The sequence below is a fragment of the Mycolicibacterium brisbanense genome (assembly GCF_001570425.1).
In the GTDB taxonomy this organism is placed as follows: Bacteria; Actinomycetota; Actinomycetes; order Mycobacteriales; family Mycobacteriaceae; genus Mycobacterium; species Mycobacterium brisbanense.
The window spans coordinates 1-57105 of the sequence record NZ_BCSX01000039.1 but is presented as its reverse complement, the minus strand read 5'-3'; the positions used below and the strand labels follow the sequence as shown (position 1 = coordinate 57105).

Genomic DNA, 57105 nt, shown 5'->3' with positions numbered 1-57105 from the left:
GACGCTGCCGAGCAGCAGCTTGCCGACCGGACTGCGGTGACGGATGCCGATCACCAGCAACTCGGCATCGGGCCGGTCGACCGCGTCGAGCAAGGCTGTGACCGTGTCGACGCCGACCGGGCGCTGCAGCTCGAACTCCACCCCGCTCGCCCTCAGCTGCTCCTCGACGTCGTGAATCTCACCGGTGCGGGCGAACCGGGTGTCGACATAGGCGTCCCCGGAGGTCGCGTTGATCACCAGCAGTCCGGTATCGCGCCGTCTCGCCTCGGCGATGGCGTGCTCGAGGGCGGCCCGGCCGAAGGGATCTGCGCTGTAGCCGACGACGATCATGATTGGGCTGCCTTCGCTTTCTGATCCGCGTCGTCCTCGACGATCAGCAGGGTCTCCTCGCTGCGGTGCATCAGCTTGAGCACCAACGGCACCAGCAGCAGAACCGCCATGAGCACGTAGGTGACGATCGCGACCGGTTCGGTGAACAAGCTGCTCCAGTCACCGCCGCCGAGTTGCAGGCTCTGACGCAGCTGCCGTTCGATGCGTGGGCCCAGGATGACGCCGATGATCAACGGCAACACCGGCAATCCGAAGCGTCGCATCATGAGGCCGAGCAGTCCGAACACCAACAGCAGCGCGAGGTCCAGCGGTTGCACGTTGACCGCCAGCGCACCCAGGGTCGCGAAGAACAGGATGCCCGCGTACAGGTAGGGCCGCGGCGTGCGCAGCAGTTTTGCCCAGAGCGGCGCCAACGGCAGGTTGAGCACCAGCAGCAGGAAGTTGCCGATGAACAGGCTCGCGATGAGCGTCCAGATCAGCAGCGGTTCCTTCTCGAAAAGCGTTGGCCCGGGCTGGATTCCGTACGACACGAACGCTGTCAGCATGACCGCCGCGGTGGCGTTGGTGGGCAGGCCCAGCGACAGCATCGGCACCAATGTGCCTGCGGCAGAGGCATTGTTGGCCGCCTCCGGCCCGGCCACGCCTTCGATCGCCCCCTTGCCGAACTCCTCGGGATGCTTCGAGAGCTTCTTCTCGGTGATGTACGACAGGAACGTCGGCAGCTCGGCACCGCCTGCGGGCAGCGCACCGAACGGGAACCCGTAGGCCGTGCCGCGCAGCCACGGCTTCCACGACCGGCCCCAGTCCTGCTTGCTCATCCAGGGCCTGCCGACGGGGATCACGTCGGCCGGGCGCCTGCGCAGATGCGCGGCGACCCACAGGGCCTCGCCGAGCGCGAAGATCGCCACGGCGATCACCACGATGTCGATGCCGTCGGACAGCAGCGGCAGCCCGAACGTCGCGCGGGGCTGGCCGGTGAGGAAGTCGATCCCGACGACGCCGATCGCCAGGCCGAGAAACAGCGATATGGCGCCGCGCAGCTTCGACGCACCCAGCACCGCGGTCACCGCGACCAGGGCGAACAGCATGATCGCGAGGTATGACGGGGCACCGAGCGTGACCGCGAAGCGCGAGATCGGTGGCGCGAACGCCGCCAGCAGCGCGGTGCCGATCGCCCCCGCGACGAATGATCCGATGGCCGCGGTGGCCAGAGCCTGGGCCGCCCTGCCTGCCTTGGCCATCTTGTTGCCCTCGATCGAGGTGATCACCGACGACGACTCGCCCGGGGTGTTCAGCAGGATCGACGTGGTCGACCCGCCGTACATCCCGCCGTAGAAGATGCCCGCGAACATGATGAACGCCGCGCTCGGGCTGACGTTGTAGGTCACCGGCAGCAGCAGCGCCACGGTCATGGCCGGGCCGATGCCCGGCAGGACCCCGACCGCGGTGCCCAGCAGCACGCCGATGCAGGCGTACAGCAAGTTCATCGGGGTGGCGGCCTGCTCGAACCCCTGCAGCAGCCAGTCGAAGTTCTCCATCACAGAATCCCGTCCAAAATGCCTGCGGGCAGCGGAATTCCGAGCCCGGAGTAGAACCCGTAGAAACTCAGCACCGACAGCACCGCGCCGATCGCGATGTTGCGGACGTAGTGCCGGTTACCGAGGATGGTCGCGGCCCCACCGAAGAACAGCGCCCCGGCGATCGCCCAGCCCAACGGCTTGACCAGCACGATCAGCAACACGAACAAGCCCACGAGCAGCCCGACGGTGCGCCAGTCCCCCGGCGAATTCGGGTCGACATCCTCACCGGCATCGGCCTCACCGACCGATCCGCGGGGTATCGCGATCGCCAGGATGACGGCCAGCACGATGAGCACGACGCCGATGGCCACCGGGAAGAACCTGGGCCCGATCGGATCGACCTTCGCGAAGCCCGCGGTCAGCGTCAGCGCGTCGAAGATCAGGTAGGCCCCGACCGCGATCATCACCACACAGACGAGGTATTGGGCCTTGTCGACCGGTCTGGCGCCTTCATTCGCTTGCGGTTCTGGTGCGGCGGTCATATCAGTCCCAACTCGGTGAGTGTCGACGAAACGCGTTCGTCCTGGTCCTTCAAGAACTGTTCGAACTGCTCACCGGTGACGAACGCATCGGTCCAACCGTTCTTCACCAGCGCCTCCTTCCACTGCTGCGTGGCGTGCAAATCCTCGAGGGCCTTCACCATGGCCTTCTTCGCGTCATCGGAAATGCCCGGCGGCGCAAGGACTCCGCGCCAGTTCGCGAAGGTCAGGTCGATACCCGACTCTTTGAGCGTCGGGGCGTCGACGCCCTTGACCCGCTCGTCGCTGGACACCGCAAGCACTCGCAGTTGTCCGGCCTCGATCTGGTCGATGAGTTCACCCGGGCTGGAGGTTCCGACGGTGATCTTCTTGCCGAGCAGCGCGGTCAGCAGATCACCGCCGCCGTCGTAGGTGACGAAGTTGACCGATTTCGGCTGAACGCCAACGGCCTTGGCCAGCTCCATCGGGAACAGGTGGTCGGGGCCGCCGGGTGACGAGCCGCCTCCGATGGTGACCTTCGACGGATCGGCCTTCCACGCCGCGACGAGATCGCCGATCGTCTTCAACGGCGAATCGGCGGGCACGAAGACCGCGCCGGGATCCTCGATCAGCTTCGCCAATGCGGTTGCGTCAGAAGCCTTTACCCGCGATCCATTGGTGTAGGTGGCACCGACCACGCCGAGACCCATCGTCATCATGAGGTCGTCGTTGCCCTTTTCGTTCATCAACCGTGCCATGGCAACCGTGCCGCCGGCGCCGATCACGTTGAAGACCTCGATCCGGCCGGTGATGTCGGTGTCCTCCATGATCTTCACCGCAGTACGTGCCGTCAGGTCATAGCCGCCGCCCGGGCTGTTCGGCACCATCATCCGCAGCCGGTGCAGCCCGCGTGCGTCGTCGTTGCGGGTCACCCCGCAGCCGGTCAGCGTGAGCGCCGCGACCAACATCACGATCACCCCGAGCACCGCCGCCAGGTGTCCTCGTCGACACGTCATCAACCCGTCCCCAATCACTTGTGATGCTCAGCAATACTGAATCGTGACGTGACCCAGGTCACTGATGAGTTCGCAAAGGAAGTATTGGTCATTGAGTTCACGCTCGGCGATGGTGCGCCTGCTGCGGGGCCGGAGCCTCGCCGGCCAGTTCCTGGCCTTCCAGCTGTTGGTGGTCGCAGTGGTGCTCGTCGCCGTCGCGGCCGTGTCGGTCGCGCAGTCCACGCGGGAATTCCGCGACGTTCGGGGCCAACGCATGATCGCGGTGGCAGAGAACATCGCCTCGACACCGATCGTGCGGGACCGTTATGACGACCCGTTCGCCGCGGCCATCCTCGCGCCCGACGTGGATCGGGCCGTCGCCCTCTCAGGAGCCGAACTGGCCGAGATCATCGACCCCACCGGCACGGTGCGCGCGTCGTCGGATCCCCAGCGCCTGGGCAAGCGGATCGACCTGGGCCCCACCCGCGCCGACGAAGGCCGGGCGTGGTTCGGCGACAGCGATGTCGATGGCGCGCACAGCCTGGTCGGCCAGGTACCGATCCTGGCGCCCGACGGCGATGTACTGGCCATCGTCTCGGTGAGTGAACGGTATCCCTCGGTGTGGCAGCTGCTGGGCGGGGCCGGCGAGCGCCTGCTGATCTATCTCGGCATCGGCGCGGCGCTCGGCCTCGTCGCGTCGTGGCTGCTGTCCCGACGGATCAAGCGGCACACCCGCGGCCTGGAGGTCACCGAGATCGCCGGCCTGGCCGATCACCGAGAAGCGTTGCTGCACAGCATCCGCGAGGGTGTGGTGGCGGTCAGCACCGACGGCGCCATCACCGTGCTCAACGACAGCGCCCAGGAGTTGCTGGGCCTCGACGACAGCGCGGTGGGCCGCCGGGTGGACGACGTCGGCCTTGACCCGACAGTCGCGGGATTCCTGCTGGAAGGGGCCGCGGGCCGCGACGAGGACGACGTGATCATCACCACCAGAACACGGGTCCTTGCGCTGAACCGGCGCGCGGCGAGCAGCCAGGGCCAGCGCATCGGTACCGTCACCACCATGCGCGACAGCACCGAACTTGCTGCGCTGCAGGCACAGTTGTCGTCGCACCGCAGTGTGACCGACACGCTGCGGGCGCAGACCCACGAGTTCGCCAACCAGTTGCACACCATCTCGGGGCTGACCCAACTCGGGGAATTCGACGCGGTCCGCGATCTGGTGGGCACGCTCACCCGACGCCGCGCGGAGATCAACGATGCTGTGACACAGCACATTTCCGACCCGGCCGTCGCCGCGCTGCTGATCGCCAAGACGTCGCTTGCCGCCGAGAGCGGCGTCACCCTGACCCTGACCGGCGACAGTCACCTGGCGGCGCTCGACCCGGCCCTGGCCACCGACGTCATCACGCTGCTCGGCAATCTGGTCGACAACGCCGTGGACGTCTCGGTCGGCGCGAGGGCGGCACAGGTGCGCATCCACATCGACGACGCCCGCGGCCTGCTGCTGACCGTGGCCGATTCGGGCCCCGGTGTGCCCCAACACCTTCGGGAGTCCGTCTTCTCCCGCGGAGTCACCTCGAAACCAGATGTCCCGGGTGGGCGCGGAATCGGCCTGGCGTTGGTGCGGTTGGTGACCGCCCAACACGGCGGCACCGTCGAGATCACCGACAACCCCGGCGGCGGTGCGGTGTTCACGGTGCGACTGCCGGAGGCCGCCCATGTATGACGTCCTCGTCGTCGATGACGATTTCATGGTCGCTGAGATCCATCGCCGATTCGTCGAACGGGTCGACGGCTTCCGCGCCGTCGGCGTCGCGCGCACCGGAACCGACGCGCTGGCCGCGGTGACGGAGCTGAAACCCGACCTGGTGCTGCTCGACGTGTATCTGCCTGACATGACCGGCCTGCAGGTTCTGCACCGGTTGCGGTCGGAGGGCAACCGCGTCGGGGTCATCATGATCACCGCGGCCCGCGAACTCGACACGGTGCGCGGCGCCCTGGCCGGCGGCGCCGCCGACTACCTGATCAAACCGTTCGAATTCGACCAGCTGCAAGCCAAACTGCTCGCGTACGCGGCGCGCGCCGATGCTCTGGCGGCCGAGGGCGGCGCCGACCAGTCGATGATCGACGCCTTGTTCGGCGGTGCCGCCGCTCCCAGGGCCACGCTGCCCAAAGGACTGGGCACCGAGACCGCCGGCCTGGTACTCGATGCCGTACGCGCCGCCGGGGAAGTCTCGGCAGCCGAATGCGCTGAAATCGTGGGGATTTCGCGGGTGAGCGCGCGCCGCTACCTTGAGTACTTCCTCGGCACGGGGGCGCTGGAGCTGCGGCTGCAGTACGGCACCGGGCGCCCGGAGCGGCGCTATCGCGCGGTGGCCGCACCGACGCCGAGGTGACACTGAGGTAGCGCGCTACTCACCCCAGCCGATCCCTGCCGGCGCACCATCGCAGTGAGGATTGTTGAAGGGAAGGCTGCGATGACCACGATGACCGCGCCGACTATGCGACGCACCTGCCCGGACGTGTTCGACGCGGGCCTGCCATCCGTCAACTATGAGCACGCCCGCGACCCCGAGGAAGCTCATCGGATCATCGCGCGGGCCCGCAGGCAGGCTCCGATCGCCATCGGACCGCACGGTCCGGAGATCCTCAGCTACCAGCTGGTGCGCGCGGTGCTGCGCGACGAACGCTTCGTGCCACCCAAGGGATTGTTTCTCGCCGCGCAGGGCGTCACGTCGGGTCCGCTATGGGACCGCGCGGCGGCCAGCCTGCTCAGTCTCAACGGCCCAGCGCACCACCGGTTGCGCCGGCTGGTGGCCAAGGCTTTCACCCCGAAGGCCGCGGAGCGGCTGCGTGGCACGTGCGTCGAAGTCATCACCGAGCTGACCGACCAGTGGGCGCCGGTTGGCGCGTGTGATGTGGTGGCCGACGTCGCACGTCGCTATCCGATCCCGGTCATCTGCGCCCTGCTGGGCGCGCCGCCGAGCGACTGGGACCTGATCTCGGGGTGGGCCGACGACATCTTCAAGATGTTCAGCTGGAATGTCGGCGGGAACGGGGCCGTCATCGAACAGGCCGGCTGCGAGTTCGACGAATACATCGAAGCGATGGTGGCCAGGCGTCTGTTCACCCTCAGCGACGATCTGCTCTCCGACCTGATCCGGGCCGAGGTCGACGGAGACCGGCTCACCCACGCCGAGCTGCTGATGCTCGCCGGTGGCGTGCTGCTGGCAGGCACCGATACCACCCGCAACCAATTGGCCGCCGCGGTCCAGGTGCTGTGCCAGCATCCCGCCGAATGGCAGCGGCTGGCCGAATATCCGGAACTGGCACCAGTTTTCGTCGAGGAACTGATGCGGCACACGCCAATTGCGTTGAGCACCATCAGGATGGCGCGCGAAGATGTCGAACTCGGCGGCGTGAGCATCCCGGCCGGAACCGTCGTGGTCGCCAATACCGCTGCGGCCAACCGTGATCCGGATGCCTATCCAGATCCGGACCGCTTCGACGTCACGCGCGAGCACCCGCCGGCAATGCTGACCTTCGGTGGCGGGGCCCACTATTGCCTGGGCTCGCACCTGGCCAGGCTCGAGCTCACGCAGGCCCTCACCGTACTGACCCGCCGGTGGCACAACGTCCGCCTCGACGTCCCGGTCCGGTGGAAGCCGCTGACCGGAGTCAGCGGCCCGGCCGCCCTGCCGGTGCGCTTCGACGCCACCTGATCAGCACCAGCGCCCAAGACGCCAGGACCACCGCGAACACCGCCGTCTGGACCGCCGCAACCCAGCCCGCCGGATACAGCACCCCGGTGATGTAGTGCGCGATGAACCCGGCAGACGGCAGTGGCGGCATCCCGGCGCGAGCCCTCGCCCATCGCTCCGCCGCGGTGAGCGGGCATGGCAAACCGAGTGCGACGCTTCCCAGGCCCCACAGCACGGCCGCAACGTGCAGCGCGATGGTGCGCGGCCACCGAAGCGCGACGAACCCGCCCAGCAACAGATAGGCGATGAAGCCGAAGTGAACCGCGACGGTGAGGGCGACCAGCACCGAGTACACCGTCATGGCCCCAGCCCCTGTTCACGGCGGGTTCGCGCGATAATGTGTGGCGTGACATCGAGAGTACTGTTCATCCGCAACGACCCCACGGCGCCCGAGGCGATGCTGGGCGATGCCTTCAGCGAATGTGGTTTCGAGATCGACACATTCGATGTGGTGCCCGCCGACCGGCTGCACGCCCCCGCGGGCGAGGTGGAGTTTCCGGATCTGACCCGTTATGACGTGGTGGTCCTGCTGGGCGCGCGGTGGTCGGTGTACGACGAGACCCTGCGCGCCGGCTGGGTGGGAACGCTGATGACCCAGCTGAAGGAGGCCGCCGACGCAGGCGTGGGCCTCTTCGGCGTGTGCTTCGGTGGCCAATTGCTGGCTCAGACGTTCGGCGGGTCGGTCAGCAGGTCCGATGCACCGGAGATCGGCTGGTACGAAGTCGAGACCGACGATCCTGAACTGATCCCGCCGGGTCCGTGGTTCGAGTGGCATATCGACCGCTGGACGCTGCCGCCGGGTGCCACCGAGATCGCCCGTAACGGCAACGCATCCCAGGGGTTCGTGCTGGGCCGGGCGCTCGCCCTGCAGTTCCACCCCGAGCTCGACGAGACCGTGCTGGAGGACTGGCTGGCCGACGACCGCGACGGCGAAGCCGGCAGGGTCGGCCGCACCCACGACGAATTGCGCATCGAGACAAAGGAACTCAGCGACGACGCGGCGCAGCGTGTCCGTGCGTTGGTACGCAGTTATCTGTCGCGGGTGGTCGACGCCCCGGCAGCGCCGTAGGGTGGTCACTGGAAGTTCAGATTCGCCATGTGTGCGTGGGGCAGCAGTACCCGGCACGACGCCGGGCGGGTGTTCCAGGACCGCCGCGAGGCCGGCCGGGTCCTGGCCCAGGAGCTGATGCCCTACCGCGGCCGGTCCGACGTGGTGGTGTTGGGCCTGGCCCGCGGCGGTGTACCGATCGGCTGGGAAGTCGCGTTCGGTCTACAGGCTCCGCTGGATGTGTTCCTGGTACGCAAGCTGGGGGTGCCCCAGTGGCCCGAGTTGGCGATGGGCGCGCTGGCCAGCGGTGGCGGAATCGTGGTCAACGAGCAGCTTGTGCAGCGGCTCGAGATCAGTCGTCAGGACCTCGACGCCGCGATCGAGCGGGAGACAGCCGAGCTGAACCGGCGGGAGCAGGCCTATCGAGGCGGCCGACCGCCGCCCGAGCTGGCCGGCCGAACCGTGATTCTGGTCGACGACGGCATCGCGACCGGTGCGAGCATGCTCGCCGCGGTGCGGGCCGTGCGCGCCGCACGCAGGCTTGTGGTGGCGGTACCGGTGGGCCCTGCTTCGGCATGTCGGGAGCTCGCGCAGGAAGCCGACGAGGTGGTGTGTGCGAGCACACCCACGGAATTCTCGGCCGTCGGCCAGGCGTTCGCCGACTTTCACCAGGTCACCGACGACGAAGTGCGCGCCCTGCTGGCAACACCGACGGTGGGCGCAACGGACTAGTTCTTGTGTTCCTCTGCCGATTCTTCGGCGGTGGGCTCGGCGTCGTGCGTATCGTCCTCAGCGGCTTCAGCCGCCGTTTCGTCCGATCCAGCCCTAGCCTCGTCCGATTCAGCCTCGTCCGACTTGGCCTCGTCCGATTCAGCCTCAGCCGATTCAGCCCCAGCGGATTTCGCCTCGGTGGTTTCGTCGGCCGCGTCAGCCGACTCCGCCTCGGCGGCCGGCGCCTCCGCCGGCTCATCGGGATAGTCCTCGACGGCGTCGTCGGTGGTCTCCGCCGCCGCGGGGGTCTCGTCGGCCGACTTCTCGGCGGTCCCACGTGAGCGTTCCCGCAGCGCATCGACGATCAGTAGCACCACGCCGAGCACGCTGGCACCGATGCACACCCAGGCGATCAACTCGTTACTGGTCACCACGGCGGTCACCAGCGCAGCCAGACCGATGACGGCAAGCACCAGCGCAATGATCAGCATCAATCAACCCTAGTTAGGTAGTGGCCTGACGAACGGTCGCGTTCCGGTCAGGGTCAGTTGTTGCCCCGGTTGAACTGGCCGAAACCACTGGCATCGCTGTTGGCGCTGGAATCGACCGGCGCGGCCGAGCCACGCTGACCGAGCTCTTCGAGCTGGGATTCCAGGTAGGTCTTCAGCCGCGTGCGGTACTCGCGTTCGAACGTGCGCAGCTGTTCGAGCCGGCCTTCCAGCACCGTGCGCTGCTGGTTGATGGTCCCCATGATCTCGGAGTGCTTGCGCTCGGCGTCGGCCTGCAGTGCGTCGGCCTTCTCCTGGGCCTGACGCAGCTGGGCCTCCGAGCGGGTCTGCGCGTCGGCGAGCATGGCGTCGGCGCGCTGCCGAGCCTCGGTGACCGTCGTCTCCGCCGTCTTGCGGGCATCGCTGACCATGGCGTCGGCCTGTGCCCGTGCGTCGGCGAGCATCTTCTCCGACTCGGCCTTGGCCGAACCGGTGAGCCGGTCGGCCGTGTCCTGCGCCAGGCTGAGCACGCGCGCGGCACGGGCCGCGGTGTCCTCGTTGGTCGCCGACGGGGCGGCCTGCGCAGCCGGTGGCTCGTACACCGGCTTCGGTGCGGGGGCCGGCTCCGGCTCGGGCTCAGGCTCGTAGAGCGGAATCGACTTGGTCGGCTGAGCAGCGCCACCACCGGAGCGCGCGGACGCCAGCTCGGAGTCGAGCTCGGAGACGCGCTGCCGGAGATCGGCGTTCTCTTCGATGAGTCGGGTCAGCTCATTCTCAACCAGATCGAGAAAGGCGTCGACCTCATCCTCGTTGTACCCGCGCTTGCCGATGGGCGGCTTGCTGAACGCGACGTTGTGGACGTCCGCCGGTGTGAGCGGCATTGTCTGCCCCCTTGGAGTCTTGGACCGTCAATCGATCTCGAAGTGTAGAGCCTGTTGTGTAGAGCCTTGTTTGGACGCAACTGGCGTCCATCCTGTCACACCAGAACCGGAGGTTGCAGTCGAGGCCAATTTTTAAGAACGAATTTCAATCTTCTTACGCGTTTTCGGGCGCTCCGGCAAACGATCTCAGCGCAGGTGGAGCGCCGTGACCGGCCGGGTCAGCCTGCCGCCCCGAGCGCCAGTTGCATACCGATGAACACGACGAGAAGCAGCACCATGATCGACAGATCCAGCCGTACGGCACCGATGGTCAGCTGCGGGATGATCCGGCGCAGCAGCTTCACCGGCGGATCGGTCAGCGTCAGGATGACCTCGAGGATCACCACCGTCAGCCCCTTGGGGTGCCAGTCACGACTGAACGACCGGATGAACTCGACAACGACCCGCGCGATGAGCAACAACCAAAAAATGAACAGCGCGAAGAACAGGATCTCGAAGAGCAGCGACAACTGGGCCGACCTCACTCAGGCAGATGTATGACATTCGATACAGGTCGCCTCAGCGGTACAACCGGCCGATTATGCGACGCCGCCAGCCTACCCGGCCGCCCGAAGAGCAGCCGGCGCACGTGAGGAGCAAGAGCAGCCGGAGCACGCGACGAGCGAGTCGCCGCTGCGCAGGCGCCGCGTCCCGCGGATTACTGGTAGGCGTAGAAGCCGGCCTCGGCGATCCGGCGGCGCTGCTCGGCACTGACGTCGACGTCGGCGGGCGACAACAGGAAGACCTTGGTCGCGACCTTGTCGAACGACCCCCGCAGCGCGAAGGCGAGCCCGGCGGCGAAGTCAACGAGGCGCTTGGCGTCGGCGTTGTCCATCGACACCAGGTCCATGATCACCGGCGTGCCGTCGCGGAACCGCTCGCCGATGGTGCGGGCCTCGCTGTAGTCCTTGGGGCGCAGCGTGGTGATCTTCGACAGCGGGCTGCCGGCTTCGAACAGCTCGGCCATGCGACGCGGATCCATGGCCAGCGCACCGCGGGTGGAGCCGGCCAATGCGCCCAAACGCTGTGCGGGACGCTCGAATTCACGCGGGGCCCGCATACGGGATTCGAACCGGGGCTCCTCTGCGTAGCCAGCGCCCGGGTAGCCGCCGCGGTAGGCAGGACCTTCGTCGAACTCTCGGCCCTCGTAGCCGTAGCCCTCGTCCTCGAAGCGCTCTTCACGCGGGCGCCGGGCGTAGCTACGGGCGGCGCCACGGTCGTCGTCCTCGTAGTACTCGTCGTCGTAGTCATCCATCGGCGCCATGCCGAAGTAGGCCTTGACCTTGTGCAGTGTGCTCATCTCGGCGACCCTTCTGCTGACCGTGGGAGTTGTGATGTCTGTGATGAAGATGTGACTGGTGTGACAACTGGTGGTGACGTTAGCGGCCGCTGTCCCATAAGCGCGGTACCGACACGCACACACGTCGAACCGTGTCGCACGGCAACCTCCAGGTCGTTCGACATCCCCGCGGAAAGCCCCAGGTGCTGCGGATAGTTCCGCTGCACCCGCTCCAACTCCCCTGCCAGCCGCGCGAACGCCTCATCGGGGTCGGCATCGAGCGGCGGTATCCCCATCAATCCGACGAACTCCAGACCCTGCGCGGCCTCGGCCGCCGCGCAGAGTTCATCGACCAGAGCGGGCTGGTTGACGTCCACGCCGCCGCGTTCGGTGTCGCCGTCAAGGCTGATCTGCAGATAGACCCGCAGCGGCTCGGTCCGGACACCACTGTCCAGTGCGGCCGTCGCGCCGCGGTCGAGCGCACCCACGAGCCGAACGCTGTCGACGGAGTGCGCGGCGTAGGCCCAACCGGCAACGGCGCGAGCCTTGTTGCGCTGGATGCTGCCCACCATGTGCCAGCGAATCGGCTCGTCGGGCAATTCCTCGCGCACCGTCGCCACTTTCGCGGCCGCTTCCTGTTCGCGGGATTCACCGAATGCGTGACAACCTAATCGGTGCAAAATGAGAATATCGGTGGCCGGAAAGAATTTTGTAATGGGAAGTAATTCGATCTCATTGACATTTCGTCCGGCCGATTCGGCGGCCCGCGCGAGCCGGGCCCGCGCCGCCCCCAGCGCGGTGGTCAGTTCACCGACTCGATCGGTATCGCGCGACTGCTGCTCGGTGCTCATCGGCGGTTCGACTCCATCCACACCAGCGACGCAAGGCGTCCCGTCGGTGCGTCCCGGCGATGACTGAACAACATGGGGTCATCGACCGTACAGCGCGGATCCACGTCGACCGCGCGGACGCCCAAATCCTTTAACTGGCGGGCTATTCCGGCCCGCAAGTCCAATCCTGGGGTGCCCCGCCCCGTCGTGGTGCTACTGCCGGGAAGGGCCGCCTCCACCTCGGCGGCCATCTCGGCAGGCACCTCGTAGTTGCGGCCGCTGACCGCGGGGCCGAGCAGGACGGACACATCCTGAACATGTGCACCACCGGCCAGCATCGCCTCAAGGGTGCGCACCACGACACCCAGCTGGGCGCCCACGCGACCGGCATGAGCCGCGCCGATGACACCCGCACGCGCGTCGGCCATTAATACCGGAACGCAATCTGCGGTCACGACCGCCAATGCCAAACCAGGGGTGGTGGTCACCAATGCGTCGGCATTATCGACCGCGGCACCCGATTCGGGCGGAGCCGTCACGGTGACCACGCGGTCCCCGTGCACCTGGTTCATCCAGACCACGGCGTCGGCGCCGATGGCCTCGGCCAGCCTGCGACGGTTGGCCGACACGGCGGCGGGATCGTCGCCGACATGGTCGCCGAGATTGAAGGAGTCGAAAGGCGGGGCCGAGACACCACCGGCACGGGTGGTGGTCACCCGACGTATGCGAACACTCACAATCCCAGTATCCGAAGTCCGCAGTCGCGGGCCCGACTCAGTGCCGCATGAACGGCGGGACGTCGACATCGTCGTCAGCGATACCGCCGTCCCCGCCGATGCTGACCGTGGCCCCGTTGGTGTGCGCGGGGACGCTGACGGCATCCGTCGGCTCGAACAGCGACGTGGTCATCTTCCCGGACCGGGCCGTCGCGATCGGCTGAGTGGGGGCCTGGCTGGGGCTGGTCACCGGCTTACGGCTCGGACCGGACATGTCGAACCCGGCCGCGATGACCGTGACCCGGACCTCGTCGCCGAGCGAGTCGTCGATCACCGTGCCGAAGATGATGTTGGCCTCGGGGTGCGCCGAATCCTGCACCAGGGAGGCGGCCTCGTTGATCTCGAACAGACCGAGGTCGCTGCCACCCGCGACGGACAGCAGCACGCCCTGCGCGCCTTCCATCGAGGCTTCCAGCAGCGGCGAATTGATGGCGATCTCGGCGGCCTTGAGCGCGCGGCCGTCGCCGCGGGCCGAGCCGATACCCATCAACGCCGTGCCGGCACCGCTCATCACGCCTTTGACGTCGGCGAAGTCGACGTTGATCAGACCAGGGGTGGTGATCAGGTCGGTGATGCCTTGAACGCCGTTGAGCAGCACTTCGTCGGCACTGCGGAAAGCGTCCATCAGCGACACCGCGGCATCGCCCATCTGCAGCAGCCGGTCGTTGGGGATCACGATCAGGGTGTCGCAGCTCTCGCGCAACGCGGTGATGCCGGCCTCGGCCTGGTTGCTGCGGCGCTTGCCCTCGAACGAGAACGGCCGCGTCACCACGCCGACCGTCAACGCCCCGAGCTTGCGCGCGATGGTCGCCACGACGGGCGCACCGCCGGTGCCCGTGCCACCGCCCTCGCCTGCGGTGACGAACACCATGTCGGCGCCGCGCAGCAGTTCTTCGATGTCGTCCTTGGCATCCTCGGCGGCCTTGCGACCCACTTCGGGGTCCGCGCCTGCGCCGAGCCCACGGGTGGAATCGCGGCCGACATCGAGCTTGACGTCGGCATCGCTCATCAACAGTGCCTGGGCATCGGTGTTGATCGCGATGAACTCAACGCCCTTGAGGCCCTGCTCGATCATCCGGTTGACGGCGTTGACGCCGCCGCCGCCGATGCCAACCACCTTGATCACTGCCAGGTAGTTATGCGGGGGGGTCATGGATCGTCTTCCTCCCTGGTTGGGGTGTTCGTGACGCCGAACCCCTCTCCTGCAAACCCTCAACCTCAACCATAGGCTTAGAGTTATGTCAAGTAGTTCCGCGCAAACAGAACGGTAGGGGGCCAACCCGCGCGAACGCGTCAGGCGCGCCGACGCGCCGCGCGGCAATTTCTACTTGACCGTCGGCAGGTCCGGGCTCGAGACGTCGTAGGTGTGACCGGGCTGAGTCAACAAAGCGGCCAGCTTCAAGGCTTTTTCGTCGGTCCGGTCGTTGGTGCCCCACACCACGACGCGACCGTCGGTGAGCGTCAACGTGATCGACGCCACGGACGGTGCGGCGATGCGCCCGACCTGCCCGGCCACATCAGGCGGCAGCGCCAGCATCACCTTGAGCGCGGCCAGGGTCGGCAGGTCGCTGGGGCCCGGGTTGTCGGTGTCGAGGTACGGCAGCGACAGCGGGGCGGGCCCGGTCGCGAAATCGACCCCGTCCCGGTCGAAGAGGTGAGGTCCGTCGGGATAGTCCTTGACCACCACCGGAACTCGCTCGACCACGGTGATGCGCAACGTCGACGGATACTCCCGCTGCACCCTGGCGGTGGCGACCCGCCGGATCGCGGCCACCCGCTCGGCCACGGCGTCGGTGTTGACCTGCAGCAGCGGGGTGCCGGACGGGACGCTCGCGGCGGCGAGCACCTCTTCGCGGCTCACTGCCGAGAGCCCCGCCACCACCACATTGCGCGCCGACATGATGGGCGTGAAGTACAGCAAGAGCCCGATCGCCACCGCCACCACGCTCGCCAGCGCCGACCACAACAACACCTTGAGGCCCCGAATCGCGCCCGAGGCAGGCACTTTCACCGATTCACCGGCGGACCCGGCCACCCGGCGTTTGGCTTCCCTGCGGGCCTGTTCGATGGCTATCGCGCGATCGCGGGCCGCGCGGCGCTCCTCGCGTTCGCGGCGGGCGCGGCGGCGGGGACCCTCGTAGTCTTCCGCTGCCGCAGGCGGCAAATCGGATCCTGCCGCCGCAGGCGGCAAATCGGACCCTGCCGCAGGCGTCGGCTCGCCGTCATCCGGCCCCGCCTGCGCGGGTCCCTGTTCCTCGACGGCACCGGCCGTTTCCGGATCAGGTCGGGTCACGGCGTTGCCTGTCCGCCAGGCCCGCGCGGGGATTCCGATCCTCCTCGCGTGCGGGGCGCGCTGCGGTTCGACTTGATCTGCAGCTCGGTGAGAATCTCGCTGCCCAGCATGGTGACATCGCCGGCGCCCATGGTGATCACCACGTCACCGGGACGGGCCGAGGCCGCGACCTCTGCGGCCACCGCCGAGAAGTCCGGGATATAGGTCACCGGGACACCGACGTGCTCGGCGACCGTGGCGCCACTGACCCCGGCGATGGGCTGTTCCCGGGCGCCGTAGACGTCGAGGACGAACACCTGATCGGCGGCGTCCAGTGCCGCACCGAATTCATGCGCGAAAGTCGCTGTGCGCGAATACAAATGGGGTTGGAAGGCGACGAGCAGCCGACCGCCCGTCGCCGTCACCACGGAGCGGGCCGCGGCCAGGGTGGCGCGCACCTCGGTGGGATGGTGGGCGTAGTCGTCGAAGACCCGGACGCCGTCGGTGCTGCCGACCAGCTCAAAGCGCCTGCGCACACCCTCGAAGCCGGCCAGTCCGTCGAGGACCGCTTCGGCAGGGGCGCCGACGGCCACTGCGGCCAACACTGCCGCCAGTGCGTTGAGCGCCATGTGCCTGCCGGGCACCGCAAGCCGGATCGCCCGCGGATGCGGCTCGCCGGCGAGCTGGATGTGGGCCACGGCCCCGGTCCCCTGCTGGTCCCAGCTGAGCAGCGTGCCGGCAAGGTTGTCGCCGCCGGAGCTGCCGTAGCGCAACACTTTGATCCCGAGCGCGTCCGTGCGGTCGGCGAGCGCGGCCGCGCCCGGATCGTCGGTGCACACCACCAACGACCCGCCCGGCGCGATCCGCTCGACGAAAGAGTCGAACACCGCGACGTAGGCTTCCTCGCTGCCGAAGAAGTCCAGGTGATCGGCTTCGATATTGGTCACCACGGCCACGTCCGGGGTGTATTCCAGCAGTGAGCCGTCGCTCTCGTCGGCCTCGGCGACGAAGCAGCGACCACTGCCGTGATGCGCATTGGTACCGGCCTCACCCAGCTCACCGCCCACGGCGAACGACGGGTCGAAACCGCTGTGCTGCAACGCCACAATGAGCATCGACGTGGTCGTGGTCTTGCCGTGGGTACCGGTGACCATCAGCGTGGTGTACCCGGCCATGAGCTTGGCCAGCACGACCGGCCGCAGGATCACCGGGATGCCGCGGCGGCGGGCCTCCACCAGCTCGGGATTGGTCTTGGGGATCGCGGCGTGGGTGGTGACCACCGCGGTGGGGCCACCCGGCAGCAGGTCAAGCGACGACGCGTCGTGGCCGATCCGGATCTGCGCGCCGCGAGCCCGCAGCGCCACCACGCCGCGCGATTCCTTGGCGTCCGAGCCCGACACCATGGCACCGCGATCCAGCAGGATCCTGGCCACCCCGGACATGCCGGCTCCGCCGATGCCGACCATGTGCACCCGCTGCAGCTCGGCGGGCAGTGAATTGCCGTTCACCGCAGCATCTTTCGTGTGTCACGGGCCACGTCCAGGGCGACCTGGGCCACTTTGCGCGCGGCGTCGCGATGTCCCGAGAGCGAGGCGGCTGCCGTCATATGCGCCAGCCGCGCGTCGTCGGTCAACAGGCCGACGACGGTGTCGGCGACGAACTGCGGGCTCAGTTCGGCATCGTCGATGAGCATGCCGCCACCCGCGGCCACCACCGGCTGGGCGTTGAGGCGCTGTTCACCGTTGCCGATCGGCAGCGGGACGTACACCGCGGGCAGACCGACGGCCGTCACCTCGGCCACCGTCATCGCACCCGAGCGGCAGATCGCCAGGTCGGCCGCCGCGTAGGCCAGGTCCATCCGGTCCAGATAGGGCACCGCCCGATACGGCGGCCGTTGCCCGCCAGGCGATTCCGGGAGATCGAGGGTGTTCTTGGGACCATGCGCGTGCAGTACCGAGATGCCTGCCGCGCCCAGTTGGTCGGCCGCGGCCGACACCGCGCGGTTGATCGACTGGGCGCCCTGGGAACCGCCGAACACCAGCAACACCCTGGCGTCCTCGGCGAAGCCGAAATGGGCGCGTGCGGTCTGCCGCAGCGCTGCCCGGTCCAGTGACGTGATCGCCTCGCGGACGGGCATCCCGACCACCTCGACGCGGCGCAAGCCGGGATCGGGCACGGCCGAGAGCACCCGGCGCGCCGAGAGGGCACCCACCCGGTTGGCCAGTCCGGCGCTCGCGTTGGCCTCGTGGATCACCACCGGCACCCGCCTGCGCCGGGTCAGCTTGCTGCCGCGGGCCGCCAGGTAGGCAGGCAGCGCGACGTAGCCGCCGAATCCCACCACGACATCGGCGTCGACGTCGGCGAGCACCGCGCGGGTCTGACGGATCGCCGTGCGGACCCGCAACGGCAACCGGGCCAGATCACCCGACGGTTTACGGGGCAGCGGCACGGGTGTGATCAGTTCCAGGTCGTAACCTCGCTCGGGCACCAGCCGGGTTTCCAGACCCCGTGCGGTCCCCAGCGCGGTGATCCGGACGTTCGGATCGAGGGCGCGCAACGCGTCGGCCACCGCCATCGCCGGTTCGACGTGGCCGGCAGTGCCGCCACCGGCCAGGACGACGGAAATCGCCTGCTCGCTGGGTTCCGACATCCCCCGAGAAGCCTCGCTCACCCGTAACGCTGACCTTCCAGTGCTCGGGCCCGACGGCCCTGGTTCCGCTGGCCCGAACCATAGCGGACCGACGACGACGACGCCCCAACCGCCTGGTCGGCACGGGTGCGATCGGACCGGCGCGCCGTTCGATCGCCCGGTTGCGGCTTGCGCCGGCTGGACACCGCCTTGCGGTCGGGGCGCCGGTCCATCGTCCGATCCGGTTTGCGCTCAGGCCTGCGCTCGGGTTTGCGGTCTGCCTTGCGCGCCGGCTTGGCCTTGGCCTTGGCTTTGGTCTTGGTCGTGGTCTTGGTCTTGGTCTTGGCGGGCAACGCGGCGGCCTTGCGGGTGCGCAGCCTGTCGCGGGCGGACTCCAGCCGGGACGGGACATACGGCTCCGGCATCGGCAGCCGCAGCAGCCGATTCACCCGGTCGTCGCGGCCTGCGCGCAGCGCGGCGACCGCCTCCGGCTCGTGCCGGGCCGCGTTGGTGATCAGGCCCATCATCAAAAGCGTTGTGGCCTGGGCTGATCCACCCGCCGATATCAGCGGCAGCTGCAGGCCGGTGATCGGCAGCAGACCCACCACGTACCCGACGTTGATGAACATCTGGCCGACCAGCCACAGCGTGGTGGTCGCGGTCAGCAACCGCAGGAACGGATCGGCCGAGCGGCGTGCGATGCGCATACCGGTGTAGGCGAACAGCCCGAACAGGGCGAGCAGGCCGACCGCGCCGACCAGGCCGAGCTCCTCCCCGATGATCGCGAAGATGAAGTCGTTGTGGGCGTTGGGCAGATAGTTCCACTTGGCGGTGCCCTGCCCGAGCCCGTCACCGAACACGCCGCCGTTGGCCAGGGCGAACCGCGCCTGGCGTGACTGGTAACCCGACCCCTGGCCGTCGGCCGTGGGGTTCAGCCAGGACTGCACGCGGTCGGACCGGTAGCCGGCGGACACTGCGAGGACCGCGGCCGCCGCGACCGCCGCCAGCAGAGACGTCACGAACACGCGCAGCGGCAGGCCTGCGTACCACAGCAGGCCGAGCAGGATGATGCCCATCGACACGGTCTGACCGAGGTCGGGCTGGGCCACGATGAGCGCCAGCGCGACCACCGCGCCTGGCACCAGCGGGATCAGCATTTCGCGCAGCGATGCGTGTTCGAGCCGGCGGGCGGCCAGCAGGTGCGCACCCCAGATCGCGAACGCGATCTTGGCCAGCTCGGAGGGCTGCATCGAGAAGCCCGCGACCACGAACCAGCCGCGGGATCCGTTGGAGTAGGTGCCGATCCCGGGGATCAGCACCAGGACCAGCGCCACGATCGTCAGGGCGAACATCGGGAACGCGAAGCGGCGCATCGTCTTGATCGGCACCCGCAGCACGACATAGAAGGCGATGAAGCCGACGACGGTCCACATCACCTGGCGGCCGAACACCGCCCATGGCGAGCCATCCATGTCATAGGAGTAGACGCCCGACGCCGAGAGCACCATGATCAGGCCGAGCGTCGTCAGCAACGCCGTGATCGCGATGATGAGGTGGAACGACGTCATCGGCCGGCCCAGCCAGGCCCCGAACCGCGTGCGCGGTTCTTTCACCGTCGCGGCGGACTCGGAACTGCCCGCAGCCGGATCGACGGCGGGCGCGACCTCACGCTCCTTGCCCCGGCGCAGCCGGTTGAGGATGTTGCCCACGGCAACTACCCCGCGACAGCACGCACGGCCGCAGCGAACACGTCGCCACGCTGGCCGTAGCCGCTGAACTGATCGAAGGATGCTCCGGCCGGGGCCAGCAACACCGTGTCGCCGGGGCCCGCCAGTTGGCGGGCGGCGTCGACGGCGGCGGCCATGACAGCTTCGGAGAGCGGCCGCTCCGCCACATCGATCACACGAGTCACATGATTATCAATAGACCCACTAGTCTCAAGCACCCCAGAATCCTCCCCCGTCACAAGCTCGACGACGGGGACATCCGGTGCGTGTCGCGATAACGCCTCGGCAACCGTTCGGCGGTCGCGCCCGAGCACAATCGCGCCCGCGAGCCGGCTCGCGACGCGTCGTACCAGCTCATCGACCGAAGCGCCCTTCAGGAGGCCGCCTGCGATCCACACCACCCGCGGGTAGGCGGTGATCGACGCCTGCGCGGCGTGCGGATTGGTGGCCTTCGAATCGTCGACGTAGCGCACGCCGTCGACGGTCCCGACCACCTCGGCCCGGTGCCTGCCGACGCGGAACGACGCGAGTGCGGCCGCGATGGCATCCGGCGGTACGTCGACGGCCCGGGCCAGCGCCGCCGCAGCGAGCGCGTCGAGCACACCGACCGGGCCTGCGACCCCGATGGTGTCTACGTCAGCCAACTCGACGTCGTCGCCGAAGGCCCGGTCGACGAGCTTGCCGGCACGCACGCCGAGCTCTCCCGGCGCCGGCTCGGCGAGGCGGAAACCGACTCGCACAGGCGCGGCGGCAGACCCGATCAGCCCGGCGGCAACCGGGTCGTCGAGCCCCACGACGGCCACCCGGCCGTCGAGCACGCGTGCCTTGTCCCGCGCGTAGGCGTCCATCGAACCGTGCCAGTCGAGATGGTCCTCGGCCACGTTGAGCACCACACCGGCCTCGGGCCGCAGCGACGGCGCCCAGTGCAGCTGGAAGCTCGACAGCTCGACGGACAGCAACTCGGCGGGCTGATCGAGCACCGCCAGCACCGGGTCACCGATGTTGCCGCACAAGACGCTGGATCGCCCCGCGGCCACCAGCATCTCGTGCATCATCGACGTGGTCGTGGTCTTGCCGTTGGTCCCCGTCACCACCAGCCAGCGTCGCGGCGGGCCGAAGCACCCTGCCGCATCCAGCCGCCAGGCGAGCTCGACGTCACCCCAGATGGGCACGCCCGCGGCCGCGGCGGCCGCCAGCACCGGCGCAGTCGGCGGGAATCCCGGACTGGTCACCACCAGCGCGTAGTCAGAGATCGCTGCGACGGCACCGGCGGTGTCCATCACGGCGACGCCCTCGTCCGCGTACGTCCGCAACGCCTCGACGTTGTCGTCACACAGCGTGGCGACGACCCCCAGCGGTGCCAGCACCGCCAGCACAGCCCGGCCGGTGATGCCCGCGCCGGTGACGAGCACCCGCGCGCCCGGGGCCAGTGGTGCGGGAAGTTCTCGTGCGGGAAGTTCTCGTGCGGGAAGTTGCCTGTCCTCCTCGCGTGCGGGCTGCTCGCCGGCCACGTCAGGCCCCGACAGCGGTCAGCCATTCGCTGTAGAACAGCGCAACGCCGAGTCCACAGGCGATCGCCGTCAGCAGCCAGAACCGGATGATGACCGTTGTCTCGGCCCACCCGACCAGCTCGAAGTGATGATGGAACGGCGCCATGCGGAAGACTCTGCGGCCCGTCGTGCGGAACGCGAGAATCTGCACCACGACCGAGGTGACCTCGGCAACGAACAGCGCACCGAGCACCACCGCGAGGATCTCGGTACGGCTCATCACCGACAGGCCGGCGATGATGCCACCCAGCGCCAGCGAACCGGTGTCCCCCATGAAGATCTTGGCGGGTGCGGCGTTCCACCACAGAAAGCCGATACAGGCACCGGCCGAGGCCGCCGCGATCAGCGCCAGGTCCAGCGGGTCACGCACGTTGTAGCAGCCCAGCCCGGGTGCGGTGGCACAGGCATTGCGGAACTGCCAGAACGTGATCAGCACGTAGGCCGCGCAGACCATCGCCATCGCACCGGCGGCCAGACCGTCCAGGCCGTCGGTGAAGTTCACCGCATTCGACCAGGCACTGACGATCACCACGCAGAACAGCACGAACACCCACGACGCGAGCGTGACCGTGGCGATCTCACGCACATAGGACAGCTCGGGGCTGGCCGGCGTCAGCCCGTCGTTGTTGCGGAATTGCAGGGCCAGCACGCCGAACAACACCGCGGCGAGCAGTTGACCGACCGTCTTGGCGGTCTTGTTCAGCCCCAGGTTGCGCGACCGCCGCAACTTGATCAGATCGTCGAGGAAACCGACACCGCCGAGCATGGTGGCCAGACCGAGCACGATCATGCCCGACGCCGACGGACCGTCGCCGCCCATCGCCATGCCGACCAGGTGGGTGCCCAGGTAACCGGCCCAGATGCCCGCGACGATGGCCACACCGCCCATCGACGGGGTGCCCCGCTTCTTGGCGTGGCTGGCCGGTCCGTCTTCCCGGATCTCGTGGCCGAGACCCCGCTTGGTGAACAACCGGATCAACGCCGGGGTCAGCAGAATAGAGACCGTCAACGCGATGCCGACGGCGATGAGAATCAGCTTCATCGGCCGGCTCCGGCGGCACCGGCATCAGAGGCGATGGCGTCGGCCAGCGCACCGAGCCCCGCCGAATTGGACGCCTTCACCAGCACGACGTCACCCGGCTGCAGCTCGGCGCGCAAAAGCTCCAGTGCGGCATCCGCGTCGGCGACCATCGTGGACTCCGAACCCCACGAACCCTCCATTACCGCCCCGTGGTGCATGGCGCCCAACGACCTCCCGGTTCCGACGACGATGAGTCGAGAAACATCTAAGCGCACCGCCAGCCGACCGATGCGATCGTGCTCGGCTATCGCATCCTCGCCCAACTCGGCCATCTCACCGAGCACCGCCCAGCTGCGCCGCCCGGTGCCGTGTTCGCCGGTCTTGTCACTGGCCATCCAGGCCAGTGCCTTCAGCCCGGCACGCATCGAATCCGGGTTGGCGTTGTAGGCGTCGTTGATGACCGTCACGCCGTCGGTCCGGGTGCTCACCTGCATGCGGTGCCGCGACACCGGCCCCGCAGCCGCCAGCGCTTCGGCGACCTGCTCCAGCGTCGCGCCGCACTCCAGGGCCACCGCAGCCGCGCTCAGCGCATTGGAGACCTGATGGTCTCCGTGCACCGCCAGGGCGATCTCGACCTGCCCGTCGGCGGTGTGCAGGGTGAACCGCGGGCGGGCCAACTCGTCGAGCGTGACGGGACCGGCCCATACGTCCACCGTCGTCCCCGGCTCGCGCGACACTCGCACCACCCGCGCGTCGGTCAGCGCGGCCATCGCGGCCACCGCGGTATCGTCGGCATTGAGCACCACCACGCCGGAACTCGGAACTGCTTGCGGCAGTTCACCTTTCGTCTGGGCAATGACTTCACGTGAGCCGAACTCGCCCAGATGTGCGGTACCGACGTTGAGCACGACGGCGATCGACGGCCTGGCGATCGCGGCCAGCGCCGCAATGTTGCCGGGGTGCCGCGCGGACATCTCCAGGATCAGGAAGTCGGTATCCCTGGTGGCGCGCAGCACCGTCCACGGATGGCCGAGCTCATTGTTGAAGGACCCCGGCGGGGCGACCACCTCACCAAGCGGGGAGAGCACCGCCGCCAGCAGATCCTTGGTCGAAGTCTTACCGGACGACCCGGTGACCCCGATGATCTTGAGCCCGCCTTCGGCCAGTTCGGCGGCCACAGCGGCGGCCAGCCGAGCCAGCGCCGCCAGCACCGCCGCACCCGAGCCGTCGGTGTCATGTTCGAGCGCGCCCGACGCCGCGTCGGCCGCCCCGGGTTCGGGCCGCACGACGATCGCAGGCACTCCGACCGGCCGTGCGGCGAGCACTGCGACGGCACCCGACGCCACGGCGGTCGCGGCGAAGTCGTGGCCGTCCGATCGGGCCCCGGGCAGCGCCAGGAACAGGCCACCCGGGCCGACGGCTCGCGAATCGAACTCGACGGTGCCGGTGACCCGCGTCTGCGCGGCCTGCTCGGCGGTGATGTCGGCCAGTTCGCCACCCACGATCTCGGCGATCCTGGCGACGGTCATCTCGATCATGCGCCCGACTCTCCTGGCTCCCCGACCCGCTGTGCCTCTGCCTGCAACTTCTCCAGTGCCGCCGCGAGCTCGTCGCGATCGTCGAACGGCCTGGTCTGGCCACCGCTGGTCTGCCCGGACTCATGGCCCTTGCCCGCGATCAACACGATGTCGCCCGGCCGCGCCCACCCCACGGCATGCTCGATGGCCGCCCGGCGGTCGCCCACCTCGACCACCTCGGCGCGTCCGGCGGCCGCTCCGGCCATGACGGCGGCCCGGATGGTCGCGGGATCCTCGTCGCGCGGGTTGTCATCGGTGACGACCACCAGATCGGCCAGCTCGGCCGCCACCCGCCCCATCGGCTCGCGCTTGCCCGCATCCCGGTTGCCGCCCGCCCCGAACACCACGGCCAGCCGGGCACGGCTGTCGGCGCTCTGCCGAAGCGTCTGCAACACCGCCTCCAGCGCACCCGGCTTGTGGGCGTAGTCCACCAGGGCCAGGAAGGGCTGCCCACGGTCGATGGCCTGCAGCCGGCCCGGGACAGCCGCGTTGCGCAGCCCGGGCGCCGCCTGTTCGGGCGAAACCCCGACCGCATCGAGCAACGCCAGGGCCAGCGCGGCGTTGGCGACGTTGTATGCGCCGGGCAGTCCGATGCCGAGTTCGTGATGCACACCGGCGGGGTCGGTCACGGTGAATTCCTGGGCACCCGCGCCTGCCGCCGTGACCGCTTGCACGGCCCAATCCGCGGGACGTCCGGTCGCGCTGACCGTCACCGGGTTCTCGGCCCGCTGCGCCATGGCCTGACCGGCCTCGTCATCGACACAGATCACGGCCGCGGCCGCGTGATTAGGCGATGAGGGATCGAACAGCCGGGCCTTGGCCTCGAAGTAGTCCTGCATCGTCGGATGGAAATCCAGATGATCGCGCGAGAGGTTGGTGAACCCACCGACGGCGAACCGCAGGCCGTCCACCCGACCGAGCACCAACGCGTGGCTGGACACCTCCATCACCACGGTGTCCACCCCCCGTTCGACCATCACGGCCAGCAGCGCCTGCAGGTCGGGCGCCTCCGGCGTGGTCAACGCACTGGGCAGGTCGTTGCCGTCGATCCGGACCCCGACGGTGCCGATCAGGCCCGCCACGCGTCCCGCCGCCCGCAGGCCCGCTTCCACGAGATACGTGGTGGTCGTCTTGCCCGAGGTTCCGGTGACACCGATGACCCGCAACCGGTCGGCCGGGTTGCCGTACACGGCGGCCGCCAGCTCTCCGAGCACAGACCTCGGATCCGGATGGATCAGTACCGGCACGCCCGGCATGTCGGCGAGTTCGGCGACGCCGCTCTGGTCGGTCAGCACGGCCACCGCGCCGCGCGCCACCGCGTCGGCCGCGTAGCGAGCGCCATGGGCCGCCGAACCCGGCAAGGCGGCAAACAGGTCGCCGGGCCGGGCATCCTGACCGCGCAGCGTCACGCCGGTGACCCGGAGCTCGGGTAATCCGGACGCACCCGAGGGAACGGCCTGGATCTGTTCGGCGAGCGACGCGAGAAGTTCGCCGGCGGAATGACTGGGACGCGGCTTCATGGCCCTGCCACAGTACCTACCGCCGATCCGGTGATCCGCGGAGTCAGGTCGCCTGCAGCGTCAGCCGTGGCCCGGGGTCCGCCGAGAGCGGCACATTGTGGCGCTGCAGCAACCACGACGCGATGTTGTGGAACAGCGGTGCCGCCGACGAACCCGGCGAGCCGTCGGCCGCGCGTTGCGGCGCGTCCATCATGATGCCCACCACATAGCGTGGATCATCCGCAGGCGCCATGCCTGCGAAGGTGATCCAGTAGACGTTGTCGAAGTAGCAGCCGCAGGCCGGGTTGATCTGCTGGGCGGTACCGGTCTTACCCGCGATCTGATACCCCTCCACGGCGGCCTGCGGACCCGTGCCCTGCTGGTAGCCCATCGGGTCGCGCTGCACGATCGCCCGGAACATGTTGCGGACCGTACGTGCGGTTTCGGGCGACACCACCCGCACGCCGTCGGGCCGGGGCTCGTCCTTGACGCTGCCATCCGGGCCGATGGTCGACTTGATGATCCGCGGTGGGATCCGGACGCCGTCGTTGGCGATGGTCTGGTACATCGAGGTCATCTGCAGCAGTGTCATCGAAAGGCCCTGGCCGATGGGCAGGTTCGCGAACGAGCTGCCCGACCACTGGTCGATCGGCGGCACCAGCCCGGAGCTTTCGCCGGGCAGGCCGACGTTGGTGCGCTGCCCCAGCCCGAACTTGCGGACCATGTCGTAGAACCGGTCCGGCCCGATCCGCTGGGCCAGCATCAGCGTGCCGACGTTGGACGACTTACCGAACACCCCGGTCGTCGTGTACGGCATCACGCCGTGATTCCAGGCGTCGCGGACCGTGACCCCGCCCATGTTGATCGAACCCGGAACCTGAAGCACCTCATCGGGATTGGTCAGGCCCAGCTCGATCGCCGTGGACGCCGTGATGATCTTGTTGACCGAACCGGGCTCGAACGGCGAGGACACCGGAAGGTTGCCCATCTGCCGATCACCCTGCCTGCCGATGTCCTGGGACGGGTCGAACGTGTTGTCGTTCGACATCGCCAGCACCTCACCGGTTTTCGAATCCAGCACCACGGCGGAGACGTTCTTGGCGCCGGAGGCGTCCTTGGCCATCTGCACTTGCTGCTGCACGTAGTACTGGATGTCGTCGTCGAGTGTCAGCTGGACCGTGGAACCGTTGACCGCATCGTGGCGGTTGCGGTAGCTGCCCGGGATCACCACACCGTCGGAACCCCGGTCATAGGTGAGCGAGCCGTCCGAGCCGGACAATTCGGCGTCGAGCGAATCCTCCATACCGAGCAGTCCGTGACCGTCCCAGTCGATACCGCCGACGATGTTGGCGGCCAGCGCCCCACCGGGGTACTGACGCAGGTCCTGTCGTTCCGCGCCGACTTCGGGAAACTTGTCCATGATGGCGCTGGCGACCGCGGGATCGACCGCACGCGCCAGATACACGAACGAGTCGTCACTCTTGAGCTTGCGCAGCACGGTCTTCGCGTCGGGTTTGTTGTTCAGCCGGGACGCCACCTCGTTGGCGATGTCGGAGAGCCTGCGATCGGGGTCGGGCGCCTTCGGCGACTTGGCCTTGGCCTCGGCCAGTTGCTTGCGGACCCGGACCGGCTGGAACGTCAGCGCCTTGGCCTCGATGGTGAATGCCAGCTTGTCGCCGTTGCGGTCGATGATGCTGCCGCGCAGCGCCGGTTCGACATCGGTGACCTTGAGCTGGCTGGCCGCCTCGGCCCGCAGCCCCGCCGCGCGCGGCACCTGCAGGCTGAACAGCTGCGCAATCGCGATGGCCAGCACAGAGAAGATGACGATGTTGCCGGTGCGGTGACGGAACATGAACGACGCACTGCCCGAACCACTTTCCGTGGCGACTCGGACACGCCGGGCTCGCGCCGGACGCCCCTGGCCGGTCGGCTCCGCCTTCTTGGGCGGCTGCGGCCGCCCCCTCATGCCGCCGGGGCGGGGACGGGAGCGGGGGCCGGAACGACTTGTTCGGCGCCTGCGACCGGGCCTGCAGGCAGCGGCACGCCTGGCACCGGCGCTGCAGCGACGGGTGCCGGCGCGACGGGAGCGGCGACCGGTGGGGCCTCAGGAGGGGGTGCCAGTGCGGGCACCGGCGCCGCGGGCACCGGTGCGGGTACCTCTGCCTGCGGCGCGGCCTGCGGCGCGGCGACCTGTGGCGCCGCGGGCGGTGCCGCGACTTGTGGCGCGGCCCCGGGCACCGGGGCCGGGACGACGCCGGGTGCCGCGGGCGCGGCCAGGGGCTGCGCGGGTACTTGCCCAGGAACCAGCTGCCCGGGAACCGGTTGCCCCGGAGCCGGCTGGCCGGGCACCTGGCCGGCGGCAGGCATGTGCACGGTCACCTCGCGGGGATCGACCACCCGCGGCGCGGGGGGTGCGGGCGGCGGCGTGGTCGGGTCGGGCAGCGGAACGTTCATGGGAGGCGGCGGTACGCCCTCGGCGGGCTTGGGGGTACCCACCACAGTCCAACTGCCGGTGGGGTCCTGCACCAGATGCGCGGTGTCGCGTGACGGAATCATGCCGAGGTTGCGGGCCGCCTCGGCCAGCGCCGGAGCGGCCTGCGCTTCGAGCACATCCCGTTCCAGCGCCTCTTTCTGCTGCTGCAGGCCCTGCGTGGTCTGCCGGGCATGCCCCAGCTCGTAGGACCGCTCGGCGGAGCCGGTGGAGAGCCACAGCGTGACGCCCAGTCCGAAACCGAGCGCTGCGATCACGAGGGCGACGAACGGGACCCTGGCGATCAGCTCCCGCGGATTCAGTTCGACCGAAGCCAGCCTGACCAGCAACCGCTCCCGCAGTGGCGGGCGAACAACCTTGGGCGCCTTGGCTTTCCGGGCCTTGGCCCGCGCTTTGGCCTGGCTGGCACTCTTGGGACGGGCCGGCTGGGTCTTGGGCCGCGGGATCGGACCGGTGGCCGGCGCCGAGCGCGCGCGCCGATGATCGACATCGGGCCGCCGGGTGCGGGCGCGGGGCGGCGCCTCGGTGGCGCGTCGGGCCACGGCCCGGCCCGGCTTGCGTGCGTCGCGTCGACGCCTGCTCTCAGACGCCGGTGCAGGTCGCTTCGTCTTCATGAGTTGCCCCTTCCCCCAACCTTTTCAAGTGCTCGCAGCCGCACCGGGGCGCTACGTGGATTACGTTCGATCTCATCGGCGCGGGCCCGCTCGGCACCTCGGGTCAGAGTCACGAATTCCGGTTCATGCCCGGGCAATTCGATGGGCAGCCCAGGTGGTGTCCGCGACGCTGTCGCGGCGGCGAACGCGTTCTTGACGATCCGGTCCTCCAACGACTGGTAGGCCATCACCACGATGCGCCCTCCGGGCCGCAACGCCGCCAACGCGGCAGGCACCGCGGCGCGCAACGATTCGAGCTCACCGTTGACGGCGATACGCAACGCTTGGAACGTGCGTTTGGCCGGGTGCCCGCCCGTGCGTCGCGCCGGGGCCGGGATGGCTTCGTAGAGCAACTCGACCAGTTCTGCCGTGGTCTCGAAAGGCTGCTGGGCACGCCGCCGGACGATCTTGTCGGCGATCCTTCCGGCGAACCGCTCCTCGCCGAAATCCCGCAGCAGGCGCGCGAGGTCTTTGGCGTCGTAGGTGTTGAGGATCTCGGCGGCCGTCAGCCGCGCATCGGGATCCATCCGCATGTCCAGTGGCGCGTCGACCGAGTAGGAGAACCCGCGCTGCTTCTGGTCGAGTTGCATGGAGGACACGCCCAGGTCGAACAGCACGCCGTCCACCCGCTCCACACCGGCTTCGGCCATGGCTGCCGGGATGCCGTCGTAGCGGGTGCGCACAAACGTCACCCGGTCGGCGAACGGGGCCAGCCGCGCACCCGCGATGGCCAGTGCGTTGGGGTCCCGGTCCAGCGCGATCAGCCGCAGACCCGGAAACTGGGTGAGAAAGCGCTCGGAGTGCCCGCCCGCACCGAGGGTGCCGTCGATGAGCACCGCCTCGGATCCATCGCCGTGACGACGGGTCAGCGCGGGGCTGAGCAGTTCGACACAGCGGTCCAGCAGGACTGGGATATGCCCGTGGTCACCCACGTTCGCGTCCACACCAACACCTCCGCTATGGCCTGCCCCTGCGACGAGGTCTCTGTCCGAAACCTTGGACCTGGCGTTGGGGAAGTACGCCAGGGCCGGCTCGGGCAGAGGCCACGCCGCACGGGCCTCGTTCGGGTCAGCGTCCGAATCAAATGATGTCGCGCAGAGTTTCATCAGTGGCCGCGGAGAAGTTCTCTTCGTGGAGCTGTTGGTACTCCTGCCAGGCTTGGGCGTCCCAGATCTCCAAGTAGTCGACCGAGCCGATCACCACGCATTCCTTGGAGAGATTGGCGTAGCGACGGTGATCTGCCGACAGGGTGATCCGGCCCTGCGCGTCGGGGTGCTGCTCATCGGTTGCGGCGGCCAGGTTACGCAGGAACGCACGAGCTTCCGGATTGCTCCGGGAGGCCTGTGAGGCGCGTCGGGCCAGCTTTTCGAACTCGTCGCGCGGGTAGACGGCGAGGCTGTGATCTTGGCTTTTTGTGACCATCAGTCCTCCTGCCAGCGCGTCGCGGAACTTGGCGGGCAGCGTCAGCCGCCCCTTGTCGTCGAGCTTGGGCGTGTAGGTGCCCAGAAACATCTGGCCACCTCCCACACGGGGTTCCGGTTTCCCCGCTGGCCGCCACTTTACCCCACAATCCCCCACTTTGCTCCAATTGATGGCACGAGTTGGTTGCAACGCCCCACACTCGGCTGCAAAGTGCTGGTGGTTTCACGAGCATTGCCCGCCGTCATCCACCTATCGATAGAAAATCCGCAGGTCGATAAGCATGCGGCAGAAGTGGGGCGGAGTGGGGGAAATGTCCACGGATCACCCCGCGCTGGCGTGTCGCCGACCGGCCGAACACACAAAAAAGGGGTAGCCCGTGTGGGCTACCCCTGGAACCAGTCCCGGCTTACTCGTCGAAACGCCTGCGGAAACGGTCTTCCATCCGGTTGGTGAACGAACCACCACGCTGACGGCGCTGCCGCTGCGTACCGGGCGCCGCAGCCGACCGATCACGCCCGCCCGTGACCCGCGGGCCCGTGATGGCGAACACCACCCCGGCAAACATCACCACAAAGCCGAGGACCGACAACACCGGGAAGCCGCCGATCATCGTCGCCTTGACGGCGACACCGACGACGAGCATCGCCAAACCGAGGACGAACAGGAGTGCACCCTGCAGCCTGCGGCGCGCCGAAGGCGCGCGTAGAGTCCCACCGCGAACGCTTGACGCGAACTTGGGGTCCTCGGCATAGAGCGCGCTCTCGATCTGATCGAGCATGCGCTGCTCATGATCGGAGAGTGGCATTCGTCCCTCCTTGCCGACGCCGCCGTCGCATTGTCCGAAGTAGTCTGACCAAATTCTTCGATGCCCGTTCATCACGGACACCTAACAGTAATGATACGAGGTCGATCCGAGCCGTACCACCTAGTTCGCCGTCGATTGTATGTCGTTGGGCACACCGGGGACCGGGCACCTCACTGCCCGGATAATGGCTTCGTAATCGAGTGCGACCACAACGACAGCCGCCGGGAGGCTACCGAATTGGCGATGTATCTCATCGATCTGTCGCCGGACGACATGCAGCGCCGGCTTCCCGACGCGCTGCGCGTCTACGTCGACGCCATGCGATACCCCCGCGGCACCGAGGAGCAGCGCGCCTCACTGTGGCTCGAACACACTCGCCGGCTCGGTTGGAAAGGCGTCGCGGCCGTCGAGGTCGACGATTCAACGCTCGACCCCGACGCGACGCCCAGCACCGACGAGCTGGCCAATGCCCCACTGCTGGGCATCGCCTACGGCTATTGCGGGGCTCCCGATCAGTGGTGGCAGCAACAGGTGGTGGCGGGTCTGCGTCAGGTCGGCGCCGAACCTGCCCGCATCGCCGAGCTGATGAGCAGCTACTTCGAGCTCACCGAGCTGCACATCGAGCCCCGCGCCCAGGGCCGTGGTCTGGGCGAGGCCCTCACCCGACGCCTGCTCGCCGGGCGCGGCGAATCCCACGTGCTGTTGTCCACGCCGGAGATCAACGGGGAGGCCAACCGCGCGTGGCGGCTGTACCGCCGATTGGGATTCACCGACGTCATCCGCGGTTACCACTTCGCCGGCGACCCACGTGCCTTCGCCATCCTCGGCCGCGCCCTCCCGCTGTGATCCTCGCCCCATCTGGCACGATGACCAGGTGCGCAAGCGGTCGACCTCATGTGCGGGGTCTCTTTCGCCCTCCTCACGTGCGGGACGACCCCGCTCCATGAGCAGAAGGCGACTACCGGCACTGCTGATCCTGGTGCTGCTGGTGTTGCCGATGGCGGTGGGTTGCGTCCGAGTGCGCGCGTCGCTGACAGTGTCGCCCGACGACCGCGTCTCGGGCCAGATCATCGCCGCCGCCAAGCCCCGCGACCCGAACGACAAGGGCCCGCAGCTGCTGAACAACCTGCCGTTCGCCACCAAGGTCGCCGTCAGCCCCTATAGCCGCGACGACTACGTGGGCTCGCAGGCGGTGTTCTCCGACCTCAGCTTCTCCGAGTTGCCGCAACTGGCAGGCATGAACCGCGATTCGGCGGGCGTGGACATCTCCCTGCGACGCGCCGGTGAGCTCGTCATCCTCGAAGGACGTGTCGACCTCACCACGCTCAACGACCCGCAGGCCGACGTGTTGCTGACCGTCTCTTTCCCCGGTGAGGTCACCTCGACCAACGGTTCCCGGGTGAGCTCGTCGATCGTCGAGTGGAAACTCCGGCCAGGCGTGGTGAGCACCATGAACGCGCAGGCCCGCTACACCGATCCGAGCGCCCGCTCGTTCACCACCGCGGCCATCTGGCTGGCGGTGGGCGCGTTCGTGGTCGCGGGTGTGATCGGTGCGCTCGCCTGGCAGAGCCGCGACCGCACGCCGAAACCGGGTGAGCCCGTGACCACGCGCGACTGACGAACCGTTCCTGAAACGACCGCAGCAGGCTCTACGCTGAAGGCACCGCGGGGGGCGCGATCACACAACGAAAGGGGTAGGGCGCTGAGCGTGGATGCAGCGGCACCATCGGCTGCGGAGTTGGCCGGCGCCGTCACCGAACAATTGCGCGAGTACCTGCACGAACGCCGGCAGGACTGCGCCTACATCGGCACCGATTACGCGGAGCTGACCGCGGCCCTCGAAGAATTCGTACTGCGCGGCGGCAAGCGGGTGCGGCCCGCGTTCGCCTACTGGGGTTGGCGCGCCGTCGCCGATGCACCCGACACGCAGGCCGACGCCGGGGTGCTGCGTCTGTTCGCGGCGTTGGAACTGCTGCAGGCGTGCGCGCTGGTGCACGACGACGTGATCGACGATTCGGCGACCCGGCGCGGCCTGCCCACCGTGCACCGCATCTTCACCGAGCGGCACCGCGAGCAGCACTGGCGCGGATCATCCGAACAATTCGGCCTGTCGGCCGCGATCCTGCTCGGCGATCTCGCCCTGGCGTGGGCCGACGACATCGTGGCCACTGCCGATCTGCCCGCCGACGCGCGGCCGCGCGTCCAGCAGGTGTGGGCACACATCCGCACCGAGGTGCTCGGCGGCCAATATCTGGACATCGTCGCCGAATCCAGCGGCGCCGAATCCGTGGCCTCGGCGATGAACGTCAACACCTACAAGACTGCGTCCTACACCGTGGCCCGGCCCCTGCAGCTGGGTGCGGCCGCTGCCGCCGACCGGCCCGACGTGCAGGAGATCTTCCATCGCATCGGCAACGACCTCGGCGTGGCGTTCCAGCTGCGCGACGACGTGCTCGGCGTGTTCGGGGACCCCGCGGTGACCGGTAAGCCCTCGGGCGACGACCTGCGGTCGGGCAAGCGCACGGTACTGCTGGCCGAAGCACTCGAGTTGGCCGACAAGAGCGATCCCGTCGCGGCCAAGCTGCTGCGCACCTCCGTCGGCACCGACTTGACCGACGTCCAGGTCCGTGAGCTGCGCCTTGCCATCGAATCAGTCGGAGCGCTGGCCGCCGTGGAGGAGCACATCGGAATGCTCACCCGGCGTGCGCTCGAGGTGCTGACCGCGGCTCCCGTGCACGCCCCGGCCAAGGCCGGCCTGGCCGAACTCGCGCGGCTCGCCGCCAACCGGTCGGCATGACCGCCCCCACCGCCGCCGCTGCAACCTCGAACAGCGGTTTGACGCAGCATATTTCGCGTCTGGTCGGGTTCGCCATGTCCCCGCAGGGGGCCCAGGCAAGGCTGGGTTTTCTCGGTGCGGTGTTGCTGACCATCGGCGGGTTGGGTGCGGGCAGTACCCGGCTGCATGATCCCCTGCTGGAGTCCCTGCACCTGTCCTGGTTGCGGTTCGGGCACGGCCTGGTGCTCTCATCCGTGCTGTTGTGGGTCGGCGTCGCCTTAATGCTGATGGCCTGGCTGTGGCTGGGCCGACGGGTGATCGACCGCACCGCAACCGAATACACCATGGTGGCCACCACCGGCTTCTGGCTGGCTCCGCTGCTGCTGAGCGTGCCGTTGTTCAGCCGGGACACCTACTCATACCTGGCCCAGGGTGCCCTGCTGCGAGACGGGCTCGACCCGTATGTGGTTGGCCCCGTGGAGAACCCGAACTCCTTGCTCGACGACGTCAGCCCGATCTGGACGACGACCACCGCGCCGTACGGGCCGGCCTTCATCCTCGTCGCGAAGTTCGTCACGATGCTGGTCGGCAACGACATCGTCTCGGGCACCATGTTGTTGCGGCTGTGCATGCTGCCAGGGCTGGTGTTGCTGATCTGGGCGTCGCCGCGCGTCGCCCGCCATGTCGGGGCCAACGGCGCTGCGGCGCTGTGGATCTGCGTGCTCAACCCGCTGGTGATCATTCACCTGATGGGCGGCGTGCACAACGAGATGCTGATGGTCGGGCTGATGATGGCCGCGATCGCGCTGACGTTCGCGGGGCGCCCGGTGTGGGGAGTCAGCCTCATCGCAGTGGCCGTCGCGGTGAAAGCCACGGCGGGGCTTGCCCTTCCGTTCCTGGTCTGGGTGTGGATGCGGCAACTGCAAGAACGTCGCAACCTGAACCCGGTGCGGGCGTTTGCGATCGCCACGGCGGCCTCGGCGCTGATCTTCGTAGCGGTGTTCGCCGTGTTGTCACTGGCGGCCGGTGTCGGGCTGGGCTGGCTGACCGCGCTGGCAGGCTCGGTGAAGATCATCAACTGGCTGACCATTCCGACCGCGGCGTCCAACCTCATCAACGCCGTTGGCGGCCTGCTCTTCCCGGTCAACTTCTACGCTGTGCTGGAGGTCGCGCGGATCATCGGCATCGTCGTGATCGTGGTGGCGTTGCCGTTGCTGTGGTGGCGGTTTCGGCACACCGACCGCGAAGCGCTCACCGGCATCGCCCTGGCCATGGTCGTCGTGGTGTTGTTCGTGCCCGCGGCACTGCCCTGGTACTACACCTGGCCGCTGGCCGTGGCCGCCGCGTTGATCCAGACCCGGCCCGCGATAGCGGCGGTCGCCGGCTTCTCGACCTGGATCATGGTGATGTGGAAGCCTGACGGCGCCCACGGCATGTACTCATGGGCGCACGTGCTGCTCACCACGGCGTGCGCAGCAGTGGCCTGGTATTCGCTATACCGGGCACCCGAACCTGAACCCGAAGCCGCCGCCTAGTTTTGCCGAGCGTGCGTGTCTGTCCCTCGACACGCCGGGCTCAGGCACCATTTCATGCACGCTCGTATCGCGCGAGGGTGCGCGCACTGTCGGCGCTCAGCGGCGTGTCGGGCAACAGACACGCACGCTCGCGGTGCCAACCGGTGCCAACGGGTGCCACGTGCGCCAGCGGGTGCCACTGGTGCCAACGGGGTCAGTAGGCCATTGCCTGGGCCCGGCGGACCACCTCACGGGCCTGGTGTGAATGAAGCGCGTCGACCGGGCGCGCGTTGGCCTGGCGGTCGGTCGAGCCGTCACGGCTGATGGTCAGCGACTCATCGGGCGTGAACAGCCAGCGCACGATCTCGGTACTGCGATAGCCGCCGTCACTGAGCACCACGAGCAATCCCGGCAGGGACTTCACCACATGCCCGGAGGCGTCGAAGAAGATCTTGGGCACCACGAGCACCCCGTCACGGCGCACCGCGATGAGGTGACCTTCGCGCAACTGTTGGTGCACCTTGGTGACGGATATGCCGAGCATGTCGGCGACGGTAGGAAGGTCATAGACGGCTTCGCCGGGATCCAGAACGTCATCGGCGGCCGGAATGCTGCTCACCGCACCGATTCTAGGACTACCCGGGCGGCTCGTAACATGTGTTCGGTGGAGGCGCACCAGCAATCGGACCCGCTCGTCGGCACCGTGCTGGATCGGCGGTATGAGGTTCAGACTCCGATCGCCACCGGGGGGATGTCGACGGTCTATCGCGGGCTCGACACGCGGCTCGACCGTCCGGTCGCCATCAAGGTCATGGATTCGCGGTACGCCGGTGACGCGCATTTCCTGGCAAGGTTCCAGCGCGAGGCGCGGGCGGTGGCCCGGCTCAGCCATCCCGGGCTGGTCGCGGTGTACGACCAGGGTGGCGGAGGCACTGCCCACCAGCCGCCGTTTCTCGTGATGGAGCTCATCGAGGGCGGAACACTGCGCGAGTTGCTGACCGAGCGCGGCCCGATGCCTCCGCACGCGGTGGCCGCCGTATTGACCCCGGTGCTGGGCGGGCTCGCCGTCGCGCACCGAGCGGGCCTGGTACACCGCGACATCAAGCCGGAGAACGTGCTGATCTCCGATGGCGGGGACGTCAAGATCGCCGATTTCGGGCTTGTGCGCGCGGTTGCCGAAGCCAAGATCACTTCCACCAGCGTGATTCTCGGTACGGCGGCATACCTGTCGCCCGAGCAGGTCAGTACCGGTGACGCCGACCCACGCAGTGACGTCTACGCGGTGGGCATCCTGACCTACGAACTGCTCACGGGCGTCACGCCGTTCACCGGCGACTCCGCACTCTCCGTGGCTTATCAGCGGATGGACCACGACGTGCGGCCGCCCAGCAGCGTAATCGCCGGTGTGCCACCGGAGTTCGATGCGCTGGTGCGCCGGGCAACCGCACGCGACCCCGCCGACCGCTACGCCGACGCCGACGAGATGAGCGACGACCTGCACGACATCGTCGCCGAACTCGGGCTTCCCGCCTTCCGTGTCCCGGCACCGCGTGACTCTGCGCAGCACCTGGCGGCGACGAGGGTCCACAGCCGTCAGGCCCCACCCCCCGAGATGACGTCACCGCCCGCGCCGCAACCGGCGCATCCGCCGGTGCCGCCCCGGCAACCCACACGTGAACTGACCCGCGATCAGGACTGGGCGCCGGTCCCTGCCGACTCCGGCGAATACACCGAATACCCTGCTGCCGCAACGCGATTCGCCGGTATCGAGATGAGCGAGTTCTACTGGGCGCAGCAGCGCGCCAAGCGTGCCCTGGCGTTCTGGGTGATCGCGGTGCTGACGTTCACCGGGCTTGTGGCCGCGGCGGCATGGACGCTGGGCAGCAACATCGCTGCGCTCATCTGACCGCCGCAGCCGAATGCCTCAGTCGCGCAACATCTCCGCGACGAGGAACGCCAGCTCGAGGCTCTGCTGGGTGTTCAGCCTCGGATCGCACGCCGTCTCGTAGCGGCCCGCCAGATCCGAATCCGAAATGTCCTGGGCGCCACCGAGACACTCGGTGACGTTCTCACCGGTGATCTCGACGTGGATACCGCCCGGATGAGTGCCGAGGGCGTGGTGCACCTCGAAGAAGCCCTGCACCTCGTCGACGATGCGGTCGAAATGCCGGGTCTTGTAGCCGGTCGACGATTCGTGGGTGTTGCCGTGCATCGGGTCGCACTGCCACACCACCTGATGGCCGGTGGCTTGCACCTTCTCGATGATGGGAGGCAGCAGATCGCGCACCTTGTTGTTGCCCATCCGGGTCACGAGAGTCAGTCGGCCGGGTTCGTTGTGCGGGTCGAGCCGCTCGACGTACTCGACGGCGAGCTCCGGCGACGTCGTCGGCCCCAGCTTCACCCCGATCGGGTTGGCGATCACCTCGGCAAATGCGATGTGCGCGCCGTCGAGCTGACGGGTGCGCTCACCGATCCACAGGTAATGCGCCGACTGGTTGTACAGCCGGGGCGTGCCGTCCAGTTCGTCGGAGAGCCGCAGCATCGCGCGCTCGTAATCCAGCACGAGGGCCTCGTGGCTGGCGAAGATCTCAGCGGTCTGCAGGTTGCGGTCGGCCACCCCGCAGGCCGACATGAACCGCAATCCCCGGTCGATCTCACCGGCGAGCGCCTCGTACCGGGCCCCGGCCGGCGACGTCCGGACGAATTCCCGGTTCCAGTCGTGCACCAGATGCAACGAGGCCAGGCCCGACGAGGTCAACGCGCGGACCATGTTCATCGCGGCACTGGCGTTGGCGTAGGCACGCACCAGCCGCGACGGGTCATGGGCGCGGACTGCGGCGTCGGGGGCGAACCCGTTGACCATGTCGCCGCGGTAGGACTCCAACCCCAGCGAGTCGATGTCGGTCGAGCGCGGCTTGGCGTACTGACCGGCGATCCGGGCGACCTTCACCACCGGCATGCTCGCGCCGTACGTCAGCACGACGGCCATCTGCAACAACGTGCGGATGTTGGCCCTGATGTGCGGCTCGGTGTTGTCGACGAACGTCTCGGCGCAGTCGCCGCCCTGCAGTAGGAACGCCTTGCCGAGCGCGACCTCGGCGAGCTGACCCTTGAGCTTCTCGATCTCCGACGGCACGGTGACCGGCGGGACGCTCTCCAGAACCGTCCGCATGGCCTTGGCGGCCTCGGCGTCCCAATTGGGCTGCTGTGCGGCCGGCCGGGCCAGGGCGGCGTCCAGACGCTGCCGCAACTCGTCGGTCAACGGGGGCAACGGCGGCAGCTGCTCGATGGGAATGTCGACGGTCCAGTTCACCCGTTCATGGTAGCCGCCGGTCAACACCTGTTTCTGCGGCCCGAGCGGAGTCGGCGTGCGGCGCCGACGGTGTTCCGCTGATCAACTGGAACCGCTCCAGGTTCTGCCGCGCGTCGACGAGCGCGTCGTGCGCATCGCGGGATCGCGGTGGCATCCCAGGGGAACCGCGGTCCTCCCAGAGTTGGCGCAGCTCGCGGGTGAACCGAGGGATGGCCTGCGGCAGCTCGGTCATCGGGCCCCACAGCTGACACAACACCACATGGTCGTAGGCACCCACCCAGGCCCACAGTTCGATCGGCTCGTCCCCGTCGATGCCGAAGAACTCCTCCAGCTCCTCGCGGATCTGGCGGCGGGAGCGCCACAGCTTCGACGACGGCGACGGCAGCTTGGGCAACACGTGTTTACGCACCCAGCGGCCCGCCCGGTCCGGATCGAATTCGGTTGATATCGCGTAGTATTCGCGGCCGTCTTCGGCCACCACGCCGATGGAGATCAGGTCGATAGTGCGACCGTCGTCGATGAACTCGGTGTCATAGAAGTAGCGCATCAGACCATCTGCCCCGGCGCAGGCGCGGCGTGGATCTCCCGGTCCAGCTGCTTGTCGACGGCAGCGTCGTCGGGGAACTTCGGCGTCCCGGCGATCGCGTCCTGCACCCACAACTTGGCCTGCACCACGGGACGACGCAGCCAGCGCTCACGCTCCAAGGCGCGGCGCATCTTGCGGGGCCGGGTGGTGTAACGCCAGCGCGCCCACGGCGCATGCGGCCGCGACAGCCTGATCGCACCGACGAACAACAACGGGGTGATGAACATTCCCACCAATCCGGTCCACACCTTGCCTTTGAGCAACACCACGACCGCGAGCAGCAGGGTCGTCACGGCGACCACCACCACGACCGTCCGGGCGAAGACGGTCTGATCCTCACGCCAGATATTGATATCGAAAAACGACAGCGGATTGAAACCCAGGATCAGCAACCCCGCCACGGCCACCGCGGCGAACACCGCATCCACCGAGGTCCGGCCGTCCTCCTCCCAGTACACATCGGACAGGTGAAGGACCAGCGCGAACTCGTCGAGCACCAACGCCGCACCGATGCCGAAGAACGTCGAGGCCACGGCGAACTCCGGAACCCCGCCGCTGACCGACAGCGTCACCATCGTGATGCCCGAGACCATCACCAGGATGATTCCGATCACCATGTGGTGGATATGTAGCGTGCCGTGACCGATATTGCGGGGCTGCCACCACTTGGGTGGCTTGTCGCTGTTGGCGTGCCGACGGATGTAACGCACCACGGTCCGGGTCACGAAGAACGTGAGGATGAACGCCACCAGGCAACACAGCAAGGGCAGGCGATCGCGGGTCACGAGGTAGAGGTGGGCGGTCACGTGCACGCTGAGAAAACTTACGCCGAGCAGAGCGCGCCGGGGCCGTGGATTCACCTGTGCCAGGTGGCCACCGATAGTCTGTTGAGGACATGAGTACGCGGAAGGCGCCCGGCTGGGCTGGTTGGGCACCGACCATCGCATGGCGAATTTTCCAGCTGCTGACTGTGGCGGCGCTGGCCTGGGCGGGATACAAACTGCTCGGACACACGCCGTACCGCATCGACATCGACGTCTACCGGATGGGTGGACGGGCCTGGCTGGACGGTAAGCCGCTGTACTCCGACGGCGCCATCTTCCACACCCAGGGCGGGCTGGACCTGCCGTTCACCTATCCCCCGCTGGCCGCCATCTCGTTTGCTCCGTTCGCCTGGCTCTCGCTGCCTGCCGCCAGCGCCGCGATCACGCTGACCACGCTGCTATTGCTGATCGCCTCGACCGTCATGGTGCTGACCCGGCTCGACGTCTGGCCGCAGACGACGGTCACCTCCGAACCGGCCTGGCTGCGGCGCTGCTGGTTGGCGGCCGCGGTGGTCGCCCCTGCGGTGGTCTACCTCGAGCCGATCCGCTCCAACTTCGAGTTCGGCCAGATCAACGTCGTGCTGATGACCCTGGTGATCGCCGACTGCGTGCCGAGGCGCACGCCCTGGCCACGCGGCATCCTGCTGGGCCTGGCCATCGCGGTGAAGCTCACCCCAGCCGTGTTCCTGTTGTACTTCCTGTTGCGGCGCGACGTCCGGACCCTGCTGTGGACCGCGGGCTCGACCGTCGTCGCGACACTCGCCGGATTCGCACTGGCTGCCCGGGATTCGGTGGAGTACTGGACCGAAACGGTCCGCAACACCGACCGGATCGGCACCGCGACGCTCAACACCAACCAGAACATCGCGGGTGTGCTGGCGCGCCTGGGCCTCAGCGAGGGGCCCCGGTTCGTGCTGTGGGTGCTGGCTTGCCTGGCGGTGTTGGCGTTCACCGGGTGGGCTGCGCACCGCGCGCTGCGCGTCGCATCGGTAGATCCGGACGCATCCGACACGTCGTCGATGCTGGCGTTGATCTGCGTGGCGATGTTCGGGCTCGTCGTCTCCCCGGTGTCGTGGTCGCACCACTGGGTGTGGACGCTGCCGACGCTGCTGGTGACGGGGGTCACCGCGTATCGCCGGCGCAACGCCGCGCTGACCGCGGTGACGGTGGCCGGAATCGCGCTGATGATCTGGACGCCGATCACCCTGATGTCACCGCACCACGAGACCGCCGCATCGCTGTGGCGGCAACTGGTCGGCTGCTCCTACGTGTGGTGGGCGCTGGCCGTGATCGTGGTGACCGGGATGACGTCGACGACGCACGCCGGCGACCGAACCAGCCACGCAGCGGTCGCGTCGTACCGATAAACGTCGCGTCGATGAAACCGGCTCAGCCGGCGGCTGCCTGCGGAAGGCGCGCCGCGGGATTCCCGGGCGCAGCGCCGGCCGGGTTGCCCTTCACCTCCGCGGCGTAGAGGTCGACGTACTCCTGGCCGGAGAGGCCCATCAGCTCGTACATCACCTCGTCGATCACCGCCCGCTCGATGAAGCGGTTGCCGGCCAGGCCGTCGAAACGGCTGAAGTCCATCGGCTTGCCGAACCGCACCTCGACGCGGCCGAACTTCCACATCTTGCTTCCGGGCGGGTTCACCACATTGGTTCCGACCATCGCGACCGGAATCACCGGAACGCCGGTCTGCAGCGCCAGCCGGGCCAGGCCCGTCTTGCCCTTGTAGAGCCGTCCGTCCGGGGAACGGGTGCCCTCGGGGTACATGCCGAGCAGCTTGCCCTCGCTGAGGATGCGCTCGGCGGTGGTCAAGGCGCTCTGCGCCGAATCCGCATCGGTGCGGTCGATCGGTACCTGTCCGGCCACCGTGTAGAACCACCGGGTGAACCAGCCCTTGATCCCGGTGCCGGTGAAGTATTCGGCCTTGGCCAGGAAGGTGATCCGGCGGCTCACCACCAGCGGGAGATAGAAACTGTCTGCCACCGCCAAGTGATTACTGGCAAGAATCACCGCACCGGACGCCGGAACATGCTCAAGCCCAGTGACTTTCGGTCGACCGAGCAAGGACAGCAAGGGTCCCATGAAGATGAACTTGAAAAGCCAGTACCACATGGACCCTCCCCATCGGAATGCTCTGGGACAACTGTACTCAGGGGTTGTGGCGGCTACCACCGGACCGCCCGTCTGCGAGACCGGTCTCACTCCTCCACGGTGACGGGAATGTGCTGGTAGCGGCCGGGCCCTGGGGGTGGTGAATCGTCAGGCGAGGGAGAATCAGGTCCTCCGTCAGGTCCGGGAGATTGCGGGGCGTGCGCATCGTTGTCGATCACCGCGCGGATCACCGTCAGCAGCGCGACGCTGTGCTCGGCGATCACGCCGAGCAGGGGATGCTGCTCACCGTTGATGAGCGCCGCCAGGGCGCACACCGGGCACCACACCTGCTGGCATTTGCCGGGAGCCCCGGCCGCGCTAGCCGCCAAACCGGCCGCCGCGAGTCGCACCGCAGGGTCGAGCCGGTCGAGGATGGCCTGTGCCAACTCTCGTAGTTCCGGGCCCAGGTCGGGATGAGACCCACTCATGCCGGCCATACCTCCGGATCCGGTCGAAAACGCACCGTCAGCTCACTGCCTCGTAACTGGGCGCCCGTCACGATGCATCGCCGCAGCACGGACGCCAACCGAACCCGGCGTCGCACACCTGAAACACCGATGATCAAGTCGTCGCCGACCCGGCCAAGCGTCAGCGCGGATGAGTCGACCTGCGGCAACTCTAGCCGTAACCGGTAGACCGCCTCGAGCCCAGACCCCGATTCCCGGTCCACGACGGGACGAAGCGGCCCCGGCGGTGGCGTGCCGTCGCGGCGCCGGGCGCACTCCAGCAGCTCCCCCAGCGCCTTGGGGCCGATCGGTTCCCCGGCCAGGTGCGGCACCATCACCAGCTCCACATCGCCGATGGATGCGGCGAGCTGGTCCAGCACGGCTCGCTGCTCGGCGATCCGTTCGGAGTACCAGTCGAACGCCGGATGCGCGGGAAGGTTCGTGTACTCGAACGAATCATCCTGCACCAAAACCTGATTGACGATCAGTTCGGCCACACCCACGCCCATCAAGGCCAGTGACCCCAGCGTGCGCAGCGCCTCGGCAGCCACCACCCGCTCGGCCGTGAGCACCAGATGGGCGCTCACCTGCTCACTGTCGGTGATCAGGCAACTGAGCCGCGAGATCCCTGCATCGATGCGCTCGAGCAACGTCACGATGGCCGCGTTCTCGGCGCCGCCCGACAACCGGCGATGCCGAGGCCAGGCGCGCTCCAGGTACAGCCCGAACGTGGCAGGCAGTGTCAGCATCCGCAAGGCATCGGCGGTCGAGGCGCAGTCCACCACGACGTGGTCCCACCGACCCGATGCGGCGAGCTCACCCACCTCGTGCAGGCCGAGCACTTCCTGAATCCCCGGTAACGCCGAAAGTTCTTCGGGCGCAACGTTTCCCAGATCCGATTCGGTGAACCGCTCCGACAGCGGCGGCACCACCTCGACCCAGCGGGCCTCCAGCAGAGCCAGGGTGTCCAGCGCAAGGGCATCGAGAAAACCGCCGCCGGCATCGGCGTCGTCGGCCAGGACCCTGGTGGGCGTCCGCTGCCCGGTCGGGGTCAGCACAGTGCCGAGGACATCGCCCGTCGAGTGCGCCTGGTCGGTGGACACGATGAGCACCCGCAGCCCGGCCCGGGCGTCACGTACCGCGGTCGCGGTTGCCAGCGTCGACTTGCCCACCCCGCCCTTGCCGACGAACAGGCTGATCCGCGCCCCATCACCGCTCAGGTCAGTGCACCTCGACTCGCTTCTTGAGGTCTTTGAGCGCGGTATCGGTGAGCCGCCGTTCGGCCTTGCGCTTGAGCAGCCCGATCATCGGGATCATCAGATCGACCGAAAGTTCATAGGTGACGTCCGTGCCGGATCCCTTGGGCGCCAGGCGATATGTCCCCTCCAACGCACGCAGCAACGAACTCGACTCCAACGTCCAGCTCACCGACTTCCGGTCGGCAGGCCACACATAGGACAACACCATGGTGTCCTTGAGCACCGCCGCGTCGAGTACCAGCCGGGCCTTCTTCGGCAGGCCGTTCTCGTCGACGTCCAGTACCTCGGTCTCCTTGTACTCGGCCACCCACTCCGGATAGGAGTCGATGTCGGCGATGACGTCCATCACCGTCGACGGGTCGGCCTCGATATAGATGGTCTGCGCCGTCTTGTCGGCCACTGCACGCCCTTCTCCCCACCACGCGGAGTTGCCACCGCCTTCGCGGAGAAATCTACTCTCCCGCATCACGTGCGGGGCGTTGTCAGGCCAGGCGGGAAACCCCGACAGGCCGCGACGCCTCAAGCCGCTGCTTGATCTCGAACGACATCACCTTGCCCGCCACCCGGCGCTGGTGATTCAGCTTGGCCAGATCCATCTTGGCCAGTTCCCACGCCGCGGCACCTGCGGGTTCGGCGTGTAGGAAGTAATGCAGGATCACCCCGTCGAGCACCTCTTCGAGCCAGACCTCCATGGTGCCGGTGAGGGCACCGGCAACGGTCCAGCGCTGGCCCTTCTCGGCCCGGTCCTCGATGACCGTCAGCCGCAGGTCCGGCCACCAGCGCCGCCAGTTGGCGGAATCGGCAACGGCACGCCCGACGTCGGCGGGATCTGCGCAGACGAAGGTCTCATCCGCGATCTGGACGCTGTTCATGAGCACCTAGCTTCACATATGCGCTGCGGAGTGAGCGACCGGGCCGACTAGGCTTGTCGCGCGGAAGTTCTGCCACCGGCGACTAAGGGGCCCAAGATCGTGCGTGAGTACAGCGTTCCGGCAACGTTTCAGATCGGCGAACACGACACGGTCGTCGACGCGGTATACGCCCATGAGCGCGAGGATCCCGACTACGTCATCTTCCAGCGGCTGGTCAACGGGTCCTGGACCGACGTCACCTGCGCCGAGGTCGCCGCACAGATCCGCCGCACCGCTTTGGGTTTGATCGCCGAAGGCGTGCAGCCCGGTGACCGGGTCGCGATCCTGTCGGCCACCCGTTACGAATGGCCGATCGTCGATTTCGCCATCTTGTCGATCGGAGCAGTCACGGTGCCGATCTACGAGACCTCGGCGCCCGAGCAGATCCGCCACGTGCTGGACAATTCGTCGGCCGTGCTGGTGATCGCCGAGACCGATGGCCATGCCGAACGGGTCGAGCAGCTGCGTGATCAGCTGCCCACCGTGCGCAAGGTGCTGCGTATCGACGGGGCCGGTCCGACCGCGCTCGACGCGCTGGCCGAGGCGGGCGCCTCCGTCGACCCCGCCGAGGTGCAGACCCGGCTGGCCGCGGTCAAGTCGTCCGATCCGGCGACCCTGATCTACACGTCGGGCACCACGGGTCTGCCCAAGGGCTGCCAGCTCACCCACGCCAATTTCCTTTCCGAGATCCACGGCGCCAAGGCTGCTTTCCCGGACCTCTTGACCAAGGGGCAGCGGATGCTGGTGTTCCTGCCGCTGGCGCACGTGCTGTCGCGGGCGATCACCGTGGCCGCCTTCACCAACAAGGTGGCCCTCGGCTTCACCAGTGACATCAAGGGCCTGGTCCCGATGTTCGGGGTGTTCAAGCCGACGCTGGTGGTGTCGGTGCCGCGGGTGTTCGAGAAGGTGTACAACACCGCCGAGCAGAATGCCCGCAACGACGGCAAGGGCTGGATCTTCGATCAGGCCGCCGCCGCGGCGATCGAGTACAGCCAGGCGCTGGACTCCGGTGGTGCCGCGGACGCGAGGAGCACAAAAGGCCCAAGCGTGGTGCTCAAGCTCAAGCACGCGCTGTTCGACAAGCTGGTGTACGGCAAGCTGCGCGCGGCGCTCGGCGGGGACTGCCGCGCGTCGATCTCCGGCGGCGCACCGCTGGGCGCACGGCTCGGGCACTTCTACCGCGGCGTCGGCCTGACCATCTACGAGGGCTACGGGCTGACCGAGACCAGCGCGGCCATCACTGTCAACCAGGTCGGCGCGCTCAAGGTGGGCTCGGTCGGAAAGTTGTTGCCCGGCAACAGCATGCGGCTCGCAGATGACGGCGAGTTGCTGGTGAAGGGCGGCGTGGTGTTCAACGGCTACTGGCACAACGAGCAGGCCACCGCCGAGGCCATCGAGGACGGCTGGTTCCACACGGGCGACCTGGGCGCCATCGACGACGAGGGCTTCCTGACCATCGTGGGCCGTAAGAAGGAGATCATCGTGACCGCGGGCGGCAAGAACGTCGCCCCCGCCATCCTGGAAGATCGGCTGCGGGCGCACCCGCTGATCAGTCAGGCCATGTGCGTCGGCGACCAACAGCCCTTCATCGCCGCGCTGATCACCATCGACCCGGAGGCGTTCGAGGGCTGGAAGCAGCGCAACGGCAAGGACGCCGCCGCCACCGTGGCCGACCTGACCAACGATCCGGATCTGGTTTCCGAGATCGACCTGGCGGTCAAGGAGGCCGACGAGGCAGTGTCCAAGGCCGAGGCGATCCGCAAGTTCCGCATCCTGCCGGTGGACTTCACGGAGGAGACCGGCGAGCTGACGCCGACGCTGAAGGTCAAGCGCAAGGTCGTCGCGGAGAAGTTCGCCGACGACATCGCGGCGCTCTACAGCTGAGCGCCGCGGGCGGTCATCGGCTCAGCCGGACAACAACTCGGCGAGGCGGGCGCCCTTGGCCCGCCACTGCCAGTTGTCCACCGCCCAGTGCCTGCCCGCGACGCCCATGGCGGCGGCCCGGCCGGGATCGCCCAGCAGGTCGCTGACGGCGGTCGCGATCGCGGTGACGTCGGTGCCGTCGACGACGGTGCCCGTTTCGCCGTCGAGCACGGTTTCCGGTGCCCCGCCGGAGGTTCCGGCGACCACCGGCACGCCACTGGCCGAGGCCTCCAGGTAGACGATGCCCAGACCTTCGACGTCCAACCCGGCGCCCCGCGTGCGGCACGGCATCGCGAACACGTCCGCCATGGCGTGGTGGGCCGGCAGTTCGTCACTCGGCACGCCGCCGGTGAACACGACGTGCTCGGCGACGTCACCCGCGTGCGCCAACTGCTTGAGCTTGTCCAGATACGGTCCGCCGCCGACGATGACCAGGATGGTGCCGGGCACCCGCCGTCGGATCGCCGGCAGCGCGCGAATGAGCATGTCCTGCCCCTTGCGCGGGACCAGCCGCGACAGGCACACCACCACGGGGCTGCCGCCCAGGCCGTAGCGCTTGCGCAGCTCGGCGCGGGCTGCCGGATCGGGCTGGAACCGGTCGGTGTCGACCCCGGGCGGCAGGTGTTCGAGAGCGGCGCGGGGCCCGAAGCCCGAGGCGAACCGTCCCCGGGTGTAATGGCTGACGAATGTTACGACGTCGGCGTCGTCGCCGATGCGGCGCAGCGCGCTACGGGCGACCGGCAGCATCGACCAGCCCACCTCGTGCCCGTGAGTGCTGGCGACCACCCGGCTCGCACCGGCCCGGCGTGCCAACGGCCCCAGCAGGGCCAGCGGCGCGGCGGCACCGAACCAGACCGTGTCGATGCCGTGCTCGCCGATGAGCCGGCACATCCGCGTCGCGACCGTCGGCTCCGGGATCATCAGCGTGGTCGGGTGCCGCACCACCTGGTAGGCGGACGCGGCGGCCTCGTCATAGGCCTCGGCGCCTTTCCACTTCGGCGCGTAGACCGTCAACCGGTGTTCACCCGAGCTCGTCAACTGCCCGACGAACGCCTCGAGATATGACTGGATGCCCCCACGACGCGGCGGAAAATCGTTGGTGACCAACAGAACTCGCGTCATTGTGCCCTCACCTTACACATCGGCAGTCAGGCCGCGCACTCGAGTAGCACCATCAGGCCGCGCACGGGAGGAGCACAGTCAGGCTGCGCACGCGAGGAGCACATTCAGGCGGGGCGGCTGAGCCACTGCCGCCACCCGGCGAGTACTTGATCAAGATCGGTCCCCAGCACATCGCGCACCGCGGTGCCCACGTCGGGATGACCGAATCCGCAGGCACGCAGGTACAGCTCACGCAGCGCGCGCGGGCCGTATCGGTCGGCGACGTAGCGACTGAACCACCAAGCCCGGTCATAGGCGAGCGATCTCGCGGCGCCCATCGAGTCCAGGTCGGCATCGGTGGGCACCTGAGCCAGCTCGGCGGCGCGCGTCGGGCCCGGGAGCGGTTCGGCCGGGCGCCCGACGTAGTCGGCGACGCCTTCGGTGAGCCAGCGGGGCGCGTCCGGCGCGGTACGTGCCCTCGCCGCGTAGTGGAAAAGCTCGTGGCGCAGCACGATTCGCAGGGCGGCCCGACTCATGTCGGCTGCTCCCGGGGCAAACATGATGCGCTGCGCAGTGGTGGTCGCGGCGATGTCTTCTGCACCACCGGCCAGCACCTGGAATTGGTCGTCTGATCCGGCGACGACCAGGTTGATCTCGTGGGGCCAGTCGGGGCCCCAGAAGCCGGTGACGACCGTCGCGGCCGTGCCCAGCTCGGTGTCGAGGCGGCCCAGCAGAGCGGCGGTGCGTTCACCCCCCAAGCCGAGCAACTGCGCCGTGCGGCCGTCGGGCAGGACCACCGAGGTCACGGGGTCCGGGGCGGCAGCGGCGGGAACCACGCCGACCGTGGGCGGCGCCGACGGGGGTGCCGGAGCCTGCGCGGGCGCAGCGGCGGGCCACAGAACTGCGGCCGCCATGATCAGCTCAGCCAGTAAAGCGGTGCCCAGAACCGGCCGAGTGAAGGACGGGTCAGTACCGGCGGATGTCGTAGATCGGCGCATTGTTGACCGGAGCGACCCGAACGGGGACGCCATAGGTCGACGCGTGCACCATCATTCCGTCGCCGATGTAGATGCCGACATGCGAGGCATCGGAGTAGTACGTCACCAGGTCGCCTGGCTGGATCTGGTCCATCGAGACCGGCTGTCCGCCCGCGGCCAAGGCCTGGCTGGAGTGCGGCAGCGAAATACCGGCCTGCTGGAACGACCACATCACCAGACCCGAGCAATCGAACGAGCCCGGACCGGCCGCACCCCAGGAGTACGGCGAGCCGATGCGGCTCAGCGCGGCCTGGATGACCGTTGCCGAATGCCCGCTACCGCCGGGCGTCGCAGCTTCCGGCGGTGCGACGTCGCCGGGCGGGATGCCGTCGGGCGCAGAGGCCTGGATGCTGGGATCCTGTGCCGGTGGCAACGCCTCCGGAGCAGGTGGCGGCGGGGCCACCGGCGCGGGCGGCGTGGCCGCGAGCGCTTCGCGCTGGGCCGGGGTGAGGGCCTGGTACTGCGACTTGACGATGGCGATCTGCACCTGCAGCTGGCTTTGCTTGGATTGCAGATCCGCGCGCACTGCGGCGGCCTGTTCGGCCGCGGTCTTCGCATCGGCAGCCGACTTGGCCGACTCCGCCTCGGCGTCAGCGGCCTTCTTGCCGATCTCGCGGTAGTTCTGCATCTGCCCGGCCATCTCGGCGGCCATCACGCGCTGGACGGCGAGTTGATCGATCAGCTGCTGCGGCGAGTCGGCGGTCAGCATCGCATCGAAGCCCGACGTCCGACCACCCATGTACTGTGCTGCCGCTACCTTGTCGACAGCGGTCTGAAAGGTTGCCAGTTGAGCCTTGGCCGTATCGACGGCCGCGACGTCATCGGCATGCTTCTTGTCCGCAACCTCTTGTGCCGCAAGCTTTTTGTTCAGGTCGATTTGTGCCGAGTGCATTGCCTCGGTAGTCTGCTCGGCCTGCCTAGATAACTCGTTGAGCTTTGCCAGAGCGTCCTGCGCAGGGTCTGCCTGCGCAGCGCCGGCAAGAAGTCCGGCCATTACGGTCAAGCCCGCGATTGCACCTGCAATGGGTCGCTTGACACGACTTGTGGGCCCGTGCGCGCGGTCGTGCCTCAAGTTTTCGTCCTCACAACTGGCGTTAGCGAGCCGCCTCGAACTGCTCTTAGGTCTCAGATAGGTTACGAAACGGCATCGGTCTTGTCCAACAGGAGATGGAAATCTCCGACGGGAGATGCAAATCTAACAGCCTCAGAGGAATATTTTCCTGTGCAACCGGCAATGCGTGTCGTCAGGCGACCCCGGGTGTGCCGTTGCGGTGAATCGGCACGAGCCTCAGTCGCGGCGCCAATCCCGCATCTGCCAGCACTTCCAGTGCCCGACGCTCGTCGTCCAGCAACGTCTCCGGCACGCCGAGCAATACGCTGACAACGCAGTCCTGACAGCCGGGACCGCGGACCGCGCAGTCGTCGCAGTCGATGGTCACGCTGCCGACGTCAGGCGCGGGCCTGCCGGGCTGGTGCGCAGATGTCATCTTGACCGTCCTCTCGATCGGTGTTAGGCGCACGGTAACGACGGGCACCGACAAGTAGCGGAGCGGATTGGAGCGAGGACCCCGACAAGTAGCGACAAGTAGCGCAGCGCCCGGGCGCGGCAGCGTGGCGTTGTCGGTGCTTGTGCCTAGCGTCTTGTGCCATGGGCCAGCGCCGCGTTGCCGACACCGGGCAGCTGCCGTTGGACTTCGAGAACGAGTTGGAGGCGGTCAGCCTCGCCGACACCACGTTCGTGGTGGTCGACCTGGAGACCACGGGCGGGCGGGCCACCGCGACACAGCCGGGCGGCGGCTACGACGCCATCACCGAGATCGGCGCGGTCAAGGTGCGCGGCGGCGAGGTGCTCGGTGAGCTGGCCACGCTGATCGACCCCGGCCGGGCCATACCTCCGCAGATCGTCCAATTGACCGGCATCACAACAGCCATGGTTCGCGACGCACCGCGAATCGACAGCGTCCTGCCCGCCTTCCTGGAATTCTCCCGCGGCGCGGTGCTGGTGGCTCACAACGCCGGCTTCGACATCGGCTTTCTGCGCGCGGCAGCGCAACGCGCCCAGTTGCCGTGGCCACGCCCGCCCGTGCTGTGCACGGTGAAGCTGGCCCGCCGGGTCCTCACGCGCGACGAAACGCCCAGCGTTCGGCTCGGGGCGCTGGCCCAGCTGTTCGGCGCATCCACGACGCCGACGCACCGGGCGCTGGACGATGCCCGAGCCACCGTCGACGTGCTGCACGGCCTGATCGAGCGGGTCGGCAATCAGGGCATCCACACCTACGCCGATCTGCGGTCGTACCTGCCCAACACGACGCCCGCGCAGCGCCGCAACCGGGCATTGGCCGACCGGCTGCCGAACCGGCCCGGGGTGTACCTGTTCCGCGGGCCGTCCGACGAGGTCCTCTACGTCGGCACGGCTGTCGACCTGCGCCGTCGGGTCCGCCAGTACTTCACCGGCGCCGACCCCCGGGCCAGGATGAAGGAGATGACGTCGTTGGCCCGCGCGGTCGACCACGTCGAATGCGCACACGAGCTGGAGGCCGGGGTACGCGAACTGCGGCTGCTGGCCGCCCACGCGCCGCCCTACAACCGGCGGTCCAAGTTTCCGCAGCGCTGGTGGTGGCTGGCGCTCACCGATGAGGCGTTCCCGCGCTTCACGGTCGTGCGAAAGCCGGGGCAGCGCACCGCCATCGGACCGTTCTCCGCCCGTGCCGATGCCGTGCTGACCGGTGATCTGCTCGCCCGGTTCACCGGGATCCGCACGTGCACCGCCCGTTTCGGCGCCGCGGCGGTGCACCGGTGCCCGGAACGTGAGCTGTCGCCGTGTCCGGCACCCCAGGGCGCCGACGCCGCCGCGTATGCCGCCGCTCCCGAGCGCGCCACCGCGCTGATCGACGGAACCGCAAGCGCGCCACTGGCGGCCGTGCTGGCTCATATCGACGAGCTCGCCGCGGCCGACCGTTACGAGACCGCGGCCCGCGTGCGTGACCACGCCGCAGTGGCCATCGAGACGCTGTGGCGGGGGCAGCGGCTGCGGGCCCTGGTCGCCGTGCCGGAGCTGATCGCAGCGCGCAGCGACGGCAACGGCGGCTGGCACCTGACTGTCATCCGGTCCGGGCAGCTCGCCGCCGCTGGTACTGCGGCACGCGGGGTGCCGCCCATGCCCGTCGTCGACGCGCTGTGCGCATCAGCGCAGGTGGTGTTGCCGGGCGACGGGCCGCTCGGCGGTGCACTCGTGGAGGAGACGGCCCTCATCGCGCGCTGGCTGGCGCAGCCCGGGGTGCGCATCGTTCGCGCCGATGTGGGTTATGCGACGCCGCGGGAAGCGGCAGGCCGCTACGCACAGTGGGCGGCTACCGCGCGCTCGGCGCGGCTGGCTGCCGAGCAACAGAGCCGCTCAGAGTTGCTGACCGAACCGCACCCATCGCGCGAGCAGTTGTTCGGCCGCACCGGAGTCGATGGCCTCGGTGGCCCGAGCCAAACCGGACTCCCACGCAGGAACCCACTTGGCGTCGCTGGCTAGTCCGGCGTGGGCCACCATCGCGCCCGCAGCGTTGAGCACCACCGCGTCGCGCACCGGGCCCTTGGCCCCGCCCAGGACGGCTCGCGCCTCGGCGGCGTTGGTGGCGGCGTCACCGCCGACCAGCTCGGTGATCTCCGCGCGCGCGAAGCCGAAGGCGGCGGGGTCGAACGTCAGGCGCTCCACGGTGCCGGCCTGCACGCGCCAGATGGTGCTGGTGGTCGTGGTGGTGAGCTCGTCGAGGCCGTCGTCGCCGTGGACCACGAGCACACTGGAGCCGCGGGCGGCGAAGACGCCCGCCATCACCTCGGCCAGGTCGGCCCACGCGCAACCGATCAGACCGGCCCGTGGCCGGGCCGGGTTGGTCAGCGGCCCAAGCAGATTGAAGACCGTCGGCACACCGATCTCGCGGCGCACCACGGACGCGTGCCGGTAGGACGGGTGGAACTGCGGCGCGAACGCGAAGCCGATGCCCACCTCATCGACGCTGCGGGCCAGGTCGTCGGCTCCCAGGTCGATCTTGACGCCGAGCGCTTCGAGCGTGTCCGCCCCGCCGGACAGCGACGATGCCGCACGGTTGCCGTGCTTGACGACCGGGACGCCGCACGCGGCCACCACGATGGCCGCCATCGTCGACAGGTTCACGGTGTTGGCCCCGTCGCCGCCGGTACCGACGATGTCGACGGTCGCGGTGCCGATCCGGTCGGTGGGTACGAGGCGGGCGTGAGACAGCATGTTGTCGGCCAACTCGCCGACTTCTGCCGAGGTCGGCCGCTTCATCTTCATGGCGACCGCGAAACCGGCGATCTGCGCGGGCGTCGCCGCGCCCGTCATGATCTGGTCCATCGCCCATGTCGCATGCCCGTTCGGCAGGCTCTGGCCTGTGGTCAGCCGCCCCAGAACGTGCGGCCACGTCGGCGCTCCGGCGGGGCGAGACGGGGACGAGGACGGTTGCGAAGATCCGGTGACCACTGCCGAATGCTATCGCCCGGCCTGATCGCACCCGTCGATCCGCCTGGATCGGCCCGCGCTGCGCGACACGAATCCGACCAATTGCTCGACCCGGGTGGAGTTCGACAACTACAAAGCGTCATACTTGCGGGGTGACGAGCGCTGTAGGCACCTCGGGAACCGCCATCACCTCGCGTGTTCATTCGCTGAACCGCCCGAATATGGTGAGTGTTGGCACCATAGTATGGCTTTCCAGTGAGTTGATGTTCTTTGCTGGGCTGTTTGCGATGTACTTCACGGCCCGCGCCCAGGCAGATGGTGTGTGGCCACCACCACCCACGCACCTGAACCTCGCTGAGGCAGTGCCGGTGACGCTGGTGCTGATCGCGTCGTCGTTCACCTGCCAGATGGGTGTGTTCGCCGCCGAACGCGGTGACGTGTTCGGCCTGCGCCGGTGGTACGTCCTGACGTTCTTCATGGGCGCGTTCTTCGTCGGTGGCCAGGCGTACGAGTACTTCATGCTCGTCCACGAGGGCACCACGATCCCCAGCAGCGCCTACGGCTCGGTGTTCTACCTGGCAACCGGTTTCCACGGCATGCACGTGATCGGCGGTCTGGTTGCGTTCATCTTCCTGCTCGCGCGCACCAAGATGAGTAAGTTCACTCCCGCGCAGGCCACCGCGGCGATCGTCGTCTCGTACTACTGGCACTTCGTCGACATCGTGTGGATCGCACTGTTCGCCACCATCTACTTCGTCCGCTAGTCGGACGGCCGATGAGTCCGATGAGAAGGAGTTCGATGACCAGCAAGTCGCGCCGTCGGCTGCGCCGGCGATTGTCAGCAGGCCTACTGCTGTTGATCGGCCTGGCAGTCGCGGGGGGTGTGGCGGCAACGCTGACGCCGACACCGCAGGTAGCGGTCGCTGATGAATCACAGTCGGCCCTGCTGCGCACCGGCAAGCAGCTGTTTGACACGTCCTGCGTGTCTTGCCATGGCGCCAACCTGCAGGGCGTTCCCGACCGTGGACCCAGCCTGATCGGCACCGGCGAGGCCGCCGTGTACTTCCAGGTGTCCACCGGCCGCATGCCCGCCATGCGCGGCGAGGCTCAGGCCCCGCGCAAGCCCGAGCACTTCGACGAGTCCCAGATCGACGCGCTGGGTGCCTACGTGCAGGCCAACGGCGGCGGCCCGACCGTCGTCCGGGACGCCAACGGCGGCGTCGCCCAGGAGTCGCTGATCGGTCCGAACGTGGCCCGCGGTGGCGACCTGTTCCGCCTCAACTGCGCGTCGTGCCACAACTTCACCGGCAAGGGCGGCGCACTGTCCTCCGGTAAGTACGCACCGGATCTCGGTGAGGCCAACCCGGCCCAGATCTACACCGCGATGCTGACCGGTCCGCAGAACATGCCCAAGTTCTCCGACCGCCAGCTCTCGCCCGAGGAGAAGCGCGACATCGTGGCCTACGTCCGTGAGTCGGCCGAGACCCCGAGCTACGGCGGGTACGGCCTCGGCGGCTTCGGCCCCGCGCCCGAAGGCATGGCGATGTGGATCATCGGAATCGTCGCGGCCATCGGCATCGCGATGTGGATCGGAGCACGCGCATGAGCGCCAATACCCCAGAAGGCACGCCGACCGACGCCGAACTGGCATCGATGACGCGTGAGGAACTCGTCGAACTCGGCGGCAAGATCGACGGCGTCGAGACCATCTTCAAGGAGCCGCGCTGGCCGGTTCCGGGTACCAAGGCCGAGAAGCGCTCTGAGCGTCTGGTCGCGTACTGGCTTCTGCTGGGCGGACTTTCGGGCCTGGCCCTGCTGCTGGTGTTCATCTTCTGGCCGTGGGAGTACAAGCCCTTCGGTTCCGAGGGCCAGTTCCTCTACTCGCTGGCCACCCCGCTCTACGGCCTGACCTTCGGTCTGTCGGTCCTGGCGATCGGCGTCGGCGCGGTGCTGTTCCAGAAGAAGTTCATCCCCGAGGAGATCTCGATCCAGGATCGCCACGACGGGCGGTCCACCGAGGTGGCCCGCAAGACCGTCGCGGCCAACCTGACCGACGCCCTTGAGGGCTCGACCATCAAGCGGCGCAAGCTCATCGGCCTGTCGATGGGCATCGGTCTCGGTGCGTTCGGTGCGGGCACCCTGGTCGCCTTCATCGGCGGTCTGATCAAGAACCCGTGGAAGCCGGTCGTTCCCACTGCCAATGGCAAGGAAGCCGTGCTGTGGACCTCCGGCTGGACGCCGCGGTTCCACGGCGAGACGATCTACCTCGCTCGCGCCACCGGTGTTCCCGGCTCGTCGCCGTTCGTCAAGATGCGGCCCGAGGACATCGACGCGGGCGGTATGGAAACCGTGTTCCCCTGGCGCGAATCGGACGGTGACGGCACCACGACCGAGTCCGAGCACAAGCTGACCGAGATCGCCATGGGCGTGCGCAATCCCGTCATGCTGATCCGCATCAAGCCGGCGGACATGCACCGCGTGGTCAAGCGCAAGGGTCAGGAGAGCTTCAACTTCGGTGAGCTGTTCGCCTTCACCAAGGTGTGCTCGCACCTGGGCTGCCCCTCGTCGCTGTACGAGCAGCAGACCTACCGCATCCTGTGCCCGTGCCACCAGTCGCAGTTCGACGCGTTGCACTTCGCCAAGCCCATCTTCGGTCCGGCTGCGCGCGCGTTGGCGCAGCTGCCCATCACCATTGACAAAGACGGTTACCTGGTTGCCAACGGCAACTTCATCGAGCCCGTCGGACCGGCATTCTGGGAGCGCAAATCATGAGCCCTGACCTTGCCAAGATGGCTGCCGCGCAAGGCGATGCGATCGACTCGCGGTATCACCCGTCAGCGGCGGTACGTCGTCAGCTGAACAAGGTGTTCCCCACCCACTGGTCCTTCCTGCTGGGTGAGATCGCGCTGTACAGCTTCATCGTGCTGCTGATCACCGGCGTGTGGCTGACCCTGTTCTTCGACCCGTCGATGGCCGAGGTCACCTACAACGGTGTGTACCAACCGCTTCGGGGCGTACAGATGTCACGCGCCTACGAGACGGCGCTGGACATCAGCTTCGAGATCCGCGGTGGCCTGTTCGTCCGCCAGATCCACCACTGGGCCGCCCTGATGTTCGCCGCATCGATCATGGTGCACATGGCCCGCATCTTCTTCACGGGTGCGTTCCGGCGTCCCCGCGAGGCGAACTGGGTCATCGGCTCACTGCTGTTGATCCTGGCCATGTTCGAGGGCTACTTCGGTTACTCGCTGCCCGACGACCTGCTCTCCGGCATCGGCCTGCGCGCCGCCCTGTCGTCGATCACCCTGGGTATGCCCGTGATCGGCACCTGGTTGCACTGGGCGCTGTTCGGCGGCGACTTCCCCGGCACCGTGCTGATCCCGCGCCTCTACGCCCTGCACATCCTGCTGATCCCCGGAATCATCCTGGCGTTGATCGGTGCCCACTTGGCGCTCGTGTGGTTCCAGAAGCACACGCAGTTCCCGGGACCCGGCCGCACCGAGACCAACGTTGTCGGCGTGCGCGTGATGCCGGTGTTCGCGGTCAAATCCGGGGCGTTCTTCGCGATGATCACCGGCGTGCTGGGCCTGATGGGCGGCCTGCTCACCATCAACCCGATCTGGAACCTGGGCCCCTACAAGCCCTCTCAGGTATCGGCCGGTTCCCAGCCGGACTTCTACATGATGTGGACCGAGGGCCTGGCCCGCATCTGGCCGGCCTGGGAGTTCTACCCGTTCGGCCACACCATCCCCGCGGTGGTCTGGGTCGCGGTGATCATGGGCGTCGTCTTCGGCCTGCTGATCGCCTACCCGTTCATCGAGAAGAAGGTGACGGGCGACGACGCGCATCACAACCTGCTGCAACGTCCCCGGGATGTGCCGGTGCGCACCGCCATCGGCTCCATGGCCATCGCGTTCTACATGGTGCTGACCCTGGCCGCGATGAACGACATCATCGCGCTCAAA

55 protein-coding genes and 1 pseudogene (1 of these 56 only partly in view) are annotated in these 57105 nt (G+C 68.2%); 17 read left to right on the top strand and 39 right to left on the bottom strand.

The features are described 5' to 3' along the window. The 4 genes in view from RMCB_RS21200 to RMCB_RS21185 are tightly spaced (each overlapping or abutting the next) and all read right to left on the bottom strand, a layout consistent with a single transcriptional unit that may run on beyond the window. Positions 1-330 carry the 5' portion of a universal stress protein gene (locus tag RMCB_RS21200; RefSeq protein ID WP_062830391.1) on the bottom strand. The gene continues 63 nt to the left of window position 1, outside the view, so 330 of the gene's 393 nt are visible here — the first part of the coding sequence; its start codon is at positions 328-330; the stop codon falls past the left edge of the window. Then, positions 327-1868, bottom strand: coding sequence for a tripartite tricarboxylate transporter permease (locus RMCB_RS21195; RefSeq protein WP_062830390.1), 1542 nt, complete (start codon positions 1866-1868; stop codon positions 327-329). The genes RMCB_RS21200 and RMCB_RS21195 overlap by 4 nt, the downstream gene beginning before the upstream one ends. Then, positions 1868-2392, bottom strand: a complete 525-nt coding sequence (locus RMCB_RS21190) for a tripartite tricarboxylate transporter TctB family protein (protein ID WP_062830389.1) — start codon at positions 2390-2392, stop codon at positions 1868-1870. Before RMCB_RS21190 ends, RMCB_RS21195 begins: the two co-directional genes overlap by 1 nt. Further along, positions 2389-3336: a Bug family tripartite tricarboxylate transporter substrate binding protein gene (locus RMCB_RS21185; protein ID WP_407662136.1), complete on the bottom strand. Its 948-nt coding sequence runs from the start codon at positions 3334-3336 to the stop codon at positions 2389-2391. The genes RMCB_RS21190 and RMCB_RS21185 overlap by 4 nt, the downstream gene beginning before the upstream one ends. A 112-nt stretch (positions 3337-3448) precedes the next feature. Here RMCB_RS21185 and RMCB_RS21180 point away from each other — a divergent pair, with 112 nt between their 5' ends. From RMCB_RS21180 to RMCB_RS21170, 3 genes are all read left to right on the top strand, one after another. Then, positions 3449-5092, top strand: coding sequence for a sensor histidine kinase (locus tag RMCB_RS21180; RefSeq protein ID WP_062830387.1), 1644 nt, complete (start codon positions 3449-3451; stop codon positions 5090-5092). After that, complete coding sequence (locus RMCB_RS21175; RefSeq protein WP_062830386.1) at positions 5085-5762, top strand: response regulator; 678 nt, start codon at positions 5085-5087, stop codon at positions 5760-5762. Before RMCB_RS21180 ends, RMCB_RS21175 begins: the two co-directional genes overlap by 8 nt. 81 nt (positions 5763-5843) lie before the next feature. Next, complete coding sequence (locus RMCB_RS21170; protein ID WP_062830385.1) at positions 5844-7088, top strand: cytochrome P450; 1245 nt, start codon at positions 5844-5846, stop codon at positions 7086-7088. Here the strand turns inward: RMCB_RS21170 and RMCB_RS21165 are convergent. Then, positions 7045-7428, bottom strand: a complete 384-nt coding sequence (locus RMCB_RS21165; RefSeq protein WP_062830384.1) for a DUF2784 domain-containing protein — start codon at positions 7426-7428, stop codon at positions 7045-7047. The two genes, RMCB_RS21170 and RMCB_RS21165, sit on opposite strands and share 44 nt — an antisense overlap. 45 nt (positions 7429-7473) lie before the next feature. Between RMCB_RS21165 and RMCB_RS21160 the strand changes: the two genes are divergently transcribed. Next, entirely contained in the window at positions 7474-8196 is a 723-nt protein-coding gene (locus RMCB_RS21160; protein WP_029368350.1) for a type 1 glutamine amidotransferase, read from the top strand. A gap of 27 nt (positions 8197-8223) precedes the next feature. Beyond that, on the top strand, positions 8224-8907 hold the full coding sequence (locus tag RMCB_RS21155; RefSeq protein ID WP_062830383.1) for a phosphoribosyltransferase: 684 nt from the start codon (positions 8224-8226) through the stop codon (positions 8905-8907). On the opposite strand, the gene RMCB_RS21150 is transcribed toward RMCB_RS21155, so the two are convergent. The 20 genes from RMCB_RS21150 to RMCB_RS21050 all read right to left on the bottom strand — a co-directional run bounded on the left by RMCB_RS21150 (position 8904) and on the right by RMCB_RS21050 (position 30825). Next, the gene (locus RMCB_RS21150; RefSeq protein WP_062830382.1) at positions 8904-9377 is read right to left on the bottom strand and encodes a hypothetical protein; all 474 of its coding nucleotides are present in this window, start codon (positions 9375-9377) and stop codon (positions 8904-8906) included. The two genes, RMCB_RS21155 and RMCB_RS21150, sit on opposite strands and share 4 nt — an antisense overlap. 53 nt (positions 9378-9430) lie before the next feature. Further along, positions 9431-10255 carry a DivIVA-like cell division protein Wag31 gene (gene wag31 / locus RMCB_RS21145; protein ID WP_029368354.1) on the bottom strand — a complete coding sequence of 275 codons (825 nt, stop codon included), beginning with the start codon at positions 10253-10255 and terminating at the stop codon, positions 9431-9433. A gap of 218 nt (positions 10256-10473) precedes the next feature. Continuing rightward, the gene (locus RMCB_RS21140) at positions 10474-10764 is read right to left on the bottom strand and encodes a YggT family protein (protein ID WP_029368355.1); all 291 of its coding nucleotides are present in this window, start codon (positions 10762-10764) and stop codon (positions 10474-10476) included. A gap of 188 nt (positions 10765-10952) precedes the next feature. Continuing rightward, entirely contained in the window at positions 10953-11594 is a 642-nt protein-coding gene (locus RMCB_RS21135) for a cell division protein SepF (RefSeq protein WP_029368357.1), read from the bottom strand. Further along, positions 11591-12424 carry a YggS family pyridoxal phosphate-dependent enzyme gene (locus RMCB_RS21130; RefSeq protein ID WP_062830381.1) on the bottom strand — a complete coding sequence of 278 codons (834 nt, stop codon included), beginning with the start codon at positions 12422-12424 and terminating at the stop codon, positions 11591-11593. The genes RMCB_RS21135 and RMCB_RS21130 overlap by 4 nt, the downstream gene beginning before the upstream one ends. Continuing rightward, positions 12421-13140, bottom strand: coding sequence for a peptidoglycan editing factor PgeF (pgeF, locus tag RMCB_RS21125; RefSeq protein WP_109784372.1), 720 nt, complete (start codon positions 13138-13140; stop codon positions 12421-12423). Before pgeF ends, RMCB_RS21130 begins: the two co-directional genes overlap by 4 nt. 37 nt (positions 13141-13177) lie before the next feature. Next, complete coding sequence (gene ftsZ, locus RMCB_RS21120) at positions 13178-14332, bottom strand: cell division protein FtsZ (protein WP_029368360.1); 1155 nt, start codon at positions 14330-14332, stop codon at positions 13178-13180. 171 nt (positions 14333-14503) lie between these two features. Continuing rightward, a complete protein-coding gene (locus RMCB_RS21110) occupies positions 14504-15370 on the bottom strand; it encodes a cell division protein FtsQ/DivIB (protein WP_234792212.1) in 867 nt (288 codons plus the stop codon). Between the two features lie 98 nt (positions 15371-15468). Continuing rightward, the gene (murC, locus tag RMCB_RS21105) at positions 15469-16959 is read right to left on the bottom strand and encodes a UDP-N-acetylmuramate--L-alanine ligase (protein WP_062830379.1); all 1491 of its coding nucleotides are present in this window, start codon (positions 16957-16959) and stop codon (positions 15469-15471) included. Beyond that, positions 16956-18101, bottom strand: a complete 1146-nt coding sequence (gene murG, locus RMCB_RS21100) for an undecaprenyldiphospho-muramoylpentapeptide beta-N-acetylglucosaminyltransferase (RefSeq protein ID WP_062830378.1) — start codon at positions 18099-18101, stop codon at positions 16956-16958. The genes murC and murG overlap by 4 nt, the downstream gene beginning before the upstream one ends. Positions 18102-18118: 17 nt before the next feature. Continuing rightward, positions 18119-19789, bottom strand: coding sequence for a putative lipid II flippase FtsW (gene ftsW, locus RMCB_RS21095; RefSeq protein WP_062830377.1), 1671 nt, complete (start codon positions 19787-19789; stop codon positions 18119-18121). Between the two features lie 5 nt (positions 19790-19794). Continuing rightward, positions 19795-21237, bottom strand: a complete 1443-nt coding sequence (gene murD / locus RMCB_RS21090; RefSeq protein WP_062830530.1) for a UDP-N-acetylmuramoyl-L-alanine--D-glutamate ligase — start codon at positions 21235-21237, stop codon at positions 19795-19797. An 82-nt stretch (positions 21238-21319) separates the two neighbouring features. After that, on the bottom strand, positions 21320-22399 hold the full coding sequence (gene mraY, locus RMCB_RS21085) for a phospho-N-acetylmuramoyl-pentapeptide-transferase (RefSeq protein WP_062830376.1): 1080 nt from the start codon (positions 22397-22399) through the stop codon (positions 21320-21322). Continuing rightward, positions 22396-23916 (bottom strand): UDP-N-acetylmuramoyl-tripeptide--D-alanyl-D-alanine ligase, encoded by a 1521-nt coding sequence (locus tag RMCB_RS21080; protein ID WP_062830375.1) that lies wholly within the window; start codon positions 23914-23916, stop codon positions 22396-22398. Before RMCB_RS21080 ends, mraY begins: the two co-directional genes overlap by 4 nt. After that, complete coding sequence (locus tag RMCB_RS21075) at positions 23913-25475, bottom strand: UDP-N-acetylmuramoyl-L-alanyl-D-glutamate--2,6-diaminopimelate ligase (RefSeq protein WP_062830374.1); 1563 nt, start codon at positions 25473-25475, stop codon at positions 23913-23915. The genes RMCB_RS21080 and RMCB_RS21075 overlap by 4 nt, the downstream gene beginning before the upstream one ends. Positions 25476-25518: 43 nt before the next feature. Next, positions 25519-27420: a peptidoglycan D,D-transpeptidase FtsI family protein gene (locus RMCB_RS21070; protein ID WP_062830373.1), complete on the bottom strand. Its 1902-nt coding sequence runs from the start codon at positions 27418-27420 to the stop codon at positions 25519-25521. Then, complete coding sequence (locus RMCB_RS21065; RefSeq protein WP_062830372.1) at positions 27417-28559, bottom strand: cell division protein FtsL; 1143 nt, start codon at positions 28557-28559, stop codon at positions 27417-27419. The genes RMCB_RS21070 and RMCB_RS21065 overlap by 4 nt, the downstream gene beginning before the upstream one ends. Then, positions 28556-29704: a 16S rRNA (cytosine(1402)-N(4))-methyltransferase RsmH gene (gene rsmH, locus RMCB_RS21060; protein WP_234792204.1), complete on the bottom strand. Its 1149-nt coding sequence runs from the start codon at positions 29702-29704 to the stop codon at positions 28556-28558. Before rsmH ends, RMCB_RS21065 begins: the two co-directional genes overlap by 4 nt. Continuing rightward, positions 29679-30110 (bottom strand): division/cell wall cluster transcriptional repressor MraZ, encoded by a 432-nt coding sequence (gene mraZ, locus RMCB_RS21055; protein ID WP_029373748.1) that lies wholly within the window; start codon positions 30108-30110, stop codon positions 29679-29681. The genes rsmH and mraZ overlap by 26 nt, the downstream gene beginning before the upstream one ends. A gap of 316 nt (positions 30111-30426) precedes the next feature. Further along, entirely contained in the window at positions 30427-30825 is a 399-nt protein-coding gene (locus RMCB_RS21050) for an SCO2097 family morphological protein (RefSeq protein ID WP_029373749.1), read from the bottom strand. A 237-nt stretch (positions 30826-31062) separates the two neighbouring features. On the opposite strand from RMCB_RS21050, the gene RMCB_RS21045 reads away from it, so the two are divergent. The 4 genes from RMCB_RS21045 (at position 31063) to RMCB_RS21030 (ending at position 35136) form a co-directional block, all read left to right on the top strand. After that, positions 31063-31671: a GNAT family N-acetyltransferase gene (locus tag RMCB_RS21045; protein WP_062830370.1), complete on the top strand. Its 609-nt coding sequence runs from the start codon at positions 31063-31065 to the stop codon at positions 31669-31671. Positions 31672-31768: 97 nt separating this feature from the next. Then, positions 31769-32443: an LppM family (lipo)protein gene (locus RMCB_RS21040; protein ID WP_036426141.1), complete on the top strand. Its 675-nt coding sequence runs from the start codon at positions 31769-31771 to the stop codon at positions 32441-32443. Between the two features lie 90 nt (positions 32444-32533). Further along, complete coding sequence (gene idsA2 / locus RMCB_RS21035) at positions 32534-33622, top strand: bifunctional (2E,6E)-farnesyl/geranyl diphosphate synthase (protein ID WP_062830369.1); 1089 nt, start codon at positions 32534-32536, stop codon at positions 33620-33622. After that, positions 33619-35136 carry an alpha-(1->6)-mannopyranosyltransferase A gene (locus RMCB_RS21030; protein ID WP_062830368.1) on the top strand — a complete coding sequence of 506 codons (1518 nt, stop codon included), beginning with the start codon at positions 33619-33621 and terminating at the stop codon, positions 35134-35136. The genes idsA2 and RMCB_RS21030 overlap by 4 nt, the downstream gene beginning before the upstream one ends. Before the next feature lie 193 nt (positions 35137-35329). On the opposite strand, the gene RMCB_RS21025 is transcribed toward RMCB_RS21030, so the two are convergent. Then, complete coding sequence (locus tag RMCB_RS21025; protein ID WP_029373754.1) at positions 35330-35734, bottom strand: Rv2175c family DNA-binding protein; 405 nt, start codon at positions 35732-35734, stop codon at positions 35330-35332. A gap of 36 nt (positions 35735-35770) precedes the next feature. Here RMCB_RS21025 and RMCB_RS21020 point away from each other — a divergent pair, with 36 nt between their 5' ends. Beyond that, positions 35771-37021 (top strand): protein kinase domain-containing protein, encoded by a 1251-nt coding sequence (locus RMCB_RS21020; RefSeq protein ID WP_062830367.1) that lies wholly within the window; start codon positions 35771-35773, stop codon positions 37019-37021. Positions 37022-37039: 18 nt separating this feature from the next. Here RMCB_RS21020 and RMCB_RS21015 read toward each other — a convergent pair whose 3' ends face one another. From RMCB_RS21015 to RMCB_RS21005, 3 genes are read right to left on the bottom strand one after another with little or no spacing between them, the layout of a single operon-like run. Next, positions 37040-38428 carry a class II 3-deoxy-7-phosphoheptulonate synthase gene (locus tag RMCB_RS21015; RefSeq protein WP_029373756.1) on the bottom strand — a complete coding sequence of 463 codons (1389 nt, stop codon included), beginning with the start codon at positions 38426-38428 and terminating at the stop codon, positions 37040-37042. Between the two features lie 4 nt (positions 38429-38432). Continuing rightward, positions 38433-38975 (bottom strand): polyadenylate-specific 3'-exoribonuclease AS, encoded by a 543-nt coding sequence (locus RMCB_RS21010; protein WP_062830366.1) that lies wholly within the window; start codon positions 38973-38975, stop codon positions 38433-38435. Next, complete coding sequence (locus RMCB_RS21005; RefSeq protein WP_062830365.1) at positions 38975-39826, bottom strand: hypothetical protein; 852 nt, start codon at positions 39824-39826, stop codon at positions 38975-38977. Before RMCB_RS21005 ends, RMCB_RS21010 begins: the two co-directional genes overlap by 1 nt. Positions 39827-39909: 83 nt before the next feature. Between RMCB_RS21005 and RMCB_RS21000 the strand changes: the two genes are divergently transcribed. Further along, the gene (locus RMCB_RS21000; RefSeq protein WP_062830364.1) at positions 39910-41205 is read left to right on the top strand and encodes a glycosyltransferase family 87 protein; all 1296 of its coding nucleotides are present in this window, start codon (positions 39910-39912) and stop codon (positions 41203-41205) included. A 22-nt stretch (positions 41206-41227) separates the two neighbouring features. On the opposite strand, the gene RMCB_RS20995 is transcribed toward RMCB_RS21000, so the two are convergent. The 5 genes from RMCB_RS20995 to RMCB_RS20975 all read right to left on the bottom strand — a co-directional run bounded on the left by RMCB_RS20995 (position 41228) and on the right by RMCB_RS20975 (position 44572). Next, entirely contained in the window at positions 41228-41956 is a 729-nt protein-coding gene (locus RMCB_RS20995) for a lysophospholipid acyltransferase family protein (RefSeq protein WP_062830363.1), read from the bottom strand. An 86-nt stretch (positions 41957-42042) separates the two neighbouring features. Next, positions 42043-42423, bottom strand: coding sequence for a hypothetical protein (locus RMCB_RS20990; RefSeq protein WP_029373761.1), 381 nt, complete (start codon positions 42421-42423; stop codon positions 42043-42045). Beyond that, complete coding sequence (locus tag RMCB_RS20985) at positions 42420-43661, bottom strand: ArsA family ATPase (protein WP_072278519.1); 1242 nt, start codon at positions 43659-43661, stop codon at positions 42420-42422. The genes RMCB_RS20990 and RMCB_RS20985 overlap by 4 nt, the downstream gene beginning before the upstream one ends. A gap of 1 nt (position 43662) precedes the next feature. Then, a complete protein-coding gene (locus RMCB_RS20980) occupies positions 43663-44100 on the bottom strand; it encodes an SRPBCC family protein (RefSeq protein ID WP_029373763.1) in 438 nt (145 codons plus the stop codon). Between the two features lie 82 nt (positions 44101-44182). Continuing rightward, positions 44183-44572 (bottom strand): hypothetical protein, encoded by a 390-nt coding sequence (locus tag RMCB_RS20975; RefSeq protein ID WP_029373764.1) that lies wholly within the window; start codon positions 44570-44572, stop codon positions 44183-44185. Between the two features lie 99 nt (positions 44573-44671). Here RMCB_RS20975 and RMCB_RS20970 point away from each other — a divergent pair, with 99 nt between their 5' ends. Beyond that, positions 44672-46495 (top strand): AMP-dependent synthetase/ligase, encoded by a 1824-nt coding sequence (locus RMCB_RS20970; RefSeq protein ID WP_062830362.1) that lies wholly within the window; start codon positions 44672-44674, stop codon positions 46493-46495. A gap of 21 nt (positions 46496-46516) precedes the next feature. Here RMCB_RS20970 and pimB read toward each other — a convergent pair whose 3' ends face one another. From pimB to RMCB_RS20950, 4 genes are all read right to left on the bottom strand, one after another. Beyond that, complete coding sequence (pimB, locus tag RMCB_RS20965) at positions 46517-47656, bottom strand: GDP-mannose-dependent alpha-(1-6)-phosphatidylinositol monomannoside mannosyltransferase (protein WP_062830361.1); 1140 nt, start codon at positions 47654-47656, stop codon at positions 46517-46519. 104 nt (positions 47657-47760) lie between these two features. Continuing rightward, positions 47761-48633 carry a peptidase gene (locus tag RMCB_RS20960; protein ID WP_062830360.1) on the bottom strand — a complete coding sequence of 291 codons (873 nt, stop codon included), beginning with the start codon at positions 48631-48633 and terminating at the stop codon, positions 47761-47763. Then, positions 48602-49744, bottom strand: coding sequence for a peptidoglycan hydrolase RipC (gene ripC, locus RMCB_RS20955; protein ID WP_062830359.1), 1143 nt, complete (start codon positions 49742-49744; stop codon positions 48602-48604). Before ripC ends, RMCB_RS20960 begins: the two co-directional genes overlap by 32 nt. Before the next feature lie 172 nt (positions 49745-49916). Then, positions 49917-50159 (bottom strand): hypothetical protein, encoded by a 243-nt coding sequence (locus tag RMCB_RS20950; RefSeq protein WP_029373769.1) that lies wholly within the window; start codon positions 50157-50159, stop codon positions 49917-49919. A 161-nt stretch (positions 50160-50320) separates the two neighbouring features. Between RMCB_RS20950 and RMCB_RS20945 the strand changes: the two are divergent. Next, positions 50321-52129: pseudogene (locus RMCB_RS20945) on the top strand (DEDD exonuclease domain-containing protein); the annotation flags it as partial. On the opposite strand, the gene trpD reads toward RMCB_RS20945, so the two are convergent. Further along, on the bottom strand, positions 52067-53161 hold the full coding sequence (gene trpD / locus RMCB_RS20940; protein ID WP_072278518.1) for an anthranilate phosphoribosyltransferase: 1095 nt from the start codon (positions 53159-53161) through the stop codon (positions 52067-52069). The pseudogene RMCB_RS20945 and the gene trpD overlap by 63 nt on opposite strands. 131 nt (positions 53162-53292) lie before the next feature. Here trpD and ctaE point away from each other — a divergent pair, with 131 nt between their 5' ends. From ctaE to qcrB, 4 genes are all read left to right on the top strand, one after another. Then, the gene (gene ctaE, locus RMCB_RS20935) at positions 53293-53904 is read left to right on the top strand and encodes an aa3-type cytochrome oxidase subunit III (RefSeq protein ID WP_062830356.1); all 612 of its coding nucleotides are present in this window, start codon (positions 53293-53295) and stop codon (positions 53902-53904) included. A 35-nt stretch (positions 53905-53939) separates the two neighbouring features. Next, a complete protein-coding gene (qcrC, locus tag RMCB_RS20930) occupies positions 53940-54746 on the top strand; it encodes a cytochrome bc1 complex diheme cytochrome c subunit (RefSeq protein WP_029373773.1) in 807 nt (268 codons plus the stop codon). Beyond that, entirely contained in the window at positions 54743-55912 is a 1170-nt protein-coding gene (gene qcrA, locus RMCB_RS20925; RefSeq protein WP_062830355.1) for a cytochrome bc1 complex Rieske iron-sulfur subunit, read from the top strand. The genes qcrC and qcrA overlap by 4 nt, the downstream gene beginning before the upstream one ends. Next, positions 55909-57105, top strand: a 1197-nt coding sequence (qcrB, locus tag RMCB_RS20920) for a cytochrome bc1 complex cytochrome b subunit (protein WP_062830354.1), incomplete at its 3' end; no start/stop codon positions are given. The genes qcrA and qcrB, both read left to right, overlap by 4 nt.

Excerpts from the sequence above, each read along its gene's own strand:
- RMCB_RS21195 (WP_062830390.1), bottom strand. The coding sequence starts at position 1,868 with ATGGAGAACTTCGACTGGCTGCTGCAGGGGTTCGAGCAGGCCGCCACC.
- RMCB_RS21190 (WP_062830389.1), bottom strand. The coding sequence starts at position 2,392 with ATGACCGCCGCACCAGAACCGCAAGCGAATGAAGGCGCCAGACCGGTC.
- RMCB_RS21185 (WP_407662136.1), bottom strand. The coding sequence starts at position 3,336 with ATGTTGGTCGCGGCGCTCACGCTGACCGGCTGCGGGGTGACCCGCAAC.
- RMCB_RS21180 (WP_062830387.1), top strand. The coding sequence starts at position 3,449 with ATGAGTTCGCAAAGGAAGTATTGGTCATTGAGTTCACGCTCGGCGATG.
- RMCB_RS21175 (WP_062830386.1), top strand. The coding sequence starts at position 5,085 with ATGTATGACGTCCTCGTCGTCGATGACGATTTCATGGTCGCTGAGATC.
- RMCB_RS21170 (WP_062830385.1), top strand. The coding sequence starts at position 5,844 with ATGACCACGATGACCGCGCCGACTATGCGACGCACCTGCCCGGACGTG.
- RMCB_RS21165 (WP_062830384.1), bottom strand. The coding sequence starts at position 7,428 with ATGACGGTGTACTCGGTGCTGGTCGCCCTCACCGTCGCGGTTCACTTC.
- RMCB_RS21155 (WP_062830383.1), top strand. The coding sequence starts at position 8,224 with ATGTGTGCGTGGGGCAGCAGTACCCGGCACGACGCCGGGCGGGTGTTC.
- RMCB_RS21150 (WP_062830382.1), bottom strand. The coding sequence starts at position 9,377 with ATGCTGATCATTGCGCTGGTGCTTGCCGTCATCGGTCTGGCTGCGCTG.
- wag31 (WP_029368354.1), bottom strand. The coding sequence starts at position 10,255 with ATGCCGCTCACACCGGCGGACGTCCACAACGTCGCGTTCAGCAAGCCG.
- RMCB_RS21135 (WP_029368357.1), bottom strand. The coding sequence starts at position 11,594 with ATGAGCACACTGCACAAGGTCAAGGCCTACTTCGGCATGGCGCCGATG.
- RMCB_RS21130 (WP_062830381.1), bottom strand. The coding sequence starts at position 12,424 with ATGAGCACCGAGCAGCAGTCGCGCGATACCGATCGAGTCGGTGAACTG.
- ftsZ (WP_029368360.1), bottom strand. The coding sequence starts at position 14,332 with ATGACCCCCCCGCATAACTACCTGGCAGTGATCAAGGTGGTTGGCATC.
- murG (WP_062830378.1), bottom strand. The coding sequence starts at position 18,101 with ATGTCGGAACCCAGCGAGCAGGCGATTTCCGTCGTCCTGGCCGGTGGC.
- mraY (WP_062830376.1), bottom strand. The coding sequence starts at position 22,399 with ATGAAGCTGATTCTCATCGCCGTCGGCATCGCGTTGACGGTCTCTATT.
- RMCB_RS21080 (WP_062830375.1), bottom strand. The coding sequence starts at position 23,916 with ATGATCGAGATGACCGTCGCCAGGATCGCCGAGATCGTGGGTGGCGAA.
- RMCB_RS21075 (WP_062830374.1), bottom strand. The coding sequence starts at position 25,475 with ATGAAGCCGCGTCCCAGTCATTCCGCCGGCGAACTTCTCGCGTCGCTC.
- RMCB_RS21070 (WP_062830373.1), bottom strand. The coding sequence starts at position 27,420 with ATGAGGGGGCGGCCGCAGCCGCCCAAGAAGGCGGAGCCGACCGGCCAG.
- RMCB_RS21065 (WP_062830372.1), bottom strand. The coding sequence starts at position 28,559 with ATGAAGACGAAGCGACCTGCACCGGCGTCTGAGAGCAGGCGTCGACGC.
- rsmH (WP_234792204.1), bottom strand. The coding sequence starts at position 29,704 with ATGAAACTCTGCGCGACATCATTTGATTCGGACGCTGACCCGAACGAG.
- mraZ (WP_029373748.1), bottom strand. The coding sequence starts at position 30,110 with ATGTTTCTGGGCACCTACACGCCCAAGCTCGACGACAAGGGGCGGCTG.
- RMCB_RS21050 (WP_029373749.1), bottom strand. The coding sequence starts at position 30,825 with ATGCCACTCTCCGATCATGAGCAGCGCATGCTCGATCAGATCGAGAGC.
- RMCB_RS21040 (WP_036426141.1), top strand. The coding sequence starts at position 31,769 with ATGAGCAGAAGGCGACTACCGGCACTGCTGATCCTGGTGCTGCTGGTG.
- RMCB_RS21030 (WP_062830368.1), top strand. The coding sequence starts at position 33,619 with ATGACCGCCCCCACCGCCGCCGCTGCAACCTCGAACAGCGGTTTGACG.
- RMCB_RS21020 (WP_062830367.1), top strand. The coding sequence starts at position 35,771 with ATGTGTTCGGTGGAGGCGCACCAGCAATCGGACCCGCTCGTCGGCACC.
- RMCB_RS21010 (WP_062830366.1), bottom strand. The coding sequence starts at position 38,975 with ATGCGCTACTTCTATGACACCGAGTTCATCGACGACGGTCGCACTATC.
- RMCB_RS21000 (WP_062830364.1), top strand. The coding sequence starts at position 39,910 with ATGAGTACGCGGAAGGCGCCCGGCTGGGCTGGTTGGGCACCGACCATC.
- RMCB_RS20995 (WP_062830363.1), bottom strand. The coding sequence starts at position 41,956 with ATGTGGTACTGGCTTTTCAAGTTCATCTTCATGGGACCCTTGCTGTCC.
- RMCB_RS20990 (WP_029373761.1), bottom strand. The coding sequence starts at position 42,423 with ATGAGTGGGTCTCATCCCGACCTGGGCCCGGAACTACGAGAGTTGGCA.
- RMCB_RS20975 (WP_029373764.1), bottom strand. The coding sequence starts at position 44,572 with ATGAACAGCGTCCAGATCGCGGATGAGACCTTCGTCTGCGCAGATCCC.
- pimB (WP_062830361.1), bottom strand. The coding sequence starts at position 47,656 with ATGACGCGAGTTCTGTTGGTCACCAACGATTTTCCGCCGCGTCGTGGG.
- RMCB_RS20960 (WP_062830360.1), bottom strand. The coding sequence starts at position 48,633 with ATGCGCCGATCTACGACATCCGCCGGTACTGACCCGTCCTTCACTCGG.
- RMCB_RS20950 (WP_029373769.1), bottom strand. The coding sequence starts at position 50,159 with ATGACATCTGCGCACCAGCCCGGCAGGCCCGCGCCTGACGTCGGCAGC.
- qcrC (WP_029373773.1), top strand. The coding sequence starts at position 53,940 with ATGACCAGCAAGTCGCGCCGTCGGCTGCGCCGGCGATTGTCAGCAGGC.
- qcrA (WP_062830355.1), top strand. The coding sequence starts at position 54,743 with ATGAGCGCCAATACCCCAGAAGGCACGCCGACCGACGCCGAACTGGCA.